The sequence below is a fragment of the Actinomycetota bacterium genome (assembly GCA_040754375.1).
In the GTDB taxonomy this organism is placed as follows: domain Bacteria; phylum Actinomycetota; class Acidimicrobiia; order Acidimicrobiales; family AC-14; genus JBFMCT01.
In genome coordinates this window covers 1-57,671 of record JBFMCT010000012.1, presented here as the reverse complement: position 1 = coordinate 57,671, position 57,671 = coordinate 1, and the positions used below count along the sequence as shown (strand labels likewise).

Below are 57,671 nucleotides of genomic sequence, written 5' to 3'. Positions count from 1 at the left end.
GTCTCGGCCGCCTTGGCCCGCAGGGCGCCGGCCAGGTGGCCGAGAGCGGGCACCAGGTCAGCCCGCAGGGCGGCCAGTGCGGCCAGGTGCACGGCCGAGGGGAACACGTCGTTGGACGACTGCGAGGCGTTGACCTCGTCGTTGGGGTGGACGGGCCGGCCCAGCCGTTCGGAGGCCAGGTTGGCCAGGACCTCGTTGACGTTCATGTTCGTCGAGGTGCCCGAGCCTGTCTGGAACACGTCGACGGGGAACTGGTCGGCCCACAGGCCCTCGGCCACCTCGGAGGCGGCCCGCTCGACGGCGCCGGCCACGCCGGCCCCAATGACCCCGAGCCGGCCGTTCTCGGCGGCCGCCGCCCCCTTGATGCGGGCCAGGGCGCGCACGACCTCGCCGGGCATGGGTTGGCCCGACACCGTGAAGTTACGCACCGCCCGCTGGGTCTGCGCCCCCCAGCGGGCCTCGGCCGGCACCTCGACCTCTCCCAGCGAGTCGCGCTCGACCCGGTTGGCGCTCACAGCCGGCAAACTACCGGCCCCACCGGGCCGGCCGCCCAATTCCACCTGCCTGGGGAGCACGGCGCCGCCGTGCTCCCCATCCCCGCCCGGCTCGCTGGCGCTCGCGCGGTCGACTAACGGACCGTATGCGAACGTGCCATCCTGGGGCCGCGCTGGGGGGCGATGGGATCTGAGGGAGCTGCCCCGTCCACGGGGTGAGAGCAGGAGGGGACCGCCCGTGAGCAAGACCAGACCACCGGCCGACGCGCCGCCGGGCCGCCCGTCGCGCTTCGCCCGCCTCGGGTCGTGGTGCCACGACCACCGCAAGGCGGTGCTCGCCCTGTGGCTGGGCGCGCTGGTCATGTTCGGCGCCCTGTCCAGTTCGGTCGGTTCGGCCTTCCGGGACGAGTTCAGCCTGCCCGACGTGGAGTCCAAGCGGGGCTTCGACATCCTCGAGGCCCGGTTCGGCGGCCAGGGCACGGGCCAGTCGGGGACCATCGTGTTCCGGGCCTCCCAGGGCGTCGACGACCCGGCCGTGCAGCGGGCCATGTCGGCCCTGTTCGACGAGGTGGCCGCCATCGCCGAGGTGAGGCGGGTAGTCAGCCCCTACACGCCCGAGGGCGAGCGCCAGGTGTCGTCGACCGGCCAGATCGCCTATGCCACCGTCGAGCTGCCCGAGAACATCAACTTCGAGCGGGCCAACGAGATCGGCCGGGAGATCGAAGCCGACGCCCCACCCATCGCCGGCCTGGAGGTCGAGCTGGGGGGGATCATCTTCGCCCCCTTTGAGGAGCCGTCGTCGGAGATCATCGGCCTGGGCTTCGCCATCGTCATCCTGATCGTGGCCTTCGGCTCGGTCCTGGCCATGGGCCTGCCCATCGGCGTGGCCCTGTTCGGCATAGGCATCGGCGTCACCCTCATCAGCCTGCTCAGCCAGCTACTGACCATCCCCGACTTCGCCACCTTCCTGGGCATCATGATCGGCCTCGGGGTCGGCATCGATTACGCCCTGCTCATCGTCACCCGCTACCGCGAGCAGCTCCACTCCGGGCACACCGTGAGGGAGTCGGTGACGATCGCCCTCGACACCGCCGGCCGGTCGGTGCTCTTCGCGGGGACGACGGTGATCATCTCCCTGCTGGGCATGCTGCTCATGGGCGTGAGCTTCGTCCAGGGCCTATCGGTGGGCGCAGCCTCGGTCGTGTTCGTGACGGTGGTGGCGTCGATGACCCTGCTGCCCGCCTTGCTCGGGTTCGCGGGCCACAAGATCGAGGTCACCCGCTGGCGGGGCGTGATCGCCGCCGGCCTGGTGGCCATCGCCCTGGTGGGCTTCGGCCTGAAGTTCGCCCCCCTCACCGTCGGCCTCCCCCTGGCCGCCGTCGTGCTCATCGCCGGGTTCTTCGCCCGGCCCCTGCGGCGGGAGCTGAAGCGCCGCCCGCCCAAGCCGCTGCGCCAGACCCTGGCCTACCGGTGGAGCCGGGTCATCCAGCGCCGGCCCTGGACGGCCGCCCTGGGGGCCACCGTGGCCCTGATCGTGCTTGCCCTGCCCATGCTGGCCCTGCGCCTCGGGTTCTCCGACGAGAGCAACTACGCCGACAGCACCACCACCAAGCAGGCCTACAACCTGCTCGTCGAGGGTTTCGGGCCCGGTTTCAACGGGCCCCTGCTGCTGGTGGCCGAGGTCCCCGAGGGTCGAGGGCCGGTCGACTTCGAGGCCGTCAACCGGGCCCTCTCGGGCGACCGAGGGGTGGCCTTCATCTCGCCCCCCAACCCCAACGACCCCGACCGCCCCACGGCCGTGCTGTGGAACCTGGTGCCGACCAGCGGGCCCCAGGAGGAAGCCACCGCCCAGCTCCTGGACCGGCTGCGCGACGACCTGCTGCCGCCCGTGGCCCAGTCCACCGGCCTCCAGGTGGCCGTGACCGGCACGGTGGCCGTGAACTCCGACTTCGCCGACTTCCTCACGTCGCGGCTCCCGCTGTTCTTCGGGGTCGTGCTCACCCTGTCGTTCCTGCTGCTGATGGCCGTGTTCCGCTCGGTCCTGGTGCCGGTCAAGGCCGTGATCATGAACCTGCTGTCCATCGGCGGGGCCTACGGCATCGTCGTCGCCCTCTTCCAGTGGGGTTGGCTGAGCGCCTTGACGGGCGTGCAACCGGCGCCCATCGAGCCCTGGGCGCCGATGATGCTGTTCGCCATCGTGTTCGGCCTGTCGATGGACTACGAGGTGTTCCTGCTGTCGAGGGTGCGCGAGGAGTGGCGGCGCACGGGCGACAGCCGGACCTCGGTGGCCGACGGCCTGGCCGCCACCGCCAAGGTCATCACCGCCGCGGCCGCCATCATGGTGTTCATCTTCGGCAGCTTCATCCTCGAGCCCGACCGGGTCGTGAAGCTGATGGGGACGGGCCTGGCCACTGCCATCCTGCTCGACGCCACCGTGGTGCGAATGCTGCTCGTGCCGGCCACCATGGAGCTGCTGGGGGACCGCAACTGGTGGCTGCCCCGGTGGCTCGACCGGGTGCTGCCCCGGGTCGACGTGGAGGGCCACGTCGAGTTGCCCGATCCCGAGGGCGAACCGGCCGTCGTCGCGTAACCCGTGGGGCTCCTTGCAGGGGGGGAGGACCGGCGTTAGCCTTCGGCGATACCGAGAACCCCGAAAGGCAGTGAGGTTTAGCTGTTGACCCCACGGCGTCGTAGGACTCTCGGCGTCCTCGTCGGGATCGCGTTCATGCTTCCCGTATCGGCGCCTCTGCCCGCGCGCGGCCAGACCGTCGACGAGAAGCGGGTTGAGGCGGCCCGCCTGGCCGACCAGCTCGAGGCCCAGGGCACGCAGGTGAGCATGGCCGCCGAGAGGTTCAACCGCGCCCAGCTGGCCCTGGCCGAAGTGCAGGAGTCGATGGCCCGGGCCGAGGCCGACATGGCCCGCTCCTCCGAACGCATGGCCGGGGTCAAGGCCCGGCTGGCCGACGTGGCCGTAATGGCCTATGTGAGCGGGGGCCACACCGCCACCCTCAGCCGCCTGGCCCGCAGCACCGACCACGTCGACCTGGCCGTGCGCCGCCAGTACATGCAGGTCACGGCGGCCGACCAGCGGACCGTCCTGGGCGAGCTGCGGGCCGCCCGCGAGGACTTGGCCGAGAGGACGGCCCGGCTGGCCGCAGAGGAGCGGGAGGCCAAGGAGGCGGCCGGCGAGGCCGACGACCGGCGCCGCCAGGCGATGGCCGCCGAGGAGGCCCAGCGGGCCCTGCTGGTGCGGGCCCAGGGCGAGCTGGCCGACCTGGTGGCCGCCGAGGAGGCCCGCCGGGCGGCCGAGGAGGCGGCCCGGCGCCCGGCCCCCACCCAGATGGCCGCCCCCCCGGCGGCGGCGGCTCCCGCGGCGGCTGCCCCGGCAGCCGAGACCCCGGCGGCCGGCTCACCCCAGGTGGCCGCGGCCGCCCCCTCGGGGGGGACCGTGCCCCCGTCGTCCAAGGCGGCCATCGCCGTGGCCACGGCCGAGGCCCAGATCGGCAAGCCCTACGTATGGGGCGGGTCGGGGCCGGACTCGTTCGACTGCTCGGGCCTCACCGCCTACGCCTGGAGGGCGGCCGGCGTCCACCTGTCCCACTCGGCCTACACCCAGTGGTTCGAGACGACCAGGGTGCCCATCGACCAGATCCAGCCCGGCGACCTGCTGTTCTTCGGCAAGGACGGGGTGGAGAGCATCCACCACAACGCCATCTACGTGGGCGGCGGACAGATGGTCGAGGCCTCCCAGACGGGCGTGCCCATCCGCTACCGGGGCTGGCGCTCGATCGACCTGGTGGGCGCCGGACGCCCGGGCTGAGAGGCCGGGCTCAGCGGTAGACGCCGTTGTGGCCGACGCTGAAGCGGCCGGGCTGGGGGTAGAAGGCCACACCGTGGGCGCCGGCCCCGGTGGGGATCACCTTGATGACCGAGCCGTCGTTGGTGTCGATGACCGACACGCTGCCGTGGAACCGGTTCGACACCCAGATCTGGCTGCCGTCGGTCGAGACCTGGAGCATGTCAGGGCTACCCCCCACCTTCCAGGTGGCCGTGACCTCGTTGCGGACCGGGTCGATGACCGAGATCGAGCCGGCCAGGCGGTTGCTCACGAACAGCCGCTTGGTGTCGCGGCTGTAGTTGAGCCCGTGGGCGCCCCGGTCGGTGGCGATGAAAGCCAGTTCCTTCATGGTGTCGGGGTCGATGACGTGGACCCCGTGGGTGCCCTGGTTGGTCACGTAGAACACCGAGCCGTCGGGGGACATCTTCACGTCGATGGGCAGGCCACCCACGTGGATGTAGTCGGCCACCTCCATCTTCTCGTTGTCGACCTTGACGATGTGGCCGCTGAACTCGGTGCTGGCGATCAGGTAGCGGCCGTCATGGGTGAAGTCCATGTGGTCGACCCCCGCCCCCGGGATCTTCACGCTCTTGATCAGCTCCCACGTGTGGGGGTCGCGGTAGTCGAGGCGCTGGAGGCGCTCGGCCACCACGATGGCCTTGGTGCCGTCGGGCGTGAAGTAGAGGTTGTAGGGATCGATGATGTCGAGGGTCTCCACCGGCTTCGACGTGCGGGGGTCGAGGACCGTGAGCTGGTTGCCCTCGGTGTTGTTGATGTAGAGCTTGGTCATGTCCCACGACGGGGTCACGTGGTGGGGCACCCACGACGTGCTGTAGCGGGCCACCACCTCGAAGGTCGCCGGGTCGATGACCGTGAGGGTGTGGGCGTCGCTGTTGGGCACGTAGACCCGCACCGGCATGTCAGCCAGGGCCGGGCTCACCTGGCCCATGGTGTGGGCCAGGTAGTTGGGGGGCCCGGGCGGGAGCGTCGTGGTAGTAGTCGCGGGCTCGGGGGCGGGGGCGGGGGCGCCGGGCTGGCCGGCCGCCGCGCCTTCGGCCGGCGGGCGCAGCCACCCTAGGAAACCGCCAGCGCGCGGGTCGTCGGGCAGGCCGGCCCACGACGGGCGCGGCCCGGCCGAGACCGTGTCGCCTTGGCCTCCCTCGGTGGTCGAGCACGCTCCCGCCGCCAGCGCCATCGCCACCAAACCGACTGTCACCGCCCGCCTCATAGTTCACTCGTGAATATACGCCTGGCCGGCAGGGCCCGGTGACATCAGCGCAGGGAGCGGCGGGCAGCCGCGCTGACGAGGTCGATGACCACTGAGACGGCGATGAGGGCGGCCACCGTCCCCACCATGGCGCTGTAGTCGAAGGCGGCCCGCTGCTGTTCGAGCAGCCGGCCCAGCCCCCCGGCACCCACCACCCCCACCACCACGGTCTCGCGGGCCGCCACCTCCCACCGGTAGAGGGCGTAGGCCGCGAACCGGCCGGCCGACATGGGCAGGGTGGCGTAGGCGAAGGCCGACACGGCCGGGGCCCCCAGCGCCCGCAGGGCCAGGGCGGGCCGGGGGTCGAGGTTCTCCACGACCTCGGACATGAGCCGGCCGAGGATCCCGAAGTTGTAGATGCCCAGGGCCAGCGCCCCCGGCAGGGGGCCGGGGAAGACGACGAACAGCACGAGCAGCGCCCACACCGGCGGCGGGATGGCCCGGGTCAGCAGGAGCACGGCCCTGGCCTGGGCCGCAGCCACCCGCCGGGCCGGGCCGCCGCCGCCCCGAGCGGCCACGAAGGCGACTCCCACGGCCAGCGCACTGGCCAGGGCGATGGCCAGCAGGGACATCTGCACCGTTTCCAGGCTGCGGCGTATGAGGCCCGCCCACCCGTCCACCGGGAGCGACGGCGGCCAGGCTGACGCCGCGATCTCGGCGGCCAGCCGGCGGGTCTGGGCCGAGACCAGGCGCCCCACGTCGGGGCCGAGCTTGACCACGCTGGCCACCACCAGCACGGCCGCGGCCACGACCGACGCCTTCACCCGCCCCGGTGACGCCCTCCGCCGCAGGCGGGCCCCCCACATGTCGGCCAGGGCGCTGACGGCCACCAGGGCGTAGATCAGCGTCCACATCTCCTCGTAGCGCAGGGACTGGAAGCTGAGGTTGAGCTGGAAGCCGAGCCCCCCGGCGCCGATCATGCCCAGGATGACGGCCGAGCGCACCGAGCACTCGAACCGGTAGAAGGCGTAGGAGACGATCTCGGCCCGGGCCACGGGGAACACGGCGTAGGCCAGGGCCGCCATCCGGCCGGAGCCCGCGGCCCGCAATGCCTCGTACGGCCCCCGGGCCGTCTCGTCGATCAGGTCGGCGTACACCTTGGCCGTGACCGCCCCGAAGGGGATGGCGATGGCCAGGACGCCGACCATCGGGTCCCGGCCCAAGATGCTGACCAGGAACAGCCCCCACACGGCCTCGTGCACCCCCCGGGGCAACCCGTTGGCCAACCGGCCCACGAACCACCCGGGCCGCAGCCCGTCCCGCCGCCGGCCCGTCCCGCCGGTGCGGCCCGCCCCGGGCCGGCGCCACCACGTCTCGCTCGTCAGGACACCACCGACCAGCCCCAGGAGCACGGCCAGAGCGGTGCCCAGGACGGCGAAGGCCACTGTGACCAGGGTGGCGTCGAGGGTCAGGCGCAGGAAGCCGGAGGACAGCTCGGGGGACACGGCCGCCCGCCAGAAGCGGCCCATGACCGTCCAGCCCCCGCTGTTGACGACCTCCTGGCGCCCCACCCCGGCCGACCACAGGGACCAGCCCACGGCCGCGGCCAGGCCCACGAGCCACCAGCGGGCCGCCCGGCGGTGGCCCGGCCGGCGCCGGCGCCCGCGGGCTGCGCCCCCGTCGCCCCTGTCGCCCCCGTCGCCCGCGTCGCCGGGCCCGTCCGGTCCGGTGAAGAGGCCGAACTCGTGCTCGGTGAGGTCGGTGAGGTCGCGGGTCGTCAACGGGCGGCGATCCGGTAGAGGGCCGAGCCCATCTCGTCGGTGACCTCGGCCGCCGGCAGGTCGAACACGACCCGGCCGGCCCGCACCCCGACGACCCGGTCGCACCGCTCCCGGGCCAGGTCGAAGTCGTGGAGGCTGACCAGCAGGGCGGGGGCGGGACCGTCGCCGGTCCCAGCCTCGCCTCCCGACGCCACCGCGGCCAGCAGGTCCATGACCTCGCCGGCCCGGGCCGGGTCGAGGCTGGACACGGGTTCGTCGGCCAGGACCAGGTCGGGGCGCTGGACCAGCACCCGGGCCAGGGCGACCCGCTGCTGCTCACCCCCCGACAGTGCGTCGGTGCGTTCGAACAGCTTGCCGGCGATGCCCACCTGGGCCAGGGCGGCACGGGCAGCGTCGACCTCGACGGGGCGCACCAGCGAGCGCAGGGCCCGGCCCCGCCCCCACCAACCCAGGCGCCCGGCGTTGACGTTGTGGACGACCCGAACGGGCCCGACCAGGTCGAGCTGCTGGTAGACGGTCCCCACCCGCCGGCGCATGGCTCTCAGTTCCCGGGGACCGGCCGTGGCCAGGTCGGTGCCGAGCACGGTCACCGTCCCGGCGGCCGGGGCCACGGTGGCGTTGCACAGCCGTAAGGCCGTCGTCTTGCCCGCCCCGCTGGGGCCGACCAGCGCCACGCGCTGGCCGGCCCCGACCTCGAGGTCGAACCCGTCGAGGGCCACGTTGGTGCCCAGCTCCACCCGTACCCCCCGCAGGGAGACGGCCGGGCCGGTACCGGTCACGAGATGAGCCGGAGCTTGCGGCCGATCGACTCGATCTCGCGGTAGTGACCCGCTTCGGTGGGGATGAACTTCTTGGCCGAGTAGAGGTCGAGCAGGCGGGTGTGCTCGGGGTTGGCGTAGTCGAGGGCCAGCAGGGCCGCCTTGGCCTTCTCCGCGAACCCGGCGCCGAAACGCTCGTCGGTGCGAGGCCCGGCGATCCAGTGGTAGTCCCGGTAGGGCGGCGTGCGGAAGACCTCCACGACCTTGGTCTGGTCGACCGTGCCGGCCGCCTTGCGCCGGTCCCACACAGCCGCGTTGAGGGCACCCCCGTCGAACGAACCGGCCTCGACCAGGTCGACGGTCTTGTCGTGGGACCCGGAGTAACCGGGTGCCCCGGTGAAGTCCCGCTCGCTGGTCACACCCGCCTGGTCGAGGAAGAACTCGGGCATGAGCCGTCCCGAGGTCGACGACTCGGACCCGAACGTGAACCGCTTGCCCTTGAAGGCGGCCAGCCCGGCCACGTCGGTCATCGGCCCGACGCCGCTGCCGGTGCCGGCGATGAACACCGACCGGAAGGCGTCGTCGACGTCGCGCTGGGCCAGCAGCGTCGACCCCGGGGCCTGCAGGCGGGCCTGCACCCCGGTCAGGCCCCCGAAGAAGACCATGTCGAGGTCACCCGCCCGGAACAGGCTCACCGAGGCCGCGTAGTCGCTCACGGGCACGTACTCGACCTTCACGCCCAGGGCGGCCGCCAGATAGGTGGCCATGGCGCTGTTGATCTCGACCAGCTTGGCCGGGTCCTGGTCGGGGATGGCGCTGATGCGCAGGGTGCGGTCGCCCGAAGGCGCCGGCTGGGTGGCACTGGGAGAGCTGTCGTCCCCGCACGCGGCGGCCGTCAGGGCCAGGGCGGCGACGAGGGAAAGGGTGGCGCGGGTGCGCCACGGGGCAGAACGCATGATCGTCCTCCGGGGTTGTCCTCGAACTTCAGGGAAGCAACCACCGCGGAGGCCGGATCACTCGAAGGGCGAGCCGCGGTGGTCGTCGGCACCCGACCGGGCGCCTGCGTCGCACTTTCAGCGACGCACGAGCAGCGGCATGTCCTCCCCCTTTCTCACGGTGCTTGCAAGGTAGCCGTTCACAGGACGGTGGCGCGTGGCATCGTGCGGGGGTGACCGAGCCCTCGTCGCCGGCGATCGTGGCCGACAACCTGACCAAGCGTTACGAACCGTCGGGGGTCGACGCCCTCTCGGGCGTCAGCTTCTCGGTGGCCTCGGGCGAGGTCTTCGGGTTCCTGGGCCGCAACGGGGCCGGCAAGTCGACCACCGTCCGCATCCTCACCACCCTCATCCAGCCGACGGCCGGCTCGGGCCAGGTGGCCGGCTTCGACGTGGTCGGCCAGCCCGGCGAGGTGCGCCGCGCGCTGGGGGCGGCCCTGCAGGCCGCCGCCCTCGACGAGCTGATGACCGGGCGGGAGCACCTGGTGCTGGCTGGCCGCCTGGTCGGGCTGCCCAAGGCGGCCGCCGGTGAGCGGGCGGGCGAGTTGCTCTCGGCCTTCGGGCTGGTGGCTGCGGCTGACCGGGTGGCGGCCACCTACTCGGGGGGGATGCGGCGGCGCCTCGACGTGGCCATGGCCATGGTGCGGCGCCCGCCTGTGCTGTTCCTCGACGAGCCCACGACCGGGCTCGACCCCCAGGGCCGCCGCGCCCTGTGGGGGCTGATCGCCGACCTCCGCTCCGAGGGGGCGGCCGTCTTCCTGACCACCCAGTACCTGGCCGAGGCCGACGAGCTGGCCGACCGGGTGGCCATCGTGCACGAGGGCCGGATCGCCGCCCTCGGCACCCCCCGCCAGCTCAAGGACAGCGCCGGGAGCACGACCCTGCGCATGCGGGTGGCGGCCGCCAGCTTGGCCACCGCCCGCCAGGAGCTGGCCTCGGTGGCCGGGGCCGAGGTGGCCGACGACGGCTGGGTGACGATCGACGTGGCCGGCGGGGAGGCGACCGTGCCCGCCCTGCTGGCCCGCCTGCAGGGCGCGGGCGTGCAGGTCGAGCGCCTCAGCATCCTGCCCCCGACCCTGGAGGACGTGTTCGTGAACCTGACCGGCACCGAGATCGAATCGTCGGCCGGGGCCGGAGAGTCGGGCTCGCTGTCGGCCGCCCGGCGCAACCTCGGGGTGGTGGGGCGCTCGTGAAGGCCGTGGGGGGTGCCACCCAGGTCGGGCTCCTGCTGGTGCGGAACCTGCGCGAGGGCCGCCGCAACCCCGTGCTGGCCTACGCCCTGCCCATCATCATCCCCTTGGCCGTGCTCGTGCTGGTGGCCAAGACCCTCTACCGGGTGACCGACCTGCCGGGCTTTCCGACAAGCAACTACGCGGAGTGGATGTCCCCGGCCATCATCATGCTCACGGCCATGACCGGGGTCGGTTACGCGGCCACCAGCCTGGTCATCGACATCCAGTCGGGCTTCCTCGACCGCCTGCGCCTGCTCGATGCCCGGCCCACGGCCCTGCTCGCCAGCCGGGTGCTCTTCGACGTGGTCCGGGTGCTGCCCGCGGGGGCGGTGCTGCTCGTCGTCGGGGTGCTGCTGGGCACCGAGGTCAACGAGGGCGTGCTCGGCATCGCCCTGCTGTTCGCCCTGCTGGTGCTGTGGGCCGCGGCCTACGGGGGCCTCTACTTCGTGGTCGCCCTCGGCACCCGCAACCCCCAGGCGCCGCTGGCCCTGGCCCCCCTGTTCCTGCCCCTGCAGTTCCTGTCGACCCAGTTCGTGCCCGAGTCGCTGCTGCCCGGCTGGGTACAGGCGGCGTCCGCCTGGAACCCGTTCACCTACATGGTCGACGCCGCCCGGGCCATGATCACCGGCCCCCTCACGGCCGGTCCCGTCATCGAGGCCGTGGGCGTCGCCCTGCTCCTGCTGGTGGTTACCCAGCTGGCCGCCCGCCGGGCCTTCCTCAAGGCCGTCGCCGGGGCCTGAGGGCCCGCCCGAGTCGAGTCCTCAGCTCGTCTTGCGCAGGACGGTGACCGACCTGGGGTCGAGGTGGAAGTCCTCGCCGCCCTTGAGGGTGGCGCCCTCGACAGTGGCCGGGTGGGAGGCGGCATAGCCCATGGGCGTGTCGAGGACCAGCTCGTAAGTCGTGGCCCACTTGGCATCGGGCAGCCGGAAGGGGACGGCCTCGCCGCCGCCGTTGAGCAGCACGAGGAAGCTGTCGTCGACCACCCGCTCCCCCCGGGGGCCCGGCTCGGCGATCTCCTCGCCGTTGAGGAACATGCCCAGCGCCCCCACCCGGCCCGACAGCCACTCCGACTCGGTCATCTGGTGGCCGTCGGGGGCGAACCAGCCGATGTCGGCCAGGCCCGAGCCGTGGATGGGCCGGCCCTGGAAGAACCGGCGGCGGCGGAACACCGGGTGGCGGCGGCGCAGGTCGACCAGGCGGGAGGTGAAGGCGAACAGGTCCTCGGCCTCGGCGTCGAGGTCCCAGTCGTACCAGGAGATCTCCGAGTCCTGGCAGTAGGCGTTGTTGTTGCCCCCTTGGGTACGTCCGATCTCGTCGCCCCCCAGGAGCATGGGCACGCCCTGGGAGAGCAGGAGGGCCACCAGGAAGTTGCGCTGCTGGCGGCTCCGCAGGGCCAGCACCTCGGGGTCGTCGGTGGGGCCCTCGGCCCCGCAGTTCCACGACCGGTTGTCGTCGGTACCGTCGCGGTTGTCCTCGCCGTTGGCTTCGTTGTGCTTGCCGTTGTACGACACGAGGTCGCGCAGGGTGAACCCGTCGTGGGCCGTGACGAAGTTGATGGAGGCGTGGGGCCGGCGGCCGTCGTCCTGGTAGAGGTCGGACGAGCCCGTCAGGCGGTAGCCGATCCCGGCCAGGCTCGGTTCGTGGCCCCGCCAGAAATCACGCACGGTGTCGCGGTAGCGCCCGTTCCACTCCGTCCACAAGGCCGGGAAGTTGCCGACCTGGTAGCCCCCCTCACCCACGTCCCAGGGCTCGGCGATGAGCTTGACCTGGGAGACGACCGGGTCCTGATGGATGAGGTCGAAGAAGGCCGACAGCCGGTCGACGGCGTGGAACCCCCGGGCCAGGGCCGACGCCAGGTCGAAGCGGAACCCGTCCACGTGCATCTCGGTCACCCAGTAGCGCAGGCTGTCCATGATGAGGTGCAGCACCTCGGGGTGGCGGGCGTTGAGGGTGTTGCCCGTGCCCGTGTAGTCCATGTACATGCGCCGGTCGCCCTCCACCAGCCGGTAGTAGGACGCGTTGTCGAGGCCCCGGAAGCTGAGCGTCGGGCCCATGTGGTTGCCCTCGGCCGTGTGGTTGTAGACGACGTCGAGGATCACCTCGATGCCGGCCGAGTGCAGGCTGCGGACCATGGCCTTGAACTCCCGCACCTGCTGGCCGAGCGACCCCGAGGACGAGTAGGCGGCGTGGGGCGCGAAGTAGCCCAGGGTGTTGTAACCCCAGTAGTTGCTCAGGCCCCGCTTGACCAGGTCGTGCTCGGACACGAAGTGGTGCACCGGCAGTAGCTCGACGGCCGTCACCCCGAGCTTCAGGAGGTGGTCCACGACGGCCGGGCTGGCCAGGCCGGCATAGGTGCCCCGCAGCGAGCGAGCGACCCCCGGGTGGCGGGCGGTCAACCCCTTGACGTGTGTCTCGTAGATGATCGTGTCATGCCACGCCGTGCCAGGGCGCTGGTCGTCGCCCCACGGGAACAGCGTGTCGGCCACCACCGACTTAGGCACGTGGGGCGCCGAGTCCCGGTCGTCGCGGACCGTGTCGTCCTTGCCGACCACGTAGCCGAACACCGAGTCGTGCCAGTCGAGCCCGCCGTCGATGGCCCGGGCGTAGGGGTCGACCAGCAGCTTGGCCTTGTTGAAGCGGTGGCCGTGGTGAGGCTCGTAGGGCCCGTCGACCCGGTAGCCATAACGCTGGCCAGGGCCTACGCCGGGCACATACCCGTGCCACACCGAGGCCGTGACCTCGGTGAGGGCCAGCCGGGACTCCTCGCCGGTGTCGTCGAACAGGCACAGCTCGACGCCATGGGCGGACTCGGAGTAGAGGGCGAAGTTGGTACCCTCTCCATCCCAGGTGGCCCCCGGGGGGTACGGTGACCCCGGCCACACCACAGTCCATGCGTCCATCGGGCTAGCTTCGCTCACCGGCGTTACGGACGCACAGCCCGGCCCAACCCGCCGTCCATGGCTCGGAGCCCAGTCGGATGTCCAAACTTCCCAACGAAGACACCGAGGCCCCCCAGATCAGGCGCCTTCAGGCGTGGTGGCTGGAGCTGCCTCTGGCCTACCGGCTCAACGCCCTGCTCTACTTCCTGGGTGCGGTGGGGTTCGTCTTCCTCATCGGCACGCTGCTCTCCAGCGACGGCCGTCCCCGCCAGCTCCAGGTCGGCTCGGGCGCCCCGGTGACCACGGCGTCGACCTCCTCGACCGTCGCCCGGCCGACGACCACCCGCCCGGCCACCACCACCTCAGGTCCCACGACCAGCGCCGGGCCCACGACCACGGCCGCGCCCGGGGCCACCACGACGACCCGGCCGGCGGGGAACACGACGACGACCTCGGGGCCCAACACGACCGCGCCCGACTGCCGCAACAGCTCCAACCCGGCGTGCGGGCCCTTCACCTGGGACCCCCCGCCGGCCTCCAACCAGCCCCTGTCCGTGGTGGTGTCGCCCAGCAGGACGATCGTCCCCGTGGGCGAGCTCGTCCAGTTCAACGTCACGGCCAGCGACCCCGACCACCTGGTCAGCTCCAACTGCTCGCTGGTGCGCTACGACGACGGCCTGGTGGCCGACGCCCCTTGCAACCCGCCCCCCGACTGCCCGGCCCGCCATGGCCCGTGGACGCCGCCGGCGGCCCAACCCGGCAGCCACACGGCCAGCTACCTCAAGAGCTGGGACACCCCGGGCGAGCACACCGTTGTGTTCACGTTCCGCTCGTGGTCGACCGAGCGCTGCCTGGCCCTCGACCCCTACGCCAGTGAAGGGACCACGGAGGTGACCGTGCTCGTCACCGCGGCCACCACGACGGTCCCCACCACCACGACCACTGTTCCGCCGACGACCTCGACCACGGCGGGGACGTAGCCCAACCGGCAGAGGCAGGGCGCTTAAACCGCCCCCAGTGAGGGTTCGATCCCCTCCGTCCCCACCCGCCCCCAGATGTCCGGGCCGGCCCCGGCCACAGACCAGGCCCCTCCAGACTGGGCGCCCCAGGGCTGCGATGGGGGCACCGGTGACCGGCTGCTCGGCGGTGAGGTGCCCGCGCCAGCCACCGCCGGCGTGGCACCCGCCCTACTGTGGGACGAGTGAACGAGCCTGTGGGGGTGCTCCCCGACCTGCACATCCGCAAGGCCATCGAGGCCGGCCAGATCGGGGCCGGCCCCTACCGCATCGCCGACGGGTCGGTCCAGCCGGCCAGCCTCGACCTGACGCTGGGGCCGCGGGCGTACCGGTTGCGGTGCAGCTTCCTGCCCGACGCCAAGACCGTCGACGAGAAGCTGGCCGAGCACTCCATGGGGGAGTTCGACCTGCGCGACGGGGCCATCCTCGAGCGCAACCGTCCTTACCTGATCCCCCTGCGGGAGGCCGTCGACCTGCCCGCCCACGTGCGGGCCAAGGCCAACCCCAAGAGCTCCACCGGGCGCCTCGACATCTTCACCCGGGTGATCACCGACCGCAGCTACCGCTTCGACGAGGTCTCGGCCGGCTACCGGGGCGGGCTGTGGCTGGAGGTCGTGTCCCGGTCGTTCACGGTCAGGGTGCGCGAGGGCCTCTCGCTCAACCAGCTCCGGCTGGTGGTGGGCGAACCCCGGGTGACCGACGACGACATCCGGTCCATCCACGCCTCCGAGCCCCTCCTGTTCCTCGACGACCAGCCCGTGCCCGTCGAGGACGTGGCCGTGGCCGGCGGGCTGTTCATGAGCCTCGACCTGCGCAAGGACGCCGGCCGGGTGGTGGGCTTCCGGGCCAAGAAGAACAGCCAGCTCCTCGACCTGTCGGCCGTCGAGCGCTACGACCCCGAGCTGTTCTGGGAGCCGGTGGTGCCCGAGCGCTCCGACCGGCTCATCCTCGAACCCGAGGAGTTCTACCTGCTGCTGTCGGCCGAGCAGGTGGCCGTGCCCCCGGGCTACGCCGCGGAGATGACGGCCTACGACCCCACCAGCGGGGAGCTGCGGACCCACTACGCGGGCTTCTTCGACCCCGGTTTCGGCTACGACCGGGCCGGGCTCCTCAAGGGCAGCCGGGCCACGCTGGAGGTGCGCGCCCACGACGTGCCGTTCATGGTCGAGCACCGCCAACCGGTGTGCAAGCTCAGCTTCGACCGGATGGCCGAGCCGCCCCACACCCTCTACGGCGCCGACATCGGCTCGCACTACCAGTCACAGCGGGTCACGCTCTCCAAGCACTTCACCCACCCGCGCTGACGGGCGCCGGGCGTCACGACCAGCAGGGCCACGCCGGTACTCCCGGGGTCGGCCGCGTCCGCTCCTTCGGTGAGTGCCGGTCTTGGCTTGGCTGTTCGACCGCACCGGGGCGGGCCGAGCCCCGGGTGCGCAGCCCGTCGAGGAAGAGCCGCACGTCGTCGAGGCCCTCGGGGCGGGCCCGGTAGAGACGCCGGGCCCCCTCCTGGCGCAGCTCGACGAGCCCGGCGTCGGACAGCACCCGCAGGTGCTGGGAGACAGCCGGGCGGCTCATGCCGGGAAAGTGGCCGGCGATCTCACCGGCGGGGCGCTCGCCGTCGAGGACCAGGCTGAGGATGGCGCGCCGGGTCGGGTCAGCCACCGCTCGCAGCGCATCGTCCATATGGGGCCCCCCTTCCGGAGGCAGTGTAAGCTATCTCTTACATTCAGGGCAAGACGGGCTGGGAGGGCACCTTGGTGACCACGTCGCCCACCCGTACCGTCCCACTGGTTACCACCCGGGCGTTGATGCCCCGGAGCTGGAGCTCGCGACCCTCGGGCGAGTTGACGAAGCGCACGGCGTCCCGGCCGAACCGGTCGGCGAACTTGCGGCACCCGGTGTGGGGCATGGCCGTGACCTCCACGACGGCCGTGCCCACGGCCAGCCTCGTGCCCGGGGGCAGGTTGGCGCCGCTCAGGTCGAGGTCGACGTAGATCTGGTCGCCGGCCAGTGCCCACCGCTCCGGTGGCCCGGCCACCAGGGCCGCGGCCCGGCTGTTCATCAACGTGAGCTGCATGTCGGGGTGGGCTGCGCCCCCGGCGCGGCGCCCGCTGCCGCGCGCCCGCCAGTTGTCACCGACGAGCCCCTCGTCCACGTCCAGCACGGCCTCGGGCACCACCTCGCGTCGCTCGACGGCCGGGCGGCGCACGATGAGCTCCACCCGGCCCCGGTCGGCCGGCGCGGCCCGCACGTGCCCCAAACCGGCCTCCAGCTCGTCACGGCCACGAAAGGCGAGCGGAGCAGCCGGCACGTCCACCCTCCCGAAGCTACCGCCACCCCGCAAGCCCCATCACCGACCTGGCTCATTGCTGAGGGCCAGCCCGCCCAGTAGACCGGCGAACACCCTAGACACCCGATCCCCCATGGGGGAGGTCACCCCCCGGGCCACGCCCCCGGGGGTGACCCAGTGCGATCCACTGGGGGAGCCCGGCGACGTGGCGGCACGGCCTCTAGGTTGGGGGCTGTGGACTGCACCAGGTGCCCGGCCCGGCACCGGGGGTCACCCCGGTGAACGATGGTGAGCGGGGGCCGCTCTACACGCTCCACACCCGGCCCGACGACCTGCGCGACCCCGTCCTGGCCGTACACCTGGAGGGCTGGATCGACGCCGGTTCGGCCGGGGCCGGGGCCATGAACGCCCTGCGCAACAGCCTCGACACCACCCTGGTGGCGTCGTTCCACGTCGACCACCTGCTCGACCAGCGGGCCCGGCGCCCGTTCGTGCGAGTGGCCGACGGTGTCAATACCGGCCTCGACTGGCCCAAGATCGAGCTTCACTGGGCCCGCGACCACGACGGGCGTGACCTCCTGCTGCTGGCCGGGCCGGAGCCCGACTACCAGTGGCGCACCTTCGCCCGCGACGTGCGCGACCTCGGCAAGGACCTGGGCGTGAGGCTGATGGTCGGCCTCGGGGCCTTCCCCTCACCCCTTCCCCACACCCGGCCCTGCCCGCTGGTGTGCACGGCCACCACCGCCCAGCTGGCCCAGGAGATCGGCTTCATGCCCGGGACGTTCGACGTGCCCGCAGGGATCGAGGCCGTCCTGGAACAGGGTTTCGCAGGCGCGGGTGTACCCGCCGTCGGGCTCTGGGCCCGCGTCCCCCACTACCTGGCAGCTCAGCCTTACCCGGTGGCCAGCCTGGCCCTGGTCGAAGCCCTGGCCCGCCTGGGTGGGCTCGAGCTCGACCTCAGCGCCCTGCGCCAGGCGGCTGCAGAGACGCGCGAGCGGCTCGATCTCCTGGTAGCCGCCGACCCCCGGGTGACCGGGCTCGTCGAGGCCCTGGAGGCCCAGGTCGACGCCGAAGCGAGCACGTCGTTGGCCGCCGGCTTCGGCGACCTGCCCACGGGCGACGAGATCGCCGCCGAACTGGAACGGTTCCTCCGCGACCAGGGCAGCTAGCGGTAGCGCCCATCAGGACCAGAGGGCCGCCAGCATCCGGTCGACCCCGGCCAGGCTCCCGGCCGCTCCCCCGGCGGCCCCCGATCCCGGGTGCTCGGCGCCCGCCGGGAGGCGGCCCTCGACGTGGGTCTCGTCCATCAAGGCCCTCACCGCCGGCGAGAGGAAACGGCTGAGCTGGGCGTAGCTGTGGGCATCGCGGTCGCGGTAGGGCTTGTGGTAGTAGCGCAGGGGCACGTTGACCTCCAGCACCTGGCGGGCGCGGGTGACCGCCACGTAGAACAGCCGGCGCTCCTCCTCGATGCCCTCGGGGTCACCGGTGGCCAGGTCGGAGGGGAACATGCCGTCGCTGGCGTGGAGCACATGGACGGCCTGCCACTCACCGCCCTTGGCGGAGTGGACCGTCGACAGGACCAGCCAGTCCTCGTCGAGCAGGGGCGGCCCGGCCAGGTCGGACGTCGAGACAGGCGGGTCGAGGGTGAGGTCGCTGACGAACCGGGCCCGGGTGCTGGCGCCGGCGGCCACCCGCTCCAGTTGCTCGAGGTCGGCGGTGCGCGCGGCAGCCCCGTCGTAGATGCGGGCGACGACGGGATCGAGCCATCGTCGCAGCCGGTTCACCTGGGCGCCCGGAGCCAGCGTCGACCCCCCGGGGCCGGCACCGTCGGCGCACTCGGCCAGGGCGGACCGCAGCCCCGACAGGTCACCGGTGGCGGCTGCCGGGACGGCAGGCGCGGCCGCCAGCAGCCGGGCCAGCGGGCTTGCGACCGGGTCGGCGGCCACGGCCGGGGCTGCGTCGCCACCGGTCCCGGCGCCACCGGTCCCGGCGCCACCGGTCCCGGCGTCGCTTACCGGCAGCGGCCCGAGGCCGAGCTGGGCCATGACCCGGCGGGCGGTGGCGGGGCCGACGCCGTCGAGCAGGCGCAGCACCCGGAACCAAGCCAGCTCGTCGGCGGGGTTGTCGAGCACCCGAAGCAGGGCCAGCAGGTCTTTGACGTGGGCGGCCTCGATAAAGCGCAGGCCCCCGTACTTCACGAAGGGGATGTTGCGGCGGGTCAGGACCAGCTCCAGGAGGTCGGCGTGGTGGGCCGACCGGAACAGGACGGCCTGCTCGCACAGGGCCACACCCTCGTCGTGAAGGGCCAGCACGGAGTCGCACACCGCCTCGGCCTCGGCCGTCTCGTCGCCCACCGTCCGCAACAGGGGGCGCCGCTCCCCGGCGACCTGGGACCACAGGGTCTTGGCGACCGCGCCCTCGGCCCGGGCCTCGGCCATCACGGCGTTGGCCACGGCCAGCACGGGCGAGGCCGACCGGTAGTTCTGCTCCAACCGCACGACGGCCGCCCCCGGGAACCGCTCGGCGAACTCCACGATGTTGCGGGCCGAGGCCGAGCGGAACCCGTAGATGGCCTGGGCGTCGTCGCCCACGGCCGTGAGCCCCTGGCCGCCGGGGCACAGGGCCGAGAGGATGTCGGCCTGCACGGCGTTGGTGTCCTGGTACTCGTCGACGAGCACGTGGTCGAACATGCCGGCCAGCCTCGGCCCCAGCGCCCGCCAGCACAGCAGCAGGTCGTCGTAGTCGAGCATCTGGCGCTCGCGCTTGCGGGCGGTGTAACCCGCGAACACGGCCCGGACGCCGTCGGCTTCGGGCGCGCACCACGGGAACCAGCGGTCGAGCACGGCGGCCAGGGGCTCGCCGGTGTTGACCATGCGGTCGTATATCGAGGCCAGGGTCGAGGCCCGGGGGAAGCGGCTACGGCCATGACCACGAACGCCCGCGCCCGAGGTGCCACCGTCGCCGTGGCCCAAGCCCAGGTCGTGGCGCACCAACCCGAACAGCTCCGTGGCGTCGGACTGGTCGAGGATGCTGAACCCGGGGTCGAGGCCCAGAGCCCGGCCGTGGAGGCGCAGGCCGCGGTTGGCCACGGCGTGGAACGTGCCGCCCCACACCCGGCCGGCGGCCGCCGGATCGGACAGCCGGCCGGCCCGGGCCAGCAGCTCGTTGGCCGCCCGGCGGCTGAACGTGAGCAGGCACACCCGCTCGGGGTCGGCTCCCGCCCCCAGGATGCGGGCCACCCGGTGGGCGAGCGTGCCCGTCTTGCCCGTGCCCGCCCCGGCCAGCACGAGCAGCGGCGGGCCCTCGTGCTCGACGGCCTCCCGTTGCCGCTCGTTCAGCTCGAACATACGTTCGCCAGGCTACCACCGGCAGCCACCGGTCAGCGGAGCTCGGCGGCTATCCCTGCGGCCCAGGACCTCACGGCGTCCCAATCGCGGAAGTCGCCGTCGGGGACGCGCAGGGCCTTGACGACCATCCTCTCGGGCAGGCTCAGACCTTCACGAGCGATGCGGCCCGGGAACACACGGTGGCCTCGGGCGCCGGTGGTCGCCATCAGCTTGGCGATGTCCACGGGGTCGTCGGCCGGCTCAGGCGGGTCTCCCACCGGCCCGCTGGAGAAGAGCCATACGGCCCGGGCCCGCAGCGGGCCGGACAACCTCTCGGCCATGTCCTTGGCGGGGCCCAGCCAGTGGCCGGCGTAGACCGCGCTCCCGAGCACCACGGCGCCGAAGTCGTCCACCGACGAGACCTCGGCGGGAGCCTGGACCTCGACGGAGAAGCCCTCGTCCGAGAGAGACCGGGCGATCTCGGCCCCGATCTCCTCGGTAGCGCCGTGCTTCGACGCCGCTGACACCAGAACCCTCATGGCTCACCTCCGGCGGACCGCCCCGGTCAGAGTTCGAGTAGGTAACCCAGAAGGTAGACCCCGGGCTCGGGGGTGCGGTCGCGCTCGGGGGCGCGGCGGAAGCCGAGGTGCTCGTAGAGCCGGCGGGCTCCGGTCAGGGCCTCGGTGGTGTGCAGGGAGATGCGGGCCCGCCCCTCGGCCCGGGCCCTGTCGGCGCAGGCCTGCACCAACCGCGTGCCCACGCCTTGGCGCTGGGCCTCGGGGGCGACCACCAGCATGCGCACCCCGGCCTCGTCGGGCGCCGAGAACTCGGCGTAACCGCTGGCCGGCCCCGGGACGTAGGTGATGCTGCCGAGCAGGCGCTCGTCGCGGTCGACGGCCACCAGCACGACTGCCTCACGGGCCCGGGAGGCCACGTCGGCCAGCCGTGCCCGGTAGGCCGGGGACAGGCTCCCGCCCATGGCCTCGGAGTAGACCGACACCGTCAGGTCGGCGACCGCCTGGTGCTCGGACGGCCTGACCGGGCGGACCACGGCCCGCTCGGCCACGGGCTCAGGCGGTACGGGCGGCGGCCTGGAGGGGTACGGCTCAGGTGGTAGACGCGGCCCGGGGGCCTCAGGCGGTAGGGGGGCCTCAGGCGGCTCAGGCGGCACAGGCGGGCTCGCCCAGCTCGACGGCCGAGTGCAGGCCGGCCCGGGCCTCGGACGCCGCTTGGCCGGCCAGGCCATTGGCCGCCACCACGCCCTCGACCATGTCGGCCAACACCTCGGCCAGGGGCCTCCCCCTCACCGTCACGGCCACGATGACGCCTCCGTCGGCCCGCCGTCGCAGGGTGCGGACGGCGCCCTGGCGGCCGGGGGGACTACGGAAACCGGGCACCTCCAGGCCCCGTGCCCGGCACTCGGCGGCCAGGCGGCGGGCCGCGTCGGCGAAGGCCAGCGAGGTGGCGGCAGGCGGTGGCGGGGCGGGCACCCGACCAGCATGCCAGCGGTGTGTGACAGCCGGCCCCGCCAGCGGTCAGGCTATGGCCATGGACGACCCCCGAGACCCGCAACCGCCCGGCGACGCCGATAGCCCCACCCCCCCGCCGGTCGCGCCCGCAGGCCCGGGTGCGGGCACGGGCGCCCACCCCTCTTCCGGTCCCGCCGACCGTCCCGGGGGTGGGCCGGGCGGCGGGGCGAACGGTCCCAGCGGGGGCGGCCCGGGCGGGGGCGGGAGGCCGGGGGGGCGCGGGCCGGGGGGTGCACCCGAGACCGGAACGGGCGGTGGGGGGCCGGCGGGGCAGGGCGGGGCGGGGGCGGGGCGGGGGCCGGGTGGTCCCGGCTCCCGCAACGGGCCGCCGCGGGCTCCCCGGGCCGACTTCGGGCGACCGCCCACGGCCTACGACGCCGACTACTCGGTGCCGACGACCGGCCGCCAGGCCCGCATGGCGGGACTGCTGGCCATGCTCGGCGCCGGGCTGGTGGGGGTGGTCGCCGGGCAGGTCATCGCGGCCGTCGCCGAGGGCTTCGTGATCCGGGCCGACCAGCTCGAACCCACGGGCATCGAGACCGACCTGTTCCACCGGCTGGGGTTCCCCTTCGGCGGGCTGGGGGCGCCCGCCATCCTCTACCTCGTGGTGGGCCTCGCCCTGCTGGCCATGCCCACCCTGCTGGGCCACGTGCTCACGGCCGGCCAGGAGCGGCTGGTGAGCGTGGCCATCCTGGCGGTACCCCCGGTGGCCCTGGTGCTGGCCACCGGGAGCCTGCTGGCCGTCCGTAACCAGATCCACCAGTTCACCTCCCAGGGCCTGTCCCCGCCGCCCTTCGCCCGGCTGGGCTACGCCGTGTTCCTGCTCGGGGCCATGGGCGGGGCGGCAGTCGCCATCGGAGGAGCACTGGCCACGGCCAGGGCCCGCAAGAAGGGGTAGGCAGCCGGCCGTCACACCCGGCCGGTAGCGTGCCCCCCATGGACTGGGAGGCGGCGCTCACCCCGGCCCAGCGGCGGGTGGTGGTCGAGCTGATGGCGCGCGACCAGCCTCGGCCCACCTTCGACCGATCGCTGGGCGACGAGCTACGGGCCCGGCTCGAGGGGTCGTTGGCGCCGCTGGCCGAGTCGCTCGACGCCCCCCTGCGGGTGTCCAAGAGTGCCCTGGCCCAGGTCCACGCCTGCGAGTCCAACTACCTGGCCGAGCTCGACTGGCAGGGGTGGAACGGGGCCACGGCCGAGGGTGAGGTCACCCACCGGGCCATCCAGCTGTCGGTCGCCCTCGACGGGGAGGTCCCTCCCCTGGAGCTCGTCGACCACGCCATGGCCGAGATGGAGGCCGACGAGCGTTCGTCGCTGGGCAGCTTCCTGAGCGAGCTGGCGGGCCCGTCACGGGGCGACCTCCGGGGCCGGGCGGCCACCTCCGTGTCGACCTTCCTGGAGTGCTGGCCGCCCCTGCGCCCGAAGTGGCACCCTCGCACCGAGCTGCCCGTGCGGGTCGACCTGTGCGGCGGGCGGGTCGCCTTGTCGGGCAAGATCGACCTGGTGCTGGGCCAGGCCCGGGGATCGGAGGCCCGGTGCCTGTTCGTCGACCTGAAGACCGGCGGCCACTACCCGTCCCATCTCGACGACCTGCGCTTCTACGCCCTGGTGCAGGCGCTGCGCATCGGCGTGCCCCCCTTCCGGGTGGCCAGCTACTACCTCGAGTCGGCCAGCTTCGCGGTCGAAGACGTCACCGACCAGACCCTGGAGGCTGCGCTGCGGCGCACCGAGGAGGGCGTGGCCCGGCTCATCGAGGTCCGGGCCGGCCTGCGTCCCCCCGAGGTCACCCCGTGCCCCCGGTGCCGCTACTGCCGAGCGCGGGACACGTGCCCCGGGGCGGCCGAATGGGCCCGGCGGGATCAGCAGGACGACTGACCGGTCTTCTCCCACAAGGCCGCCACCGTCTCGCGGGAGGCGTGGCGCAGGTCCACGCCCGCGTCCACGGCCAGCCGCTCCATGGCCATGAACCGGTCGCGGAAGCGCACCGAGGTGGCCCGCAGGGCGCTCTCGGGGTCGACGTCGGCCTCCCGGGCCTCCCCCACCAGGTCGAACAGGCGCTCCCCGATCCCCGCCGGCACGGGCGCCCGCTCGCTCTCGCCCGCCCCCGATATCCCCACCGAGGCCGCCTTGCGCTGCACCTTGTGGGCGTAGAGCAGCGACGGCAGGTGGCCGGCGATGCCGTCCATGAGGCTGGCCGAACCCTTCTCGGCCTGCTTGATGTGCTCCCAGTTACGCATGACCTGACCGGGGGTGTCGGCTTCGACGTCCCCGAACACGTGGGGGTGGCGGGTGACGAGCTTGTCGTGCACTCGCCGGGCCACGTCGGCCAGCGTGAACTGGCCGGCCTCGGCCGCCAGCGTGGCGTGGAACACGACCTGGAACAGCAGGTCGCCCAGTTCCTCCTCCAAGTGCCCGTAGTCGCCCGTGCCCTCCAGAGCCTCGATGGCGTCGAGCACCTCGTAGGTCTCCTCCAGCAGGTGCCGGGTGAGACTCTGGTGCGTCTGCTCCCGGTCCCACGGGCACCGTTCGCGCAGCGTGCGCACCATCTCGGCGAACCGGGCCACTTCGCCGGCCACCGGGTCGGCCAGCTCGGGCACCCACAGCGAGGTGAGGTGGTCGGGCTCGACTTGGCGGTCGATCTCCGCCCAGGGCACCTCCCACACCCGCTCGTCGGCCAGCCCCAGGTGGTGGAGGACGAAGGCCCCAGGCGGCGGCTCGCCCTCGACGGCCAGCTTGACGGCCGACAGCACGCCCCGGGAGTCGCACTGGGCCACCAGCAGCGGCCCTCGTTCCCCGGCCGCCTCCACCTCGAAGCGGTGGCCGTCGACCAGCCGGACACCTGCGGCCAGGGGGTCGACGCCGAGCCGGGCCCAGGCCAGGTCGAGGAACGACAGGCCGGCCACGACCTCCACTTCCACCCGGGGGTCGGCCAGCAGGAGCTCGACCGAGCGCTCGGCCACCATGGGTGAACCCGGTACGGCGTAGACGACCTCGCCGTGGTCGGCGGCCGCCTCGGCCAGGGTGTCGACGATGCCCCCGTAGACCTCGTCCAGGGTCGCGGCCCGCTGGTAGAGGGCGTCGAAGCTGGCGGCCCCGGGCACCGCCGTGGCCGCCGGGTGGCGGGTGGTCCGCACGAACCGGGCGGCCTCGGCTACCCGCGCCACCGCCGACACGGCCTCGCCTGTCATCAAGCCGGGCCCGGCCGGGCCCAGCCCCACGACCACCACCGTGGGGGTCACGGGTTGAGGGGCTGTATCCCGCTCACTGGGGGGCTGTCCGGGACTGTCGTCGAGGGCAGGGTCGGCGGCGTGACCGTCAGGGCTTGCTTGTCGAACGTGCCGTAGCGGGGGTTCACCTCGATGTCGGCCTCGGCCACGGCCGCCGTGATCCACTCCTGGAGCATGTTGAGGCCGGCGGCTACGACCTGCTGGCGGGCCCGGGTGGAGGCCTGCTCGTAGGTCGGGACGGTTCGGGACCGCACGAGCACCACGTGGAACCCGAACTGGGTCTGCACCGGCCCGGCCACCTCGCCCACGGGCTGCTCGAAGATGACCCGGGTGAGCTCGGGGGCGCCGGCATAGCTCTCGGTGGTGATGTTGCACCCCAGGTCGCCGTCTTGGGCCGCGCTCTGGGTGTCCTGGGAGTCGGCCCGGGCCACCGCCCCGAACGACTCGCCGCCGTCGAGGCGGGCTTTCAGCTCGGCCGCCCGGTCCTGGGAAGTCACCAGGATGTGGCTCACGCACGCCTCGGCGAACTCGTCCCGGTTGGCCTCGAAGAAGGCCCGGTAGGCTTCCTCCCCGGCCTTCTGGCCGGTCAGGGCCACCGTCAGGGCGTCGACTTTGGCCGCCCGCTCGACGAGCGTGCGCTGGTAGTCGGCCGAGAAGCCGTTGAACACTTCCTCACCGCCGGCCTGGGCGGCCACCTCGGTGCGGACGCCTTGGAGGTCGGCCTCGGTGACCCGGATCTGGCGGCGCTCGATCTCCCGCTCGACGAGGACGTACTGCACCTGGCGTCCCAGCACCTGGGCGGTGAACACGGCGTCGAACGTGCCCGCCCCGCTGCCCCGGACGGGGAGGCGGGACTCGATCTGGGCCACGTAGGCCTCGTTGGCGGCGATGGCCCTCATCTCGCCCTCGAGGTCCTTCTGGCTGATCGACTGCCCGTCGACGCGGGCGGCATAGGGGCTCACCGAACCACAGGCGGTGAGCAGGAGGAGCAGGGCCGCGCTGGCTGCGAGCGCGGCCGGACCAAGCGAGCGTCTGTTCACGGTGCCGCCGATGGTACCGGCTGCGGTTCGGGAGGGACCAACACCCCCAGGAGGGTGATGAGCGCCTCGGCTGCGTCGTGACCGGGACGGACAGGGATGACGAGCTGGCCCAGGTCCTCCTTGTAGACGGCCTTGGGGAACAGGCGCTGGAGCCGGATGCGCTGGCTGGCCTTGAGGGCGAGAGGGGCCATGCGGGCCACGTCCCGGGCCACGGTCACCTCCCGCAGGCCGGTGCGCACGGCCTCCGAGCGCAGCCGGGCCACCCGCAGCAGGGCCTGGGCAGGCTCGGGGGGCGGCCCGTAGCGGTCGGCCCACTCGGCCGCGATGTCGTCGACCTCGGCCCCGGTCGTGACGGCCGCCAGCCGGCGGTAGGCCTCAAGGCGCAGTTCCTCCTTGGCCACGTAGTCCCGAGGCAGGTGGGCGTCCACGGGTACGTCCAGGCGCACCTCGGCAGGCTCCTTCGCGGGCTCGCCCTTCAGCTCGGCCACCGCCTCGGCCACCATCTGCACGTAGAGGTCGTAGCCCACGGCCGCGATGTGGCCCGACTGGCTGGCCCCCAGCAGGTTGCCGGCACCTCGGATCTCCAGGTCGCGCATGGCGATCTTGAACCCCGAGCCCAGCTCGGTCTGCTCGCCGATGGTCTTCAGCCGCTCGTAGGCCTCCTCGGAGAGCTGGCGCTCGGGTGGGAAGAACAGGTAGGCGTAGGCCCGCTGGCCGGCCCGGCCGACCCGGCCCCGGAGCTGGTGGAGCTGGCCCAGGCCCATCAGGTCGGCCCGGTCTACGACCAGCGTGTTCACCGTGGGCATGTCGATGCCCGACTCGATGATCGTGGTGCAGACCAGCACGTCGTAGTCACCCTCCCAGAAGTCGAGCACCATGCGCTCCAGCAGGGCCTCGTCCATCTGGCCGTGGGCCACGGCGATGCGAGCCTCGGGCACCAGCTCGCGCAGGCGAGCGGCCACGTTCTCGATGTCGTACACACGGTTGTGGACGAAGAACACCTGGCCCTCGCGCAGGAGCTCACGCCGGATGGCCTCGGTGACGGCCCGCTCGTCGTAGCCCCCCACGTAGGTGAGGATGGGCTGGCGCTCGGCCGGGGGGGTGTTGAGCAGGGTCAGGTCGCGGATGCCGGTGAGGCTCATCTCCAGGGTCCGGGGGATGGGCGTGGCGGTCAGGGTGAGCACGTCCACGTCGGCCTTGAACTTCTTGATGGCCTCCTTGTGGGTCACTCCGAAACGCTGCTCCTCGTCGACCACCAGCAGCCCCAGGTCCTTGAACTTGACGTCCGCCGACAGGAGGCGGTGGGTGCCGACCACCACGTCCACCGCCCCCGAGGTCACCCCCCCGACCACCTTGCGGGCCTGGCCCGGGGTCAGAAAGCGCGACAGAACCTCGACGCGGACCGGGTAGCCGGCGAAACGCTCGGAGAACGTCTGGAAGTGCTGCTGGGCCAGCAGGGTCGTGGGGACGAGCACGGCCACCTGCTTGCCGTCCTGCACGGCCTTGAACATGGCCCGGATGGCCACCTCGGTCTTGCCGAACCCGACGTCGCCGCACACCAGCCGGTCCATGGGGGTAGGGCCCTCCATGTCTCCCTTGACGTCGGCGATGGCCTTGAGCTGGTCGGGGGTCTCGCGGAAGGGGAACGCCTCCTCCAGCTCCCGCTGCCACGGCGTGTCGGGGGGGAAGGCGTGGCCCGGGCTGGCCAGCCGCTTCTGGTAGAGCACGACCAGTTCCTGGGCGATCTCCCTGACGGCCGAGCGGACCCGGGCCCGGGTCTTCTGCCAGTCCGAGCCGCCCAGGCGGTGGAGCGTCGGCGTCTCCCCCCCGGTGTAGTGGCGGATCACGTCGATCTGGTCGGAGGGCACGTAGAGCTTGTCGCCGCCCCGGTACTCCAGCAGCAGGTAGTCGCGCTCGGTCCCCCCGATCGAGCGGGTGACCATGCCCCCGTAGCGGCCCACCCCGTGGTGGTGGTGGACGACGAAGTCGCCCGCCTTGAGGTCCTCGAAGAACCCCTGGGCGTCGGTCCGCCGGGGCCGGGGCTGGCGGTGGGGGCGGCGGCGCCCGGTCACGTCGCTCTCGGTCAGCACGGCCAGCTTCACGTCGGGCAGGACGAACCCCCGCTCCAGGGGCTCGACCACGATCGAACCCCCGGGGGCGGCCCGCACGTCGGCGCCCGGGCCCAGGACGGGCAGGGCCACGCCCTCGTCCGAGAGGGTCGAGGCGATGCGGGCAGCCGAGCCCAGGCCGTCGGCCGCCACCACCACCTGGAAGCCCTTGCCCAGCAGGTCGCCCACCTGGTGGGCCAGCCGCTGGGCACCCCCGGCCACCGGCACCCACCCGGTCGCACCCAAGTTCACCGTGTCGGGGCCTTCGGCCACGTTGACGACCGTCCACGCCGGAGCGCGCGTGTGGGCCAGCAGGCGGTCGAAGGGCAGGTGGAGCCGGGGCCACTCGCGATCGGGTGATGCCCCCCACGTCTGGGCCAGAGAGGCGGCCAGGGCGGCCTCCTCCTCCAGCAGTTCCTTGGCCCGGTCGCGCATGCGCCGGGGCTCCACGAGCAGCACCTGGGCGCCCGGCCCGATGAGGTCGAAGAGCACGTGCTCACTGGTCGCCGGGTCGTCGCCCGCCAGCCACGGCAGCCACGACTCCATGCCGTCGAAGGTCGCCCCCTCGGACAGCCGCTCCCACTGCTCGCGGCCCCAGGGCTCGGACGCCACCAGCCGGGCGGCCCGGTCCCTGACCTCGCCGGTGGGCAGCACCTCCCGGCAGGGGAACAGCTCGACCCGTTCCACGTCGGCCGCCGAACGCTGGTCGGCCACCGTTATCCGGGTCAGGCGGTCGACCTCGTCGCCCCACAAGTCGATGCGTACGGGGGCGTCGGCCGTGGACGGGAAGACGTCGACGATCGAGCCTCGGCGGGCCACCTCGCCCCGGTGCTCGACCTGGTACTCGCGCCGGTAACCCAGGCTGACCAGCCGGGCCACCAGGTCGGTGGGGTCGAGCACGTCGCCGGGGGCGATGGCGACGGGCGCCACCTCCTCGACGTGGGGACCGAGCCGCTGGACCAGGGCGCGCACCGGCGCGACCACGACCTTGGGTTCCCGGTCGGGGTGGCGCAGGCGCCACAGGGCCCGTAGGCGCCGGCCCATGGTCTCGACCCCGGGACTGACCCGCTCGAAGGGCAGCGTCTCCCAGGCCGGGAACACCTCGACGGGGTCGTCGAGCCCGCCCGGCCCGGCGGGCCCGCCCAGGTAGGCCCGCAGGTCGTGGGCCAGGCGCTCGGCCTCGGCCGTGGTGGGGACGGCCACCACCACCGGGTGGCGTCCCGACAGGCGAGCCAGGCCGGCCACGGTGAAGGCCCGGGCCGGTTCGGCCACGGCCACCACCGCCGAAGGCGCGCCCGCCAGCCCCGTGATATCGGGGTGGCGGGCCAACAGCGGGGGCAGGGCCTCCAGCCTCACCGGCTCCAAGCTACCGCCCCTCTACGCGCCGAGAGCGTGCCCCGGCAGGGCACGCTCTCGGCGACGAACGCAGTTCTGTCAGCTCGCGATCTCTTTGAGGCGCTGGTCGATCGTGTCTCTCAGCGCAGAGAGCTCGGCGATCTCCTGTTCACGCGACTTGGGCTCGTCAGACGAACACCCGCAGCCGCAGCTAGCCGTGGTCGAACCCACGGTCATGGTCCCGCAGCCGCATCCGCAGCCACCTGAGACTCCATCAGCCATGGTCATCACCTCCTTGGATAGAGAGTACGACCTGGCCCCTAGGGCCAGGTCAACTCCTTTTCCGAGGTTTTCTCAGCGTTCGGGGTTGAAGCGGTTCATGGCCGCCTCCACGCCGTCGGTGAGGATGCAGAGAACGGCGTCAGCCGCCTCCTCCACGGCCACGTCGAGGTCGATCCGCTCGGCCTTGGGCGGGCGGCGCAGGACGTAGTCGGCCCCCAGCTGGCGCCCGGGCGGTCGGCCGATGCCGATGCGGACCCGCAGGAAGGCCCCGGTGTGCAGGTGGGAGCGCACGGACTCCAGGCCGTTGTGGCCGGCCGTCCCGCCCCCGTCTTTCACCTTTACCCGGCCCGCGGGCAGGTCGAGCTCGTCGTGGACGACCACGATGCGCTTGAGGTCGTGCTCGACTCCGAAGCGGCGGGCCAGGCGGGCGGCCGCCTCGCCCGAGAGGTTCACGTAGGTCTGGGGGAAGGCGACCACCAAGAAGCGGCCGTCGGTGCGGACCTCGGCCACCAGCGACCGCTCTTTGCCCTTGCGCAGGGGCAGGCCGAAGCGGCGGGCCAGCACGGCCACCACGTCGGCGCCCAGGTTGTGGCGGGTGCCCTCGTACTCGGGACCGGGGTTGCCCAGGCCGAGCACGACCAAGTCGGCCCGCTCCCCCTCCCGGGGCCGCAGCAGGTGCTACCCCTCGGCCGCGGGTTCGCCGCCGGCCCCGCCAGGGGCCGCTTCCGCATCGCCGGGCCCGCCTGGGGCCGCACCCTCGGCCGCCTCCTCGGCGGCCTCGTCCTCGGCTGCGATCTCCGCGGCCACCATGGACGCCGACGCCACCACGACGGTCTCGTCGGGGTCGACCTCGGTGACCACACCGGCGGGCAGGGTCAGGTCGCCCACCCGGACGGCGTCGCCCACGGCCAGGCCCGAGATGTCCACCTCGATGTGCGACGGGATGTCCCCCGGGGTGCACTGCACGGCCAGCGAGAAGAGCTGCTGGTCGATCACGCCTCCCGAGCGGGACACCTCGACAGCCTCGCCCTCGAGGCGCACGGGCACGTCGATCGAAACGATCTCGTCGCGACGCACGATCACGAAGTCGACGTGGCTGACCGTGCCCCGCACGGGGTGGCGCTGGAGCTGGCGGGCCATGGCCAGGTGGCGGGTGCTGCCCACCTGGAGCGACAGCAGGGCGTTGAGCCCGGACTCGCGGTTGAGCGCCCCCCTCAGCTCCCGCCCATCGACGACGACCGCCTGAGCGTCGATCCCGTGGCCGTAGAGGACCGCGGGGATCTTGCCCTCCCCCCGCAGGCGCCTCGACTCGCTACTGCCTGTCCCATGCCGCGGCTCGGCGGCCAGCTGTACTTCTGCCATAAGGAGAGCATTCTAGTTGCCTGGGGGGCTGCGCCCCCAACGCACGGCTACGCCGTGCTCCCCCACGCCCCGGGTAGGCGGACGAGGTTACTGCGGGGTCAGGCCTGGTTCTCGCCGCCGAAGATCTCCGAGACCGACTCGTCCTCGAAGACGGCGGCCAGGGCGTCGGCGATGATGCCGGCCACCGACAGCACCTCGATCTTGTCGATGCGGCAGTGGTCGGGGATGGGGAGGGTGTCGGTGACGACGACCCGGGACAGCACCGAGTTCTTCAGGCGGTCGATGGCGGGCTCGGCGAAGATGGCGTGGGTGGCCATGGCGTGGACCTCGGCCGCCCCGTTGGCCACCAGCAGCTCGGCGGCCGCGCAGATCGTGCCCGCGGTGTTGATCTGGTCGTCGACGAGGATGCAGGTGCGGCCGGCCACGCTGCCGATCACGTCGAGGGCGTCGACCTCCACGCCCGTGCGCCGCTTGTGCACGATGGCCAGGTCGGCGTTGAGGTGGCGGACGAACCGCTCGGTGAGCTTCACCCGACCGGCGTCGGGCGACACGATGACCACGCCGTCGCCGAAGTTGACCTGCACGTACTCGGTGAGGATGGGCATGGCCGTCAGGTGGTCGACGGGCACGTCGAAGAAACCCTGCACCTGGCCCGAGTGCAGGTCGAGGCTGACCACCCGGTCGGCACCCGCGGTCGAGAGCATGTCGGCCACCAGCTTGGCCGTGATCGGCTCCCGGCCCGACGACTTGCGGTCCTGGCGGGAGTAGCCGTAGTAGGGGCACACGGCCGTGATGCGCTTGGCCGACGCCCGCTTGGCCGCGTCGATCATGATCAGCTGCTCCATGATCGACTTGTTCACGGGCCGGCTGTGGGTCTGGATGATGAAGACGTCCGAGCCCCGGATGGACGCCCCGAACCGGCAGTGGATCTCCCCGTCGGGGAACTCCGACAGGTTGGTCTCGCCTAGGTCGACCCCGAGGTGGCGGGCGATGTCCTCGGCCAGGGGCAGGTTGGAGCGGCCGGCGAAGAGCTGGAGGCGCTTGCGGGGAGTGAGCTCCTTGGTCCCCTGCACCACTTCAGTCACGCTTCGCTCGCTCCGGGCCCTCGTCCTCGTTGGCAGATGCAGTGTAGAACGGCCCGGTGGTCGCGCCCGGGACGACGTGGGAACCGGGCCGTAGCACGGCGTAGGGGCCGACCACCGCATGGGGCCCGACCTCGGCGTCGTAGCCCACCGACATCTCGACGCTGGCCCCCTCGCCCACCGCGCAGTCGACGAGGCGGACGTCGGGGCCGAGGCGGGCGCCCGAGCCCACCACCGTGCGGCCCTGGAGCATGGTGCCGGGCAACAGGGTCACGTCCGTGCCGAGCTGGACCGAGGCGTCCACGTAGGTGTGGTCGGGGTCGGTCATGGCCACCCCCGCCTTCATCCACCGCCGGTTGATGCGCCTGCGCAGCTCGGTCTCGGCCACGGCCAGCTGCTGGCGGTCGTTCACGCCCAAGGCTTCGGTGGGGTCGTCGACCGTCACGGCCGCCACCGGGTAACCGACCTGGGAGAGCACGGCCACCACGTCGGTCAGGTAGTACTCGCCCTGGGCGTTCTCGGGGCTCAGCCGGCGCAGGGCGGGGGCCAGCACGCTGCGCCGGAAGCAATAGATCGAAGTGCCCACCTCGTCCACGACCCGCTCCGCCTCGGTGGCGTCGAGCTCCTCGACGATGTGGCTCACCCGCCCGTCCTTGCCCCGGATGACGCGGCCGAAGCCCGTGGGGTCGTCGAGGCGGGCCGTGAGCAGGGTGGCGGCCGCGTCGCCCGAACGGTGCTCGGCCACCAGGCCCCCGAGGGTGGACGGCCGCACCAGCGGGGTGTCGCCCGGGAGCACGATGAGGTCGCCGTCCTCGTCGTCGTCGGGGAAGGCGGTGAGGGCCACCGAGACGGCGTCACCGGTGCCCCGCTGGGCCCGCTGCTCGACGAAGTCGATGGGCAGGTCGGGCGGACCGTGCTCCAGGAGCGTCTTGGTGACCCGCTCGGCCCCCCAGCCCACGACGACCACGGCCCGGTCGACGAGCAGCTCGGAGAGGGCGTCGAGCACATGGAGCAGGATGGGCCGCCCGCACACGGCGTGCAGGGGCTTGGGCAGCGACGATCTCATGCGGCTGCCCTCGCCTGCCGCCATGACCACCGCGCAGAGCGGCCTCAAGCCCATACTCATTTCTACCGCCCTCCCGGCCCGGTCGCGTACCGGGGGTCGTGGACGACCGGCGGGCGGCGAGCGGCCGGTAGCATCGGACCAGAGATTCGGGGGTGGTGTAATCGGCGAGCACGGCAGCCTTTGGAGCTGTCAGGTCCAGGTTCGAGTCCTGGCCCCCGAGCGGCTACCCTGACGGCCGCACATGGGATCGCTCATAAAGAAGCGCCGCAAGCGGATGCGCAAGAAGAAGCACAAGAAGATGCTGAAGGCCACCCGCTGGCAGCGCCGCGCCGGCAAGTAGCGTTCCCCCTGTCTTCGGCTAGCGCCTCATACCGTCGAGGCACTTAGTCAGGCCACCGTCCGCACGACCACCCGGCCGTCACCGGGGAACTCGCCTTCGACGAACCACGTGGCCCCGCTCCCCGCCAGCCGGGGGGCCAGGCCCGTGGCCTCGGCCAGGCGGTCGCGCCACTCGGCCAGTTCGGGGACGACGGCCAGGGCGGCCGGCTCCAGGTCGTTGCCGTTGGGACCGGTCGGGCCGCCCAGGTCGTCCCAGGCCCCGTACACGGCCGCCGTGGGCACGGCCACGGGCGGGACGAGCAGGGTGAACCGCCGGTCCTCGAAGGCCAGGGGCTCCACCGCCTCGCCCGCGCCCGTCACCCACGCCCGCCCGCCCACCAGGCAGAAGGGCACGTCCGAGCCCAGGGAGGCGGCCACCGCCAGGTCGTCGCAGCCCGCCCAGCGCAGCACGGCGGCCGCGTCCGCCGACCCGCCCCCGAGGCCGGCCCCCGCGGGGATGTGCTTGTGGAGATGCACGAGGGCCGTGCGGCCCACGGCCTCCAGGGCCCGGGCCACGAGGTTGGACCCGTCCGGGGGCACTCCGTGGCGGTGGGGGCCGCCGACCACGAGCCCGTCGCCTTCGACGATGTCCACCACGTCGGCGAGGTCGACGGTGACCATCTCGGACTCGATCAGGTGGTAGCCGTCGGGTTCGACGCCCGTGACCCGCAGCGACAGCGTCAGCTTGGCGGGAGCGATGTGCTGCATGCGGCCAGTCTCTCCCAATGGGCCAGGCCGAGCTCCTCGGCCCGGGCCTCGGGGCGCACGCCCGCAGCCTCGAACCCCCGGTCGTCGACCAGCCCGGCCAGCGAGCGCCGGAGCATCTTGCGGCGCTGGCCGAACCCGGCGGCCACCAAGGCGAACATGCGCTCACGGTCAGCGCCGCCGGGCGGGCGGGCGTGACGGCGGATGTCGACGATGGCTGACTCGACCTTGGGCTCGGGCCAGAAGACGGTGGCCGGCACCCGGCCCACGACCTTGGCCGTGGCCCAGTAGGCCACCTTCACCGACACCGCCCCGTAGGCCTCCTCGCCGGGCCCGGCGGCCAGCCGCTCGGCCACCTCCCGCTGGACCATCACCACGATACGGCGTACGGCCGGGACGTGGTCGAGCAGGTCGGCCACCAGGGGGGTGGCGATGTTGTACGGCAGGTTGGCGACCATGGCCCACTCGTCACCGCCGAGCAGGCCGTCCCAGTCGAGGGCCATGGCGTCGGCCTCCACGACGGTCACGCCCGCTCCCGAAACGGTCTCCCGCAGGGCGGGCACCAGCCGGGGGTCGACCTCGACGGCGGTGACCGCCGCCCCCGTCTCGGCCAGGGCGAGCGTCAAGGAGCCGACCCCCGCCCCTACCTCGACGACGCGATCGCCCGGGCCCACGCCCGCCAGCCGGGCCATGCGGCGGACGGTGTTGGGGTCGACGACGAAGTTCTGGCCCCTGGTCTTGGTGGGCCGTGCGCCGTGACGGGCCAGCAGGTCCCGCACCTGCCGGCCGGTCAGCGTCACGGCTCCCGGGAAGGTCGGGGTGAGGAGTGCGCCCCCGGGCGGTGGGCGCCTACCACTCGATGACGACGTCGATCAGCCCCGCCTCGGCGTAGGCCAGGCGCTCGAAGCTGTCGCGCGACAGGTCGATGATCCGGGTGGTGTCGGCCGGGCCCCAGTCGTAGACCAGGCAGGTTGTCACCGCCCCGTTGTGAAGGCGGATGATGCGGATCACCGTGCCGAAGGGTGCCGTGCGGTGGGCGCACGTGCGCTCGGGGGCGTCGTACCACGACGCCACCCCGGACTCCCGCTCGGTCCCCCACGGCGGCAGGTTGGTGGGGACCGGGGAGCCCCCCGGTGGGAAGGGTGCGCTGGCCGCCGCGGCCGGCGGCGTGGTGGTGGTCGTGGTCGTGGTCGTGGTGGGTGGGACGGTGGTGGTGGTGGTGGTCGTCGTCTCCACGGCCGGCTCGATCGTCGGCGCGGTGGTGGTGGCCGTCGCCGGCACGGTCGTCGGTGGTGCGGCCGTGGTGACCGGCTCGGTGACCGGCGCCGCCGGCCCGGCCGAGCTGGCGGAGCCGTCGGGGCCGGCCAGGCCGCTCCCCGAAACCGACGCACGCACGACCGGGGCCGGCGCCACCGCCGCAGGCGCGGCCCGGGCCCCGCCCCCGGGCCGGCCGGCACCCACGAGGGCGGCGTGCGGTGCCCCGCTGATGTCGAACCGGGTGGCCTCGGATCCGCCGCCGGCGTCCCCGCGTAGCCACAGAACGGGCAGAAGCAGTACTGACGCGCACACGCCAACCGCTAGACGCGGGGCGTTGCGCCGTCCGTTTGTGGCCGTCAGGAGGCCCCCACCTTTCCTGTCGGTGCCGCGCAACGGGTCGCGCGACGCGGGAGGGGAAGCGGCCAAACCCTACGGGCCGGTGCGGCCTGCCCGCAAGCCGAGGTTCAGGTCAAGTTGAACGCGGCGGACGCGTTGGCGCTGGTCAGGGCGGCCATCTCTTCCACCGGGACGCCCCTGACGGCGGCCACGGCCGCCCCCACCACGGCCACCAGGGCGGGCTCGTTGCCCTGTCCCCGGTGGGGCACGGGGGCCAGGTACGGGGCATCGGTCTCCACCAGCAGGCGGCTGGGGCTGCAGGTACGGGCCGCGGCCCGCAGGTCGTCGGCCCCCTTGAACGTGACGATCCCGCTGAAAGACAGGTAAGCACCCAGATCGAGGGCCCGGCGGGCTTCGCCTGGCCCTCCCGTGAAGCAGTGGAACACCACCCTGTCGGGCACGCCCTCGGCCGCCAGCACGGCGAAGGTGTCGTCCCACGCCTCCCGGGTGTGGATGACCAGGGTGTGGCCGTGGGCGCGGGCCAGCCCGATCTGGGCCGCGAATGCAGCCCGCTGGACATCGCGGGGGGAGTGGTCGTAGTGGTAGTCGAGCCCGCATTCGCCCACCCCCACCACCCGGGGGGCGTCGAGCAGGGGCAGCAACCCGTCGGTGCCCAAGGTGGCGTCGTGGGGATGGAGGCCGACCGTGGCCCACACCCGCCCGGGCGCGGCGGCCGCCAGCTCGATGGCCGCCTTCGACTTCTCCGGGTCGGTCCCCACGCAGATGACCCGGTCGACCCCCGCGGCCTGCGCCCGGTCGAGGGCGTCAGCCGGCAGTCCCTCGTACTGGAGGTGGCAGTGGGTGTCGGTCCACATCAGCCGGCCTTCTTCCTGGGGAACAGGGGCGCCCCCTTCTCTACCGGAAGGCCGCCGGGATAACCACCCCAGGCGGCCGCCTCGGGCAGGCGCTGGGCGCCGGGCGAGCCCTCCAGACCGATGCGGCGCCAGGCCTCGGTGGCCGCCCCGGGGACGGCCGGCCAGGCCAGCACGCACACCAGGCGGACGGCCTCGAGGGCGTCCCCCAGCACGGCGTCGACCTCGGGCCCCGGCTCGGCCTTCCACGGCTCGTGGGCCTCGAGGTGGGCGTTGGTCTGGCGTATCAGGCCCCAGGTGGCGTCGAGGGCCTCGGAGGGAGCCAGGCGGTCCCAGGCGCCGGCCACCGCCTCGTACACCGAGGCAGCCACCTCCCGCAGCGGGCTGTCGGGCCGGGGCCGGGGGCCGGTGCCGCCGCACTTGCCGGCGACCACGGTCGTCACCCGGGAGACCAGGTTGCCGAAGTTGTTGGCCAGGTCGGCGTTGTAGCGGGCCAGCAGTCCCTCGTAGGAGAAGTCACCGTCCGGGCCGAACGGGGTGTCGCGCAGGATGTGGTAGCGCACGGCGTCGACCCCGTAGTCCTCGATGAGGGCGGCCGGGGTGATCTGGGCCAGCTTGGTGTTGCTCTTGGAGATCTTCTCGCCGCCCAGCAGCAGCCACCCGTGGGCGGCCACGCACCGGGGCGGCTCCAGCCCGGCCGCCAGCAGCATGGCCGGCCAGTACACGGCGTGGAAGCGGATGATGTCCTTGCCCACCAGGTGGTAGTCGGCCGGCCACCACTTAGCGAAGGCGTCGGGGTCGTCGCCGTAACCGGCGGCCGTGATGTAGTTGGGCAGGGCGTCGAACCACACCCACGTCACTTGCGTGGGGTCCCAGGGCAGGGGCACCCCCCAGTCGAACGAGCTGCGGCTGATCGAGATGTCCTGCAGGCCCTGGCGTATGAAACCCAGCACCTCGTTGCGGCGTCCCGCGGGGACGATGGCCTCGGGGTGGGCCTCGTAGTAGTCGAGCAGGCGCTGCTGGTAACGGGAGAGGCGGAAGAACCAGTTCTGCTCGGTCACGACCTCGACGGGGCGTCGGTGGACCGGGCACAGGCCCTCGACCAGGTCGCTCTCGGTGTAGTAGGCCTCGCAGGCCACGCAGTAGAGGCCTTCGTAGGTGCCCAGCTCGATGTCGCCGTTGTCGTGGATGGCCGACAGGAACTTCTGCACCGACCGGGTGTGGCGCCCCTCGGTGGTGCGGATGAAGTCGTCGTAGTCGACGTCGAGCTGGTCCCAGGCGTCGCGGAAACGCCGGCTGTTGCGATCGGCCAGCTCCCGGGGGTGGACGCCCTGGGCGTCGGCCGCCTGCTTGTTCTTGAGCCCGTACTCGTCGGTACCGGTGACGAACAGCACCTCGTCACCCAAGAGGCGGTGCCAGCGGCTCACGGCATCGCCGATGACGGTCGTGTAGGCGTGCCCTATGTGGGGCGCGTCGTTCACGTAGTAGATCGGCGTCGTGCAGTAGAACCGGTTCACTGGCCAAGCGTAGGCCGGGCGCCGCCGGCACCCTCAGGCAATTCGCCGGCCAGCCGCTCGGCCAGGTCGTAGACCGAACGCTTGGGCACTCCCAAGCCGGCGGCCACCGCGGCCACGGCCGACTTCTTGTCCTCGCCGGCCACCAGGCGGGCTCGGAGGGCGTTCTCGACGTCGTCGGGCCCGGCGGCCGCGGGCGGGGGGGCACCCTCGACCACCAGCACGTACTCCCCCCGGGGGTCGCGGGCCGCCAGGTGGCCGGAGGCCTCGCTCAGCGGTCCCCGCCAGAGCTCCTCGTGCACCTTCGTCAGCTCCCGGGCCACGGCCACCCGGCGGTCGCCCCCCAGGGCCGCGGCCAGGTCGGCCACCGTCTCGCGCACCCGGTGGGGGGCCTCGAAGAGCACAGCCGTCCTCTGCTCGTCGGCCAGGGCGGCCAGCCGCTGCGCCCGGGCCCGGCCCTTGCGGGGCAGGAACCCCTCGAAGCAGAAGCGGGCCGTGGGCAGGCCGCTGACCACCAGGGCGGCCAGCGCGGCCGAGGGGCCGGGCACCACCGTCACCTCGTGGCCGGCGGCCACGGCCGCCGCCACCAGCCGCTCCCCGGGGTCGGAGACGGCGGGCATGCCCGCGTCGGTCACCAAGGCCACCGTGGCCCCGGCCGCCAGGCGGTCGAGCAGGGACCGGGTCTTGGCCGCCTCGGTGTGCTCGTTGAGGGTCACGAGCCGGCCTCCGGCGGCCAGCCCACAGTGCGACAGGAGCTGGCGGGCCCGGCGGGTGTCCTCGCAGGCGATCGTGCCGGCCGCGGCCAGGGTCTCGACCGCCCGAGGGGACAGGTCACCCAGGTTGCCGATAGGGGTGGCCACCAGCACCAGGCGGCCGCCACCGTGGCCCGTCAGCTCCGCACCTCGAGCCGGTCGCCGGGCCGCAGCTTCCACCGGTCGAAGGCCCCGGCCTCGGCCTCGATCACGCAGCGGCACCGCGGGGACGGGCGGGTGAGCCGGTTGGGGACGAGCGTCAGCGACCGGAGCACAACCAGGTCGCGGTCGCAGAAGGCCACGTCGATCGGGAAGCGCATCCCGAAGCTGTGGACCGACCGGCACGGGTCGAGCAGCAGGGCTCCGTCCACATGGTCACGCCCGAGCAGGCCCCGCATGCGGTCCTGGCGGCTGGTGGCCAGCTCCAGGGCAGCCAGCACCTCCTCGTCCCTCAGCAGCCAGGCCATGGGTCAACGCCAGCAGGAGCCGGTCGCCGCGGTCACACGTTGAAGCGGATCTCGAGCACGTCGCCGTCGGCCACCACGTACTCCTTTCCCTCGACCCTCAGCTTGCCCGCGTCGCGGGCCGCCGACCACGACCCGAGCGACAGCAGCTCGTCCCACTGGACCACCTCGGCCCGGATGAAGCCCCTCTGGAGGTCGGAGTGGATCACCCCCGCGCACTCGGGGGCCTTGGCCCCGGCCCTGAACGTCCACGCCCTCGACTCCTTGTCACCGGTGGTCAGGAACGTCCGCCGTCCCAGCAGGTGGTAGGCGGCCCGGACCACCCGGGGCAGGGCCCCTTCACCCAGGCCCAGGCCGTCGAGCAGCTCCTGGCGGTCGGCCGGGTCGAGGCGGGCGGCCTCGGACTCGAGCTGCACGCACACCGCGAGCACGTCGGCGGCTTCGCCCAGCTCGGCGGCCACCGGCTTGGTGATCACCTCGGCGTCGTCGAGCTGGTCCTCGCCCAAGTTGACCACGGCCAGCACCGGCTTGGTGGTGAGCAGGAACATGGGCTTGAGGGCTTCGCGCTGCTCGGCCGAGAGACCCGACCGGTAGATGGGGACGCCGGCGTTGAGCTCGGCCAAGGCGGCGTCGAGAACGGCCACCGCGGCCACCTGGCTGGGGTCACCCTTGACCATCTTGCGCCGCTTGGCCACCTGGGCCTCGGCCGACTCGGCGTCGGCCAGCACGAGCTCCAGCTCCAGGGTGTGGAGGTCGGCCAGCGGATCGGAGCCGCCGGTCACGTTCGGGTCGTCGAAGGCCCGCAGCACCATGACCACGGCATCGACCTCGCGGATCCCGCCCAGGAAGCGGTTGCCGAGGCCCTCGCCACTGGCCGCCCCGGCCACGAGGCCGGCGATGTCGACGAGCTGCACGGTGGCCGCCACCTTCTTGCGCGACTTGCTCATCTCGGCCAGTGCGTCGAGCCGCGGGTCGGCCACCTGGGCGATGCCGACCGTCGTGTCGGTCGTCGAGAAGGGGTGGGGGGCGACGAGCGCCGACCCGCCCGTCAGGGCGTTGAAGAGTGCCGACTTGCCCGAGTTGGGCAGACCAACCAGGCCGAGCCGTTCCATTGCGGCTGAGGTTAGGCGCTGGCCGTGGGTCGGGGGCACAGTCCCCGGCCCACGGCCAGCGCGGGCCCGATCGACGACACGTCGTGGATGGCAAGCGCGGCCCGACCGCGCGAGCGCCCGCCAGCCGGGCAGGGATGGGGGAGCACGGCCCAGCCGTGCGCCGGGGGCGCAAGCCCGGCCCGGGCCGGTCCGTCCGCTAGCCTCGCCGGACCATGTCCAAGAAGACCAGCAAGCGCAAGATCCGCAGCCGCAAGAACAAGGCCAACCACGGCAAGCGGCCCAACGCCGGCCGTTAACCCCAGGTTCCCCCCGGCCCCGCCCACCCGGCGGGACGGCACCGTCGACGTCCTCCACGGGATCGCGGTCCCCGACCCCTACCGGTGGCTGGAGGACGGGGACGCGGCCGAGGTCCGCCAGTGGGCGGCCGCCCAGGACGCCCGCGCCCGGGCCTTCCTCGACGCCCTGCCCCAGCGCGAAGGCTTGCACGGCCGGTTCGTCGAACTGCTGAGGGCGGGCACGGTGTCGGCCCCGGCCCTGGCCGGCGACCGGGTGTTCACGCTGGAGAGAGCGGGCGACCTCGACCAGGCGGTGGTCGTGCTGCGCTCGGCCTCTGACCCGGCCGAGCCGCCCCGGGTCGTCGTCGACCCTCACCACCTGGCCGCCGACCACGCGGCCGCCGTCGACTGGTTCTCGCCGTCGCCCGACGGGCGCCTGCTGGCCTACGGCGTCTCTGAGGCCGGGAGCGAGCACGGGGTGCTGCGGATCGTCGACATCGACGGCAACCGCCTGCTCGACGACGAGATCGGCCCTGTCCGCCACCCCTCGCCGGCGTGGCTGCCCGACGGTTCGGCCTTCGCCTACAGCCGCCTGCCGACCCCCGGCACGGTGGCCGCCGGGGACGAGGGCTACTGGGAGAGCCTGTGGTGGCACACCGTCGGCACCAGCGCCGACGAGGACGAGCCCCTCCTGGCCGACGGGCTCGAGCGCACGGCCCTGCCCTACGCCACCATCTCGCCCGACGGGCGCTGGCTAGCCCTGCACGTCCACCTCATGCCCACCCGCACCGACGTGGTGCTGCTCGACCGCCTCACGGGCACGCGCACGGTCGTCATCGAGGGCGAGGAGGCGGGCACCGCCGCCCAGGTGGTCGGGGACCGGCTCTTCGCCTCCACGACCCACGGTTCCCCCCGGGGGCGGGTCGTCAGCGCCCTGGTGGGGCGCCCCGAGGCGGCCAACTGGCAGACGGTGGTGGCCGAGGGGGAGGGCGTCGTGGACGGCTTCGCCGTGGCCGGGCGTTCGTTGCTGGTGGCCGTGACCGAGCACGCCGTGTCCCGGCTGTGGCGCTACGGGCTGGACGGCTCGGGGGCCACCGAGGTCGGGCTGCCCGAACTGGGCTCGATCGGGGCCATGGCGACCGACGGCACCAGCGAGCGGGCGTTCGTGACGTTCACGTCGTTCACCCGCCCGCCCGCCCTGTGGCGCTGGACGCCGGGGGCCGCGCTGGAGCCCTGGAGCTCGCACCGCGCCCCCGCCGACCCGGCCCGCTTCCGGGTCGAGCAGGTGTTCTACCCCTCCACCGACGGGGCCCGGGTCCCGATGTTCGTGGTGTCGGCGGCCGGCAGCGAGGCCGGGCCGGGCACGCCCACGGTCCTCAGCGGCTACGGCGGGTTCGCCATATCCTCGACCCCCGCCTTCTCCCCTGGAGCCCTGGCCTGGTGCGAGGCTGGAGGAGCCTTCGCCCTCGCCGGCATCCGGGGCGGGGCCGAGTACGGCGAGGACTGGCACCGGGCGGGCATGCGGGCCCGCAAGCAGCAGGTGTTCGACGACTTCGGGGCGGCCGCCGACTGGCTGGTGGCCGAAGGCCGCACCAGCCCGGAGCGGCTGGCGGTCCGGGGCGGCTCCAACGGCGGGCTACTGGTGGGAGCCATGGTCACCCAGCGGCCCGGCCTGTGCCGGGCGGCGGTGTGTTCGGTGCCCCTGCTCGACATGCTGCGCTACCACCGGTTCCTCATCGGCGCCCTGTGGGTGCCCGAGTACGGTGACCCCGACGACCCCGACGACTTCGCCGTGCTCCACGCCTACTCGCCCTACCACCGGGTCGTCGACGGCCTCGACTACCCCGCCCTGCTGGTGACCACGGCCGAGTCCGACTCGCGAGTCGACCCGCTCCACGCCCGCAAGTTCACGGCCCGCATGCAGCAGGCCGGGGCCGACGTGCTCCTGCGGGTGGAGGCCCGGGCGGGCCACGGACAAGGCAAGCCCCGCTGGAAGCAGGCCGACGAACTAGCCGACACCTGGGCCTTCCTGGCCGACCAACTGGACGGCCGCGCCGAGTCCTGAACCAATGGCCGGGCTGAGTACCGCCCGGCCGACGTCGCAGCGGCGGTGTCGTCGACGTGGTCGTAGACGCGGCCGTCGAGCCGATGGTCCGCCGATGGTCCGCCGATGGTTCGCCGGCGGCACCCCCGCGCCAGGGAACTGGCGGCCGATTCCGTTGAGTTTCCCAGCCCGTTCCCAGCCGGCGCTGGTGGGGTGAGGGCACGATGCTCATTCAGACAACCCATCCCGTCCTCAATCCGGGTGGTCCGCGCACGAGGAGCGCGCCGTGAGCGTGCTGGCCCGCGGCATGCGGAACGCTTTCCGCAACGGCATCCGTACCGTCTCCATCGTCGCCATCCTGGGACTGAGCGTAGGGCTGGCGCTCACCATGGTCCTGGCCCGCCATGCGGTACAGGCCAGGATCGAGTCGGTCGAGGCCTCGATCGGCAACATCATCACCGTTTCCCCTGCCGGGGTGCGGGGTTTCGCAGGCGGCGGCGACCCTCTGACTGGGAGCCAGCTTGGGCCCATCCACGCCATGGCCCACGTGGTGGCGGTGACGGAAACGCTCAACGATCGTCTCACCGCAGCCGACACCGAGTTGCAGTCCGCCCTAGAGCTGGGCGCCCTCGGTGCCCGAGCACAGCCGGGCGCCAACGCACCTGCCCAGAACCCACAGTTCAGCGGGGGCGCCGGACCGGGGGGCTTCTCGGCGCCGATCGTGGTGATCGGTACGAACGACCCCACCAACCTGCAGACCTTCGGGGTGGGCGCCGGCGTCACCCTGACGGCCGGTGCCGCCTTCCCGGCGGGCTCGAACGACGCCGTCGCCCTCCTTGGCTCGGGCCTCGCCACCAAGAACAACCTGAGCGTCGGCTCGACGTTCCAGGCCTATGGCACCGACTTCACGGTGGCCGGCATCTTCGACACCGGCGGCAACCGGTTCGCCGACAGCACCATGGTGGCCCCCCTCTCGACCGTTCAGCGAGTATCGGGACAGTCCGACGCGGTGACCCAGGCCGTCGTGCAGGTGGACTCGATCACCAACCTGGGGACGACGGCGGCGGCCATCAGGACAATGCTGGGCGACGCCGCCGACGTCACCAGCGAAGCGGACACCTCCAGCCAGGCGCTGGAGCCCCTCAAGAACATCAAGAGCATCTCGCTCTACAGCCTGGCCGGGGCTGTCGGCGCGGGCGCCGTGATCATCTTCCTCACCATGCTGATGATCGTGCGGGAGAGGCGCCGGGAGATCGGCGTGCTGAAGGCCATCGGCGCGTCGAACTTCACGGTCATGCGCCAGTTCATGGTCGAGGCGGTGACCTTCACCCTGGCCGCCGCTGTGATCGGTCTCATGATCGGAGTGGTGGGCGGGAACCCCGTCACCAAGCTCCTCGTCAACAACAGCACGGCCGGCGCAGCCGCGCCGGCCGTAGGCCCGAACGCCGGGGGGCCGGGGCCAGCCGGCCAGTTCCCGGGGCCAGCCAACGTCCCCCGCATACAGGGGGGTGGCGGCCCGGGCCCCGGGGCGGCCCTCGGCGCGGCCCCGGGAGGGGCCGGTATTGCCCAACGGCTGAACCTCACCAACGTCCGTGTCGCCATCGGCTGGAACGTCGTGCTCTACGGACTGGCGGCTGCCGTGTTCATAGCCCTCGCGGGCAGCGCCATCCCATCGCTCCTCCTCGCTCGGGTGCGCCCCGCAGAAGTGCTGAGGGCCGACTGATGCTGCGCGCCACCCGCGTCACCAAGCGGTACCAGTCGGGCGACGCCGGGGTGACCGCCCTCGACGACGTCAGCCTGGAGGTCCCCGATGGCCAGTTCGCCTCCATCGTGGGCAGGAGCGGCAGTGGCAAGAGCACGCTGCTGGCCCTCCTCGGTGCCCTCGACACGCCCACGTCCGGGCACATCGAGGTCGACGGCCAAGACCTCACCGCCCTCCCCTCCAGGGGGTTGACGAAGTACCGGCGCTCCAAGATCGGCTTCGTCTTCCAGGGTTACAACCTCGTCCCCAACCTCACGGCCCTCGAGAATGTCATGCTCCCCATGGAGCTGATGGGGGGCCCGCGCGCCGAGCGCAAGGCCCGCGCCGCCGAGTTGCTGGCCCAGGTCGAGCTGGAGGGCGCCAAGCAGCAGCGCCGGCCGGCCAAGCTTTCCGGCGGGGAGCAGCAGCGGGTGGCCATCGCCCGGGCGCTCGCCAACCGACCGAGCGTCATCCTCGCCGACGAACCGACCGGCAACCTCGACAGTCAGACAGCGAGGATGATCTTCGACCTGCTGCACAGCCTGGCCCGGACGATGAACACGACCGTCGTGACCGTCACCCACGACCTGTCCATCGCCGGCAAGACCGATGTCACCTTCAGGCTCAAAGACGGTCGCATCGCCTGAGCCCTTCGGGACACGAGGGCCTGTGTCTCCCCGGTCAGGCTTCGCCTCGTTCCTGGGCGAAAGCCCCTGGGATGGCCCAAACGTTCGCAGTTGCGTGGGTGGAGAGGCCCGAGCCGAGCCCGGCCCGAGCCGAGAGCCGGCTCCCGGCAACCGAACATGCGGCTGGCAACAAGTGGCCGGGCCCTGCGCCGGCACTTCGACCGGCCTCCCGGCGGACTGTGAGGGTTCTCCCAGGTTTGGAAGCTCTACTTGAAGGCGTGGCCACGGTGAGCAGGGTGCTGGTAGTGGACGACGAGGAGTACATCCGCGACCTGGTGTCCTCCGCCCTGCGCATAGCCGGCTTCCAGTCGACGACCGCAGTCGACGGGCCGCGGGCGCTGGCCGCGGTGAGCGCCGAGAACCCCGACCTGGTCATCCTCGACGTCGGGCTCCCCGGTATCGACGGCTTCGAGGTGTGCCGGCGCCTGCGCGGCGACGGCGACGAGACGCCGGTCATCTTCCTGACCGCCCGGGACAGCCCCGAGGACCGGGTGTCGGGGTTCACCAGAGGCGGCGACGACTACCTGACCAAGCCGTTCTCCTTGGAGGAACTCGTGGCCCGCGTCCGGGCTGTGCTGCGGCGGACGCAGCGCTCCGGCACCACCGACCACCGGTTGCGCTACGCCGACCTGGAGATCGACGAGGACACGATGCGGGTCAGCCGGGGAGACCGGCCAATCCAGCTCTCGCCTACAGAGTTCAAGCTCCTGCGCTTCCTGCTCATCAACCGCGAGCGGGTGCTCTCCAAGGGCCAGATCCTCGACCATGTGTGGCAGTACGACTTCGGCGGGAGCGGGGGAGTGGTCGAGAACTACATCTCCTACCTCCGCAAGAAGGTCGACGACGTCGAGCCGCACCTCATCCACACCGTACGGGGCTTCGGGTACGTGCTCCGTCAGGAGCCGTGAGCCAGGATGATCCGCCGGCGCCTCGTCGCCTCGATCCTCGCCGTCGTGGCTGGCGTAACCGGCCTGGCCGGGGTTCTGATCATCGATTCCCTCGAACGGCGGCTACTGGCCGGCGTCGACCGGGAGTTGGAGACACGGCGGGTCGCGGTGGCACCTCCCTCGGGCGGGGGCTTCGGCCGGCGCCCACCGTTGGCGGCCCGCAACGACCCCGGCTCGCCCTTCGACGTCCGCCGCTACGCCTTCGTCCTCCTCGGTCCCGATGGGCGGGCGTTGTCCGCCCTACCCACCGGGCCGCCCGACGATCCGGGCCCTCTCCCAGACGTGTCGGGCCACCCGCCGACAGACCGGGCCTTCACGGTGGGGAGCGTGGGCGGCAGCGGCCTGCGCTACCGGGCCATCGGGATCCCCCAAGCCGATGGCGGCACCCTTGTCGCCGGCATCCCGCTGGCCGAGGTCGACTACGCGGTGCGGACCGCCCGCGGCGTCGTGTTCCTGGCCTGGCTCCTGGCCGTGGCCGCCACCGGGATCATCGTCTGGGTGACGGTTCGCCGGGGCCTGCGCCCCATCGACCAGATGATCGGCACGGCCGAGCGCATCGCCGAGGGTGAGCTGTCCCAGCGGGCGCCTGTTCCTGTGCCCAGGAGCGAGGTCGGCCACCTGGCCCGCGCCCTCAACGTGATGCTGGACCGCATCGAGGAGGCCCTGGCCGTCCAAGCCATGTCGGAGGCCAGGTCCCGCCGCTTCGCGGCTGACGCCTCCCACGAGCTGCGCACACCGCTGACCTCCATCCGTGGCTACGCCGAGCTGTACCGCCAGGGCGCCCGGTCGGAGGAGGAGGTGGTCCGGGCCATGGCCCGCATCGAGCAAGAGGCCCTACGGATGGGCTCCCTGGTCGAGGACCTCCTGCTCCTGGCCCGGCTCGACCAGGGCCGCCCGCTGGCCCGGGAGCCCGTCGACCTCGTCAAGGTCGCCCTCGAGGCGGTGGCCGCCGCCGGCGCCGTGGAGCCGGACCGCCCGATCCGAGTCGAGGTGGGCGGGGAGCCTGTGGAGGTCTTGGGCGACGCCCACCGCCTCCGCCAGGTGTTCGACAACCTCCTGGCCAACGTACGCGAGCACACGCTTGCGGGGACACCGGCGTCGGTCCACGTGGGCGCCACCGGGGGCAGGGCGACGATCGTCGTCGCCGACGAGGGGCCGGGCATGACCAGCGAGGAGGCGGCTCGCGCCTTCGACCGGTTCTGGCAGGCCGGCGGCGACACGTCGCCGACGGGGCGGGGCGCCGGCCTCGGCCTGTCGATCGTGGCTGACATCGTGGCCGCCCACGGGGGCGAGATCCGCCTCCACACCGTTGCCGGCCAGGGGGCGACGTTCACCGTGTCCCTACCCCAGGAGCCGGCCCTCTCGTAGCCATCTCCCAGGCCCGGGTGACGTGGCTCCCAGCGGCGCTGCGGACGATGGTGACATGCTCGCCGCCCGCCGGTTGACCGTCTTCTGCTTGTCCGCACCACTCCCGAGGACGGGCCCCTGTGCCCGACCCTGGTGAAGGTGGCCGCGGCCACGCTGAAGTTCCTGCAGGAGTCCGCGGGCGAGGCCTGATCGCGGCGGTGACCAGCGTTCCCCGCGCCGCGCTCAGGGCCCTCGCCGCTTCGGGTGGCCCCGGTGTGGTTCCGGCATCGGCCACTTGTCCCAGGCCTAGGGGACGGGCAGCACAGCCCGGCGCACGGCTCGGACCAGGGTCCGTTCCCCCTCCCGGCGCACACTCACCTCGTCGCTGAGGGCCTCGACGACATAGAGGCCCCGGCCGTTCTCCAGCTCGGTGTCGGGGGTCTCGTCGTCGTAGTAGCGCTCGCCCATCTCGAAGCCGGGGCCGTCGTCTTCCACCTCGACCACGATGGCGTCGGCCTCGGCCCAGGCCCGCAGGGCGAGGGCGGTCGGTGCCCCGCTGGCGTGGCGGACGGCGTTGGAGGCCAGCTCGGACGCCACCAGCAGTAGGTCGTCGCGCTCGGCCTCGTTGACCGAGAGCTGCTCCAGCCAGTCCGAGAAGAGGTGGCGGCCCAGTGGGATCGTGGCCGTCAGGGGGGAGAAGCGGTACTCGAACGGGGCCAGGTGGCCGGCCGCGTCGGCCGGCGGCGGGGTGCGCCGGCGCAGGACGAGGGCCAGCGAGTCATCGCGCCGCTTGGCCCCTGACAGGGAGCGCTCGACGAGCGAGCGGGCCACGTGGGCCGACGGGTAGCGGGCGATCTGGCCGGCCGCCCGGGTGAGGTTGTCCAGGCCGACCAGCACGTCCTTGGTCGACTCGATGAGCCCGTCGGTGTACAGGACGAGGGTGTCGTTGCGGCCCAGGGTCAGCTCGACCACCTCGCTGCTGCCGGCCCCCGGCCAGCCCACGGCGATCCCCGGGACCGAGACCAGGCGCACGTCGCCGTCGGACGTGACGACCAGCGGCGGCGGGTGGCCGCCCCCGGCCAGCACGACGCGCCCGTCGGCCGGGCGGTAGCGGGCCACGACGACCGTCGCCACCAGATCGGGGTTCTGGCGGGTCAGCAGGGCGTCGGCCCGGGCGATGAGGCCCTCGATCGGGTAACCGTCGAGCACGAGCAGGCGCAGGGCGTGGGTCACGGCCACCGCGTCTTTGGTGGCGGCCACACCTTTGCCCATGACGTCGACCACGGCCAGGTAGATGTCGCCGTCGGGCAGGACCAGCCAGTCGTGGAGGTCGCCCCCCGAGGGGACGCTGGGGTCGGCCGGGAGGTGGTGCACGCCGAGCTCGGCCGCGCCGTCGGCTTCGATGGCCGGCATGGGCGGGTGAACGGCCTCCTGGAGCTGGTGGACGACCTCGCGCTGCACCTCTTGGATCTCGGTGAGGACGCTAAGGCGGCGCTCGTTGTCGATGGCCACCCCCAGGTGGGCGGCCAGGACCCGGGCGTCCTCGGGGCCGTGGGGGCTCAGGTCGTCGGCGTCCGGCGCCCACCCCAACAGGACCCCTCGGGCCCCGCCGTCGGCCGACCGGACGGTGGCCGCCACCACCTCGGCCGAGGCCGGCAGGCTGGCCCTTTCCAGGAACTCCCGCCACCGCCGGTCCCGGCGCAGCTTGTCCCCCCGCAGCTCGTCGGCCCCGCCCTTGCCCATCACGAACCGGGCCACGGCCGGGCGCACCAGCTCGTCGAGCTCGAACGTGACGGCCCCGCTGCCGGGCGTCAGGGCGCTGTCGTGGCCCGTCAGGTCGAGGTAGCCGGCCAACACGGCGCCCGTGAGCGAGCGCAGGGCGTCGACCGCCCACGCCACCTTCTCGGCCAGCGGCGACGATCCGTGGAGGGCGATGGCCATCTGGGTCATCAGTTCGACCGGGGACGGCGGCGACGGGCTCTCGTAGTCCAGAGGGACCTCAAGCATCCACCCCAGAGGGTAGTTCCCAAGGCCAGGCGCCGGCGCGGTAGCCGGGGACGGGGCTGGCTCTATCCTCGACCGCCATGCGCTGGGTCGGCAGTGGTGAGAGCGGGAGCGGGGTGTCCGAGCGCCGCTTCGAGCTGACCGTGGGCGACCGGCCCGTCCCCGGGTGCCTGTGGCGCCCGGCCGACCGGCCCACGGGGCCGTCGCCTCTGGTGCTGATGGCCCACGGCGCCACCCTGCACAAGCGGGTGGACCACCTGGTGGCCCTGGCCCACCTCCTGGTACGTGACCATGGCATCTCCGCCCTGAGCCTCGACGCCCCGGGCCACGGGGACCGCCGGCCCGACCGCACGGCCGACGAGGTCGAGCTGTTCGGCAACTTCCTGGCCGAGTGGGCCCGGCCGGGCAGCACCGACGAGGTCGTCGAGGAGTGGGCCAGGGCGCTCGACACCGTCCATGGTGAGACAGGGGCGGGCGAGGGCCCGATCGGCTTCTGGGGCCTGTCGATGGGCACCATCTACGGGGTGCCGTTCGTGGCCTCCGAGCACCGGGTGCAGGCGGCCGTCTTCGGCCTCATGGGGCTGCTGGGGCCGACCCGCGACCGCCTGGAGGCCGACAGCCGGGCGCTGGCCTGCCCGGTCCTGTTCGTCCAGCAGTGGGACGACCAGCTCGTGCCTCGCGCCGACGCCCTGGCCCTGTTCGACGCCGTCGGCTCGATGGACAAGCGGCTGCACGCCCACCCCGGGCTCCACGCGGCCGTCCCCGCCGAGGAACTGGCCTTCTCCGTGGAGTTCCTCGCCCGCCACCTGGGCGAGGGCCCGGCAGAGGATCAGGGGCCGACGGCGCGGGCCAGGTAGGCGGGGTCGACCTCGGCCGCGAACCGGCCGCCGGGCACGTCGACGAACCAAACGTGCAACGCAGCCGGGGGCACGAGGGGCACCTGGCCGGCCGGGCACGTCTCGCCCGGCGAGCTCATCACCGTGGCGATCTCCCAGTTGGCGGGCGAGAAGCAGAAGTTGTCGTGGACGTGCCAGCGCGTCAGGCACCCGCCCGGCTCGGGGCCGTACTCCCCGGGGACGTTCACGAAGTACATGGCCCCCACCAGGACCGGGCCCCGAGCCGTCGGGGTGTACATCAACGACTCGGGCCGGGTCGGGTCGAGGACCCGCCCGTCGCGCGTGTAGGACGCCTTGGTGTAGTGCTCGGTGACCGTCGGGTTCGGAGGCCCCTCGTAGCCGTCGGCCAGCGCCGCGGCCAGCGATCGGTAGCGGGCCGTGCCCACCTCGGTGTCGGCCACCAGCTTGGCCGCCCCCTGGCGCTCGGCGGCTGTGGGCCGGCACTCGCCGGGGGCGTGGGAGTTGACGACCCCGATCCCGTGGACATCGGGCCCGGGATCGGGCGCCAGGGGCCCGGAGGCCAGGGGGGGCTGGGCCGTGGACGCCCATTGCACGGCCCCACCGGTGGTGGCCACGGCCATCGTCGTGGCCACCACGACGAACGCCCTGGCCGACGACGACGACAGCCGCCGCCCGGCCGACATCGACAGGGCGCGGATCGTGGCGCCCGCCAAGCCGAGCACGGCCAACGCCCCGCCGGCCACCAGCAGAGCGTGTGACCGGTTGGAGAACGAGAACAGCGTCCCCTCGGCGTGCTCGGCCCCGGGGTCGCGAGCGTGGACGACGGCGTCCCACACCAGGCCGCCGAGCATGGCCGCCACCCCCAGCAGGCCAACGGCCAGATAACGGGTGAGGGACCGCACGGGCAACGGTGACCGCGGCCGCGGGCCCCCCTTGGGCGGCGCTGGTGGTGGGTCGCCCGGGGGCTCGTCCCCGCCCCGGGCCTCCCCGGTGGACGGCACCACAGATCCCTCGGCCGCTGGTCCGTCCTCGGGTGGCGTAGGGCCTTCCGGTGGGGCGGGGGCGGCCGGCGGGGTCGGGGCCGGGGCCGCGACGGTCCCGGTCCCGGTCTCGGTCTGGGTCTGGGCCTGGGTCTGGGCCTGGGTCTCGGCCGGGCGAGGGGGGCGAGCCAAAGGAAGCCCGGTCGCCAGCAGGGCGGCTACCGCGGGGCCCCCGGGCGGGAAGGCTTCGAGGAAGAGGCCGTCTTCCCACTCGATTGGGGCGCCTGGCCCGGTCCCGTCGGGGTGCCCGTCGGGGTGCGCGCCAGGACCCGGGCCTGTACCGATCCGTTCGGCTGCTTCCTGCTCAGTGGCGCCGTGCAAGCCGCCCTCCTAGGAGGCTGGTAACCAGAACCCTACCCCGCCCACCGACCGGCCCAGCCGGCAACCCGGCGTTGTGGCCAAGGCGCCGTTATCGTGCGTTCAGCACGGCCAGCGAGAGGGGACAGGCATGGGTTTCATCCAGATCGTCGAGTTCTCCACCGACAAGCACGAAGAGGTCAAGGCCCTCCAGGCCCGGTTCCTGGAGGCGACCGAGGGCAAGCGCACCACCGCCAGGGTCACGGTCACCAGCGACCGCGACAACCCGAGCCGCTACATGGTGATCGCCGAGTTCCCCTCCTACGAGGCGGCCATGGAGAACTCCAACCTGGCCGAGACCGACGCCATGGCGTCGGAGATGGCCAACCTGGTGGACGGGCCTCCCACGTTCCACAACCTCAACGTGCTGGAGCGGATATTGGAGGGCTGAGCCAGCCCCGGCTCAAGGTGGGGGGCGGAGCTGCCGATAATCGGCCGGTGACCTCGCGTGCCCCTGCCGGACAGGGCCCGCCGGTCGCCGGGGCACCCGTGCCCCGGCCCCGGTCGCGCCGCCGACCTCTACGCAAGACGGGCGGGCCCAACCCCGCTCGCCCTACCGGCGACGGGCCCCTCCAGGTGGCCGACGGCGGCAACCTCGTCGGCCGGGACGCAGAGCTGGCCCGGCTCCTCGCCCTCTGGGCCCAGGCGTCGTCGGGTCGCGCCCGCTTGGCCCTGATCGCTGGGCGAGCGGGCACGGGCAAGACCCGCCTGGCCGCCGAGGTGGCGGCCCACGCCGAGGGATCGGGCGGTCGGGCCCTGGCCGGGAGCTGCCGGCGCGATGGTCCCCAGCCCTACGAACCGTTCGTAGAAGCCTTGGGCCCGACGCTCGCGGGCGTACCGGACGAGTGGGCCGCGGCCCACGCCGCCCGCTACGGCGACGCCCTGGCACCGCTGTTCCCGGCCCTCGGCCCCCGGGTTAGGGGCAGGCCCGCAGACCCCGTCCCGTCGCGGACCAACCTGCTCAGCGCCCTGGCCGACGCCGTCACCGGGCCCCGGCCCGAACCGGTCCTCCTGGTCATCGACGACCTCCACTGGGCCACTGAGTCCACCGTGGCCGCCGTCCTCCACCTCCTGCGCCACAAGACGGCCTCGCCCCTTCTCGTCCTATGCACCTACCGTGACACCGGGATCCTGGCCAGCCATCCCCTGGCCCAGTTGATCGACGAGCACGCCTCCCCGCCCCCGGCCCGGATCATCCTCGACGACCTCTCCCCCCACGAGATCGGGGCGCTGCTCGTCGACCGTGCGGCGGTGGCCGGTGCCACCGCTGTGAGCCTGGCCCGCCGGCTGTGGACGGCTACCGGGGGCAACCCCCTCTTGGTGACCGAGACGGTGAGGGACCTGGCGGCTGCCGGAGCGTTCGCCGGGGGCTCGGTGGACCAACGGGTCGTCGAGCGGGTGGGCGCCCCCCGAGACGTGGCCGCGCTGCTCGCCCGCCGCTTGCACGCCGTTCCACCCATCGTCCACCGGGTGCTGGAGGCGGGCGCGGCCATCGGGCCCTGCTTCGACACCGCCACCGTGGCTGACCTCTGCGAGATGCGCGAGGACGACGCGGGCGGCGCCCTCGACCGAGCGGCAGCCGCCGGGGCGCTGGTCCCGGCGGGACGCAGCGGCCGGTACCGGTTCGTCCACGACCTGGTCCGCGACGCCGTCCACAAGTCGGTGGCGCCCAACCGCCGTGTGCGCCTGCACCACGCCCTGGCCGAACGCCTGGAGGAGCAGACCGGCGGTCGTCCGGCCGGGCCCGGTGACGCGTCCCGCCTCCTCCACCACCGGGTGGAGGCCACGCCCGTGGGGCGTTCGCCCGACGCCGTCCGCCATGCCCGCCAGGCGGGCGAGGCCGCCCTCGCCGTGCAGGCCTACGAGGAGGCCGCGGGGTACTTCGGCCAGGCCCTGGCCTTCGCCGGCAACGGCGCCGCCCCGGTGCTCAAGGCTGACCTGCTCACGTTGCTGGGCTCGGCCCATGACCGCTCCGGCGAGCAGGCTCGCGCCCGCCAGTCCTACCTGCAGGCCGCGGCCTACGCCCGGACGGCGTCCGACGGCCCCCGGCTGGCGGCCGCCGCCTTGGGGCTGGGTGAGGTGGTCGACGTGTGGGGCGCCGACGGGTTGCTGATCGACCTGCTGCGCCAAGCCCTGGCCACGACCCCCGAGAGTGCCTCGCTCCGGGCCCGGCTCATAGCCCGACTGGCCCAGGCCGAGGCCGCGTCGGTCAGCCCCGACGAGCGCAAGGCCCGCAGCGACCAGGCCTGGGAACTGGCCTGGGACAGCCGAGACCCGGCGACCATGGGCGCTGTCCTGCGCTCTCGCCACCAGGCCCTGAGCGCGCCCGACGACCTCGAGGACCGTGTCGAGATCGACGGCGAGCTGTACGCCATGGCCCACCATGCCCAGGACGCCGAACTGCTCATCGAGGCCCACGGCTGGCGGCTGGTCGACCTGCTCGAACAGGGCCACGTGGCCGACGCTCAAAGGGACCGCCAGCTTCATGGCCGCCTGGCCCGGCGTTCGGGTGACCAACGCCATCGGCGGGACGCGGAGATGTGGGCGGCCACCTTCGCCACCCTCGAGGGTCACCCCGAGAGGGCCATCAAACGCATGGGCGCGGCGCTGTCGCTGGGCAACCGGGTGGGCGACGCCATGGCTCCCTCCTACTTCTGGCTCCAGCAACTGGCCGTGGCCCTCGACTGGGGGAACGAGGACGAACTGGCCGGCCTGGTCGACGTCTGGACCGACCTCGTGCGGCGCCACGACCGCGACCCTGCCTGGCGGTCGTCGCTGGCCCTGCTCCTAGCCCGCTCCGGCCGCCGGGCCGAGGCGGTCGCCGAGCTAGACGACCTGGCCGACCAGAGCTGCGCCGACATCGCTCTCGACCGCCACTGGCTGGCCACGGTGACGGCCATCACCGAGGTGGCCGCCCTGGTGGGCGACGACCGCTCCACCCCGCTGGCCCGGCTGCTGGCCCCCTACTCCCGCCGGCTGGTCGTCGTCGGGCCGGGGGTCGCCTGCCGGGGATCGGTGGCCCGGGTCATGGGCCTGGCGGCCGCCACCGCCCGAAGGTGGGGCGCCGCCGAACGGCACTTCCAGGCTGCCCTGTCGGCCCACGAACGAATCGGGTCACCGCCCCTCGTGGCCCGCACCAGGATGGAGTTCGCCCGAGCCCTGTGCTCCAAGGAGGGCGGGCCGCTGCACGTGGGCCGGGCCCAAGCCATGGCCGAGCAGTCGTTCGAGGAGGCCGGCTCGCTCGGGCTCATCAGGGTCCTGGCCGAGGCCGGGACCTGAGGGCGAGCGGCCCTTCCCCTCACCGACGGCGCCCGGCGACCGCCCGCGCCCACCACAGGAAGGCACCAGCGCCCAACACGGCCAGGCCCGCGACCACACTGGCGGCCGGGAGTGTCAAGGCCAGCAGCAGGCAACCGGCGGCACCGACCCCCGAGAGGCCGCGGGGCCAGCGGCGCAGCTCGGCGGGCAGCGTCCAAGCCGAGGCGTTGGTCACCGCGTAGTAGACGAGCACGGCGAACGAGCTGAACCCGATGGCCCCGCGCAGGTCGACCACCAGGACGAGGGCGACGATCACCGCCCCGGCCGCCAGCTCGGCCCGGTATGGGGCCCGGTGCACGGGGTGCACGGCCTCCAGGGCGCGGGGCAGGTCGCCGGCGGCCGCCATGGCGAAGGCCGTACGGCTCACCCCGGCGATCAGCGACAGCAACACGCCGAGGGAGGCCACCACCCCACCCGCCCTGACGGCCGGGCCCAACCAGGAAAGGGACCCGGCCTCGGCGGCCGTCACCAGGGGGGCGTCGGAACCAGCCAGCGCGGCCGGGCCGGCAGCCAGCAGGGCGGCCAGTGCCACGGTGGCGTACACCATCAGGGTGATGCCCAGGGCCAGCGGTATGGCCCGGGGGATCGTGCGCTCCGGGTCGACGACCTCCTCGCCCAGCGTGGCGAGGCGGGCGTAGCCGGCGAAGGCGAAGAACAGCAGGCCGGCCGACTCCAACACCCCCTTGGCACCACCACCCAGGACGGGGCCCAGGTTGGCCGTCGAGGCCGCCCCCCCGAGCAGGGTGGCGGCGACGGCCGCGGCCAGGGCGGCCAGCACGACGGCGACGATCAGGCGCGTCAACCAGGCCATCTTGGTCACCCCCCGGTAGTTGACGGCTGTCAGCGCCACCACCGCGCCGACAGCCAACGGGCGCGACCAACCAGGGGTGGCGTAGGCCCCGAAGGCGAGGGCCATGGCCGCGCAACTGGCCGTCTTGCCCACCACGAACCCCCAGCCCGCCAGGCATCCCCAGAACGGCCCGAGGCGCTCGCGGCCGTAGACGTAGGTCCCTCCTGACACCGGGTACACGGCGGCCAGGGCGGCCGACGACGTTGCGTTGCAGTAGGCGACGACGGCAGCCAGGGCCAGGCCCACCAGCAGCCCACTGCCGGCGGCCGCGGCCGCCGGCCCCACGGCCGCGAACACCCCGGCGCCGATCATCGAACCCATCCCGATGACGACGGCGTCGAAGAGCCCGAGCCGCCGGGCCAGGCGGGAGGGATAGGGGCGGTCGGCCGTCAAAGCGGCGACGGTCCCCGGGCCGGGCCGGTGGCGCGCCGGCCAGCCGTTCGGAATGTAGCTTGGCGGGGCACCAGTGAACCGCGAGACCGACCCTCCACCCAGACCGAAACCGGTCCGCCCCCCTGTCCCGCCCGCCGGTAGCGCGCCACGCGCCGCGACGGGCCGGCGCCCGTACCCGCACCCGTACCCGTGATCGAGGCGCTCGGCGTCGCCGCCGTGGTCGGCCTGATCCTGGCCAACGGCTGGTTCGTGGCCATGGAGTTCGCCTTCGTGGCCGCCCGCCGGGGCCGCCTCCAGGAGGCGGCCGCCACCGGCGACGCCAAGGCGGCCATCGCCGTGAAGGTCCATGAACGCCTGTCGTTCATGCTCTCGGGAGCCCAGCTCGGCATCACCGTCACTTCGTTGATCGTAGGTTTCATCGCCGAACCGGCTATCGGTCGGCTCCTGGAGCCGCTCGTCGGCCGGCTCGGGGTGAGCGAAGGCGCGACCACGGGGGTGGCCTTCGGCATCGCCTTCGCCCTGGCCACCTCGTCCCAGATGGTCTTCGGTGAACTGGCCCCCAAGAACCTGGCCATTGCCAAGCCCGAGCCCCTGGCCCGGGGCCTGGCCCGCGGGACCTGGCTGTTCATCCGCATCGCCGGGCCCCTGATCCGGTTCTTCGACTCCTCGGCCAACCGGCTGCTGCGAGCCCTGGGGATCGAGCCGGTCGAGGAGCTGAGGGACACGGTCGGCACCGAGGAGCTCGACCTCATCGTCGAGGAGTCCGCCCGCCGGGGCACGCTCAGCGAGGCCGAGGCCAACCGCCTGGCCCGGGCCATCGACTTCCAGAAGCTACGGGCGGCCGACGCCATGGTCCCTCGCACCCGGGTCATATCGGTGGCGGCCGACGCTTCCGGCCGGGAGCTGCGTGACCTGCTGCGCGACGGCCACAGCCGCTTCGCGGTGACGGCCCCCGGGGGCGACCTGGACGACGTGGTCGGAGTCGTCCACGCCCGCGACCTGCTGACCCTTCCCCGGGAAGCACGCGACGCCGCCCGCGTCAGCACCCTCATGCGGGAGCCGACCGTGGTGCCCGACAGCCTCGGGCTGGGCGAGGTCCTGGTCGCCCTCCGGCGGGCGCGCACCGAGCTGGCCGTGGTCGTCGACGAGTACGGCGGGACGGCGGGCATCGTCACCCTCGAGGACGTCGTCGAGGAACTGGTCGGCGACATCAGCGACGAGTCCGACCCGGCCGTGGACGAGCACGTCGAAGCCCGGGGCGAGGGCCGGTGGGCGGTCCCCGGGTGGTGGCGCATCGACGAGGTCGAGCGTGACACGGGGATCGGGCTTCCCGAGGGCGACTACGAGACGATCGGCGGCCTCATCATGGCCCAGTTGGGCCGTATCCCCGACGCCGGCGACCGCGTCGACCTGGAGAACGCGGCCGTCATCGTCGAGGCCATGGACGGGCGCAGCGTGGCCCGGGTGGCCCTGGAGGCCACCGCCGACCAGGCCGAGGGCGACGAGGCCGGGCCGGGCGAGGCCGGTGCCGAAGGCGAAGCCGGGCCGGGCGAGGCCGGTGCCGAAGGCGAGGCCGGG

At 73.2% G+C, this 57,671-nt stretch carries 50 protein-coding genes and 2 tRNA genes (1 of these 52 running past the window's edge); 21 read left to right on the top strand and 31 right to left on the bottom strand.

Annotation, left to right across the window (positions count from 1 at the left end; all coding sequences use genetic code 11):
• On the bottom strand, nt 1–515 hold the start of the coding sequence (locus AB1673_07420; GenBank protein MEW6153802.1) for a class II fumarate hydratase. Its footprint begins 868 nt before the window's first position; only the first 515 of its 1,383 coding nucleotides appear in the window; the start codon lies at nt 513–515; its stop codon lies off the left edge, out of view.
• Between the two features lie 217 nt (nt 516–732).
• Here AB1673_07420 and AB1673_07415 point away from each other — a divergent pair, with 217 nt between their 5' ends.
• Nucleotides 733–3,084, top strand: a complete 2,352-nt coding sequence (locus AB1673_07415; GenBank protein MEW6153801.1) for an MMPL family transporter — start codon at nt 733–735, stop codon at nt 3,082–3,084.
• 135 nt (nt 3,085–3,219) lie between these two features.
• Nucleotides 3,220–4,314 (top strand): C40 family peptidase, encoded by a 1,095-nt coding sequence (locus AB1673_07410; GenBank protein MEW6153800.1) that lies wholly within the window; start codon nt 3,220–3,222, stop codon nt 4,312–4,314.
• A 10-nt stretch (nt 4,315–4,324) separates the two neighbouring features.
• On the opposite strand, the gene AB1673_07405 is transcribed toward AB1673_07410, so the two are convergent.
• Genes AB1673_07405 through AB1673_07390 form a run of 4 tightly spaced genes read right to left on the bottom strand, consistent with a single transcriptional unit; the run spans nt 4,325 to nt 9,034 of the window.
• Complete coding sequence (locus AB1673_07405) at nt 4,325–5,548, bottom strand: YncE family protein (protein MEW6153799.1); 1,224 nt, start codon at nt 5,546–5,548, stop codon at nt 4,325–4,327.
• Nucleotides 5,549–5,604: 56 nt separating this feature from the next.
• Entirely contained in the window at nt 5,605–7,320 is a 1,716-nt protein-coding gene (locus AB1673_07400) for an ABC transporter permease subunit (GenBank protein MEW6153798.1), read from the bottom strand.
• Entirely contained in the window at nt 7,317–8,099 is a 783-nt protein-coding gene (locus AB1673_07395; GenBank protein ID MEW6153797.1) for an ATP-binding cassette domain-containing protein, read from the bottom strand. The genes AB1673_07400 and AB1673_07395 overlap by 4 nt, the downstream gene beginning before the upstream one ends.
• Nucleotides 8,096–9,034 (bottom strand): putative selenate ABC transporter substrate-binding protein, encoded by a 939-nt coding sequence (locus AB1673_07390; protein MEW6153796.1) that lies wholly within the window; start codon nt 9,032–9,034, stop codon nt 8,096–8,098. The genes AB1673_07395 and AB1673_07390 overlap by 4 nt, the downstream gene beginning before the upstream one ends.
• Nucleotides 9,035–9,246: 212 nt before the next feature.
• Between AB1673_07390 and AB1673_07385 the strand changes: the two genes are divergently transcribed.
• On the top strand, nt 9,247–10,266 hold the full coding sequence (locus AB1673_07385; protein ID MEW6153795.1) for an ATP-binding cassette domain-containing protein: 1,020 nt from the start codon (nt 9,247–9,249) through the stop codon (nt 10,264–10,266).
• Complete coding sequence (locus AB1673_07380) at nt 10,263–11,045, top strand: ABC transporter permease (GenBank protein ID MEW6153794.1); 783 nt, start codon at nt 10,263–10,265, stop codon at nt 11,043–11,045. Before AB1673_07385 ends, AB1673_07380 begins: the two co-directional genes overlap by 4 nt.
• Before the next feature lie 21 nt (nt 11,046–11,066).
• Here AB1673_07380 and glgX read toward each other — a convergent pair whose 3' ends face one another.
• Nucleotides 11,067–13,205: a glycogen debranching protein GlgX gene (glgX, locus tag AB1673_07375; GenBank protein MEW6153793.1), complete on the bottom strand. Its 2,139-nt coding sequence runs from the start codon at nt 13,203–13,205 to the stop codon at nt 11,067–11,069.
• A gap of 77 nt (nt 13,206–13,282) precedes the next feature.
• Here glgX and AB1673_07370 point away from each other — a divergent pair, with 77 nt between their 5' ends.
• The 3 genes from AB1673_07370 (at nt 13,283) to AB1673_07360 (ending at nt 15,504) form a co-directional block, all read left to right on the top strand.
• Complete coding sequence (locus AB1673_07370; protein ID MEW6153792.1) at nt 13,283–14,164, top strand: hypothetical protein; 882 nt, start codon at nt 13,283–13,285, stop codon at nt 14,162–14,164.
• Nucleotides 14,155–14,228 (top strand) — tRNA-Leu (locus AB1673_07365). Before AB1673_07370 ends, AB1673_07365 begins: the two co-directional genes overlap by 10 nt.
• 157 nt (nt 14,229–14,385) lie before the next feature.
• Entirely contained in the window at nt 14,386–15,504 is a 1,119-nt protein-coding gene (locus AB1673_07360; GenBank protein MEW6153791.1) for a 2'-deoxycytidine 5'-triphosphate deaminase, read from the top strand.
• A 13-nt stretch (nt 15,505–15,517) separates the two neighbouring features.
• On the opposite strand, the gene AB1673_07355 is transcribed toward AB1673_07360, so the two are convergent.
• On the bottom strand, nt 15,518–15,883 hold the full coding sequence (locus AB1673_07355; protein MEW6153790.1) for a metalloregulator ArsR/SmtB family transcription factor: 366 nt from the start codon (nt 15,881–15,883) through the stop codon (nt 15,518–15,520).
• 43 nt (nt 15,884–15,926) lie between these two features.
• Nucleotides 15,927–16,517, bottom strand: a complete 591-nt coding sequence (locus tag AB1673_07350) for an MOSC domain-containing protein (GenBank protein MEW6153789.1) — start codon at nt 16,515–16,517, stop codon at nt 15,927–15,929.
• A gap of 251 nt (nt 16,518–16,768) precedes the next feature.
• On the opposite strand from AB1673_07350, the gene AB1673_07345 reads away from it, so the two are divergent.
• Nucleotides 16,769–17,659, top strand: a complete 891-nt coding sequence (locus tag AB1673_07345) for a PAC2 family protein (protein ID MEW6153788.1) — start codon at nt 16,769–16,771, stop codon at nt 17,657–17,659.
• A 12-nt stretch (nt 17,660–17,671) separates the two neighbouring features.
• On the opposite strand, the gene AB1673_07340 is transcribed toward AB1673_07345, so the two are convergent.
• The 4 genes from AB1673_07340 to AB1673_07325 form a co-directional block, all read right to left on the bottom strand.
• Nucleotides 17,672–19,837: an ATP-dependent helicase gene (locus AB1673_07340; GenBank protein MEW6153787.1), complete on the bottom strand. Its 2,166-nt coding sequence runs from the start codon at nt 19,835–19,837 to the stop codon at nt 17,672–17,674.
• A 32-nt stretch (nt 19,838–19,869) separates the two neighbouring features.
• On the bottom strand, nt 19,870–20,355 hold the full coding sequence (locus tag AB1673_07335; protein MEW6153786.1) for a flavodoxin domain-containing protein: 486 nt from the start codon (nt 20,353–20,355) through the stop codon (nt 19,870–19,872).
• Between the two features lie 26 nt (nt 20,356–20,381).
• Nucleotides 20,382–20,882 carry a GNAT family N-acetyltransferase gene (locus AB1673_07330; protein MEW6153785.1) on the bottom strand — a complete coding sequence of 167 codons (501 nt, stop codon included), beginning with the start codon at nt 20,880–20,882 and terminating at the stop codon, nt 20,382–20,384.
• A 94-nt stretch (nt 20,883–20,976) separates the two neighbouring features.
• Nucleotides 20,977–21,306, bottom strand: a complete 330-nt coding sequence (locus AB1673_07325) for a hypothetical protein (GenBank protein MEW6153784.1) — start codon at nt 21,304–21,306, stop codon at nt 20,977–20,979.
• A gap of 58 nt (nt 21,307–21,364) precedes the next feature.
• On the opposite strand from AB1673_07325, the gene AB1673_07320 reads away from it, so the two are divergent.
• Together AB1673_07320 and AB1673_07315 are read left to right on the top strand one after the other, a co-directional pair.
• Nucleotides 21,365–22,243 carry a hypothetical protein gene (locus tag AB1673_07320; GenBank protein ID MEW6153783.1) on the top strand — a complete coding sequence of 293 codons (879 nt, stop codon included), beginning with the start codon at nt 21,365–21,367 and terminating at the stop codon, nt 22,241–22,243.
• 38 nt (nt 22,244–22,281) lie between these two features.
• Nucleotides 22,282–23,217 carry a PD-(D/E)XK nuclease family protein gene (locus AB1673_07315; GenBank protein MEW6153782.1) on the top strand — a complete coding sequence of 312 codons (936 nt, stop codon included), beginning with the start codon at nt 22,282–22,284 and terminating at the stop codon, nt 23,215–23,217.
• On the opposite strand, the gene AB1673_07310 is transcribed toward AB1673_07315, so the two are convergent.
• The 8 genes from AB1673_07310 to AB1673_07275 form a co-directional block, all read right to left on the bottom strand.
• Complete coding sequence (locus tag AB1673_07310) at nt 23,202–24,581, bottom strand: MazG family protein (GenBank protein ID MEW6153781.1); 1,380 nt, start codon at nt 24,579–24,581, stop codon at nt 23,202–23,204. The genes AB1673_07315 and AB1673_07310 overlap by 16 nt on opposite strands.
• Complete coding sequence (locus AB1673_07305) at nt 24,578–25,609, bottom strand: peptidylprolyl isomerase (GenBank protein ID MEW6153780.1); 1,032 nt, start codon at nt 25,607–25,609, stop codon at nt 24,578–24,580. The genes AB1673_07310 and AB1673_07305 overlap by 4 nt, the downstream gene beginning before the upstream one ends.
• Nucleotides 25,606–29,073, bottom strand: coding sequence for a transcription-repair coupling factor (gene mfd, locus AB1673_07300; protein ID MEW6153779.1), 3,468 nt, complete (start codon nt 29,071–29,073; stop codon nt 25,606–25,608). Before mfd ends, AB1673_07305 begins: the two co-directional genes overlap by 4 nt.
• 78 nt (nt 29,074–29,151) lie before the next feature.
• Nucleotides 29,152–29,334 carry a hypothetical protein gene (locus AB1673_07295; GenBank protein ID MEW6153778.1) on the bottom strand — a complete coding sequence of 61 codons (183 nt, stop codon included), beginning with the start codon at nt 29,332–29,334 and terminating at the stop codon, nt 29,152–29,154.
• 72 nt (nt 29,335–29,406) lie between these two features.
• Nucleotides 29,407–29,976, bottom strand: a complete 570-nt coding sequence (gene pth, locus AB1673_07290) for an aminoacyl-tRNA hydrolase (GenBank protein MEW6153777.1) — start codon at nt 29,974–29,976, stop codon at nt 29,407–29,409.
• A 36-nt stretch (nt 29,977–30,012) separates the two neighbouring features.
• Nucleotides 30,013–30,696 carry a 50S ribosomal protein L25 gene (locus tag AB1673_07285; GenBank protein ID MEW6153776.1) on the bottom strand — a complete coding sequence of 228 codons (684 nt, stop codon included), beginning with the start codon at nt 30,694–30,696 and terminating at the stop codon, nt 30,013–30,015.
• Between the two features lie 98 nt (nt 30,697–30,794).
• Nucleotides 30,795–31,781, bottom strand: coding sequence for a ribose-phosphate diphosphokinase (locus tag AB1673_07280; protein ID MEW6153775.1), 987 nt, complete (start codon nt 31,779–31,781; stop codon nt 30,795–30,797).
• The gene (locus tag AB1673_07275; protein ID MEW6153774.1) at nt 31,774–32,868 is read right to left on the bottom strand and encodes an NTP transferase domain-containing protein; all 1,095 of its coding nucleotides are present in this window, start codon (nt 32,866–32,868) and stop codon (nt 31,774–31,776) included. Before AB1673_07275 ends, AB1673_07280 begins: the two co-directional genes overlap by 8 nt.
• Nucleotides 32,869–32,990: 122 nt before the next feature.
• Between AB1673_07275 and AB1673_07270 the strand changes: the two genes are divergently transcribed.
• Together AB1673_07270 and AB1673_07265 are read left to right on the top strand one after the other, a co-directional pair.
• Nucleotides 32,991–33,064, top strand: a tRNA-Gln gene (locus AB1673_07270).
• 21 nt (nt 33,065–33,085) lie between these two features.
• Entirely contained in the window at nt 33,086–33,184 is a 99-nt protein-coding gene (locus AB1673_07265) for an AURKAIP1/COX24 domain-containing protein (GenBank protein ID MEW6153773.1), read from the top strand.
• Nucleotides 33,185–33,231: 47 nt separating this feature from the next.
• On the opposite strand, the gene AB1673_07260 is transcribed toward AB1673_07265, so the two are convergent.
• The 8 genes from AB1673_07260 to ychF all read right to left on the bottom strand — a co-directional run bounded on the left by AB1673_07260 (nt 33,232) and on the right by ychF (nt 40,234).
• Nucleotides 33,232–33,930: a 4-(cytidine 5'-diphospho)-2-C-methyl-D-erythritol kinase gene (locus AB1673_07260; protein MEW6153772.1), complete on the bottom strand. Its 699-nt coding sequence runs from the start codon at nt 33,928–33,930 to the stop codon at nt 33,232–33,234.
• On the bottom strand, nt 33,903–34,727 hold the full coding sequence (gene rsmA, locus AB1673_07255) for a 16S rRNA (adenine(1518)-N(6)/adenine(1519)-N(6))-dimethyltransferase RsmA (GenBank protein MEW6153771.1): 825 nt from the start codon (nt 34,725–34,727) through the stop codon (nt 33,903–33,905). Before rsmA ends, AB1673_07260 begins: the two co-directional genes overlap by 28 nt.
• Nucleotides 34,728–34,776: 49 nt before the next feature.
• Nucleotides 34,777–35,496 carry a septal ring lytic transglycosylase RlpA family protein gene (locus tag AB1673_07250; GenBank protein MEW6153770.1) on the bottom strand — a complete coding sequence of 240 codons (720 nt, stop codon included), beginning with the start codon at nt 35,494–35,496 and terminating at the stop codon, nt 34,777–34,779.
• A 152-nt stretch (nt 35,497–35,648) separates the two neighbouring features.
• Nucleotides 35,649–36,395: a TatD family hydrolase gene (locus tag AB1673_07245; GenBank protein MEW6153769.1), complete on the bottom strand. Its 747-nt coding sequence runs from the start codon at nt 36,393–36,395 to the stop codon at nt 35,649–35,651.
• Nucleotides 36,395–37,909, bottom strand: a complete 1,515-nt coding sequence (metG, locus tag AB1673_07240) for a methionine--tRNA ligase (protein MEW6153768.1) — start codon at nt 37,907–37,909, stop codon at nt 36,395–36,397. The genes AB1673_07245 and metG overlap by 1 nt, the downstream gene beginning before the upstream one ends.
• Complete coding sequence (rsmI, locus tag AB1673_07235) at nt 37,906–38,766, bottom strand: 16S rRNA (cytidine(1402)-2'-O)-methyltransferase (protein ID MEW6153767.1); 861 nt, start codon at nt 38,764–38,766, stop codon at nt 37,906–37,908. Before rsmI ends, metG begins: the two co-directional genes overlap by 4 nt.
• A 29-nt stretch (nt 38,767–38,795) precedes the next feature.
• Entirely contained in the window at nt 38,796–39,125 is a 330-nt protein-coding gene (locus AB1673_07230) for a DUF192 domain-containing protein (protein ID MEW6153766.1), read from the bottom strand.
• A gap of 32 nt (nt 39,126–39,157) precedes the next feature.
• Nucleotides 39,158–40,234 (bottom strand): redox-regulated ATPase YchF, encoded by a 1,077-nt coding sequence (ychF, locus tag AB1673_07225; protein MEW6153765.1) that lies wholly within the window; start codon nt 40,232–40,234, stop codon nt 39,158–39,160.
• Between the two features lie 87 nt (nt 40,235–40,321).
• On the opposite strand from ychF, the gene AB1673_07220 reads away from it, so the two are divergent.
• The 5 genes from AB1673_07220 (at nt 40,322) to AB1673_07200 (ending at nt 47,295) form a co-directional block, all read left to right on the top strand.
• Nucleotides 40,322–42,574, top strand: coding sequence for a prolyl oligopeptidase family serine peptidase (locus AB1673_07220; protein ID MEW6153764.1), 2,253 nt, complete (start codon nt 40,322–40,324; stop codon nt 42,572–42,574).
• A 265-nt stretch (nt 42,575–42,839) separates the two neighbouring features.
• Nucleotides 42,840–44,276 carry an FtsX-like permease family protein gene (locus AB1673_07215; GenBank protein MEW6153763.1) on the top strand — a complete coding sequence of 479 codons (1,437 nt, stop codon included), beginning with the start codon at nt 42,840–42,842 and terminating at the stop codon, nt 44,274–44,276.
• A complete protein-coding gene (locus AB1673_07210; protein ID MEW6153762.1) occupies nt 44,276–44,941 on the top strand; it encodes an ABC transporter ATP-binding protein in 666 nt (221 codons plus the stop codon). The genes AB1673_07215 and AB1673_07210 overlap by 1 nt, the downstream gene beginning before the upstream one ends.
• A gap of 257 nt (nt 44,942–45,198) precedes the next feature.
• A complete protein-coding gene (locus AB1673_07205) occupies nt 45,199–45,888 on the top strand; it encodes a response regulator transcription factor (GenBank protein MEW6153761.1) in 690 nt (229 codons plus the stop codon).
• A 6-nt stretch (nt 45,889–45,894) separates the two neighbouring features.
• Nucleotides 45,895–47,295, top strand: a complete 1,401-nt coding sequence (locus tag AB1673_07200) for a HAMP domain-containing sensor histidine kinase (GenBank protein MEW6153760.1) — start codon at nt 45,895–45,897, stop codon at nt 47,293–47,295.
• 285 nt (nt 47,296–47,580) lie between these two features.
• On the opposite strand, the gene AB1673_07195 is transcribed toward AB1673_07200, so the two are convergent.
• Complete coding sequence (locus AB1673_07195; GenBank protein MEW6153759.1) at nt 47,581–49,281, bottom strand: SpoIIE family protein phosphatase; 1,701 nt, start codon at nt 49,279–49,281, stop codon at nt 47,581–47,583.
• Between the two features lie 77 nt (nt 49,282–49,358).
• Here AB1673_07195 and AB1673_07190 point away from each other — a divergent pair, with 77 nt between their 5' ends.
• On the top strand, nt 49,359–50,135 hold the full coding sequence (locus AB1673_07190; protein ID MEW6153758.1) for an alpha/beta hydrolase: 777 nt from the start codon (nt 49,359–49,361) through the stop codon (nt 50,133–50,135).
• Here AB1673_07190 and AB1673_07185 read toward each other — a convergent pair.
• On the bottom strand, nt 50,108–51,496 hold the full coding sequence (locus AB1673_07185) for a hypothetical protein (protein ID MEW6153757.1): 1,389 nt from the start codon (nt 51,494–51,496) through the stop codon (nt 50,108–50,110). The genes AB1673_07190 and AB1673_07185 overlap by 28 nt on opposite strands.
• A 127-nt stretch (nt 51,497–51,623) precedes the next feature.
• Between AB1673_07185 and AB1673_07180 the strand changes: the two genes are divergently transcribed.
• Nucleotides 51,624–51,923, top strand: coding sequence for a hypothetical protein (locus AB1673_07180; protein MEW6153756.1), 300 nt, complete (start codon nt 51,624–51,626; stop codon nt 51,921–51,923).
• 47 nt (nt 51,924–51,970) lie between these two features.
• Complete coding sequence (locus AB1673_07175; GenBank protein MEW6153755.1) at nt 51,971–54,811, top strand: AAA family ATPase; 2,841 nt, start codon at nt 51,971–51,973, stop codon at nt 54,809–54,811.
• A gap of 19 nt (nt 54,812–54,830) precedes the next feature.
• Here AB1673_07175 and AB1673_07170 read toward each other — a convergent pair whose 3' ends face one another.
• The gene (locus AB1673_07170) at nt 54,831–56,093 is read right to left on the bottom strand and encodes an amino acid permease (GenBank protein MEW6153754.1); all 1,263 of its coding nucleotides are present in this window, start codon (nt 56,091–56,093) and stop codon (nt 54,831–54,833) included.
• A gap of 189 nt (nt 56,094–56,282) precedes the next feature.
• On the opposite strand from AB1673_07170, the gene AB1673_07165 reads away from it, so the two are divergent.
• The coding region (locus AB1673_07165) for a hemolysin family protein (GenBank protein MEW6153753.1) at nt 56,283–57,671 on the top strand (1,389 nt) is incomplete at its 3' end.

Excerpts from the sequence above, each read along its gene's own strand:
- AB1673_07260 (MEW6153772.1), bottom strand. The coding sequence starts at position 33,930 with ATGCAGCACATCGCTCCCGCCAAGCTGACGCTGTCGCTGCGGGTCACG.
- AB1673_07320 (MEW6153783.1), top strand. The coding sequence starts at position 21,365 with ATGGACGACCCCCGAGACCCGCAACCGCCCGGCGACGCCGATAGCCCC.
- AB1673_07390 (MEW6153796.1), bottom strand. The coding sequence starts at position 9,034 with ATGCGTTCTGCCCCGTGGCGCACCCGCGCCACCCTTTCCCTCGTCGCC.
- glgX (MEW6153793.1), bottom strand. The coding sequence starts at position 13,205 with ATGGACGCATGGACTGTGGTGTGGCCGGGGTCACCGTACCCCCCGGGG.
- AB1673_07340 (MEW6153787.1), bottom strand. The coding sequence starts at position 19,837 with ATGTTCGAGCTGAACGAGCGGCAACGGGAGGCCGTCGAGCACGAGGGC.
- ychF (MEW6153765.1), bottom strand. The coding sequence starts at position 40,234 with ATGGAACGGCTCGGCCTGGTTGGTCTGCCCAACTCGGGCAAGTCGGCA.
- AB1673_07200 (MEW6153760.1), top strand. The coding sequence starts at position 45,895 with ATGATCCGCCGGCGCCTCGTCGCCTCGATCCTCGCCGTCGTGGCTGGC.
- AB1673_07370 (MEW6153792.1), top strand. The coding sequence starts at position 13,283 with ATGTCCAAACTTCCCAACGAAGACACCGAGGCCCCCCAGATCAGGCGC.
- AB1673_07265 (MEW6153773.1), top strand. The coding sequence starts at position 33,086 with ATGGGATCGCTCATAAAGAAGCGCCGCAAGCGGATGCGCAAGAAGAAG.
- AB1673_07180 (MEW6153756.1), top strand. The coding sequence starts at position 51,624 with ATGGGTTTCATCCAGATCGTCGAGTTCTCCACCGACAAGCACGAAGAG.
- AB1673_07190 (MEW6153758.1), top strand. The coding sequence starts at position 49,359 with ATGCGCTGGGTCGGCAGTGGTGAGAGCGGGAGCGGGGTGTCCGAGCGC.
- AB1673_07410 (MEW6153800.1), top strand. The coding sequence starts at position 3,220 with ATGCTTCCCGTATCGGCGCCTCTGCCCGCGCGCGGCCAGACCGTCGAC.
- AB1673_07355 (MEW6153790.1), bottom strand. The coding sequence starts at position 15,883 with ATGGACGATGCGCTGCGAGCGGTGGCTGACCCGACCCGGCGCGCCATC.
- AB1673_07195 (MEW6153759.1), bottom strand. The coding sequence starts at position 49,281 with ATGCTTGAGGTCCCTCTGGACTACGAGAGCCCGTCGCCGCCGTCCCCG.
- AB1673_07210 (MEW6153762.1), top strand. The coding sequence starts at position 44,276 with ATGCTGCGCGCCACCCGCGTCACCAAGCGGTACCAGTCGGGCGACGCC.
- AB1673_07230 (MEW6153766.1), bottom strand. The coding sequence starts at position 39,125 with ATGGCCTGGCTGCTGAGGGACGAGGAGGTGCTGGCTGCCCTGGAGCTG.
- AB1673_07220 (MEW6153764.1), top strand. The coding sequence starts at position 40,322 with ATGGCAAGCGCGGCCCGACCGCGCGAGCGCCCGCCAGCCGGGCAGGGA.
- AB1673_07285 (MEW6153776.1), bottom strand. The coding sequence starts at position 30,696 with ATGGCAGAAGTACAGCTGGCCGCCGAGCCGCGGCATGGGACAGGCAGT.
- AB1673_07275 (MEW6153774.1), bottom strand. The coding sequence starts at position 32,868 with ATGGCGGCAGGCGAGGGCAGCCGCATGAGATCGTCGCTGCCCAAGCCC.
- AB1673_07335 (MEW6153786.1), bottom strand. The coding sequence starts at position 20,355 with ATGAGGGTTCTGGTGTCAGCGGCGTCGAAGCACGGCGCTACCGAGGAG.
- AB1673_07315 (MEW6153782.1), top strand. The coding sequence starts at position 22,282 with ATGGACTGGGAGGCGGCGCTCACCCCGGCCCAGCGGCGGGTGGTGGTC.
- AB1673_07245 (MEW6153769.1), bottom strand. The coding sequence starts at position 36,395 with ATGTGGACCGACACCCACTGCCACCTCCAGTACGAGGGACTGCCGGCT.
- AB1673_07295 (MEW6153778.1), bottom strand. The coding sequence starts at position 29,334 with ATGGCTGATGGAGTCTCAGGTGGCTGCGGATGCGGCTGCGGGACCATG.